Annotated in this window: 53 protein-coding genes (2 of these 53 cut by a window edge); 21 read left to right on the forward strand and 32 right to left on the reverse strand. The window is 60.5% G+C overall.

The window, feature by feature from the left end; translation table 11 throughout:
* From FQ182_RS05865 to FQ182_RS05875, 3 genes are all read left to right on the forward strand, one after another.
* A protein-coding gene (locus tag FQ182_RS05865) for a DUF2126 domain-containing protein (protein WP_149411144.1) crosses the window boundary here: on the forward strand, positions 1-3,097 show its 3' portion. The gene continues 185 nt to the left of window position 1, outside the view; 3,097 of the gene's 3,282 nt are visible here — the last part of the coding sequence; the start codon falls outside the window, past its left edge; its stop codon occupies positions 3,095-3,097.
* A gap of 147 nt (positions 3,098-3,244) precedes the next feature.
* Positions 3,245-5,731, forward strand: coding sequence for a circularly permuted type 2 ATP-grasp protein (locus FQ182_RS05870; RefSeq protein WP_149411366.1), 2,487 nt, complete (start codon positions 3,245-3,247; stop codon positions 5,729-5,731).
* Positions 5,731-6,621, forward strand: a complete 891-nt coding sequence (locus FQ182_RS05875; RefSeq protein WP_149411143.1) for a transglutaminase family protein — start codon at positions 5,731-5,733, stop codon at positions 6,619-6,621. Before FQ182_RS05870 ends, FQ182_RS05875 begins: the two co-directional genes overlap by 1 nt.
* A gap of 42 nt (positions 6,622-6,663) precedes the next feature.
* Here FQ182_RS05875 and FQ182_RS05880 read toward each other — a convergent pair whose 3' ends face one another.
* Positions 6,664-6,852, reverse strand: coding sequence for a hypothetical protein (locus FQ182_RS05880; RefSeq protein ID WP_133101442.1), 189 nt, complete (start codon positions 6,850-6,852; stop codon positions 6,664-6,666).
* 69 nt (positions 6,853-6,921) lie between these two features.
* Positions 6,922-7,509 carry a TIGR00730 family Rossman fold protein gene (locus FQ182_RS05885; RefSeq protein ID WP_149411142.1) on the reverse strand — a complete coding sequence of 196 codons (588 nt, stop codon included), beginning with the start codon at positions 7,507-7,509 and terminating at the stop codon, positions 6,922-6,924.
* Positions 7,510-7,848: 339 nt separating this feature from the next.
* On the opposite strand from FQ182_RS05885, the gene azu reads away from it, so the two are divergent.
* A complete protein-coding gene (gene azu / locus FQ182_RS05890; RefSeq protein WP_149411141.1) occupies positions 7,849-8,295 on the forward strand; it encodes an azurin in 447 nt (148 codons plus the stop codon).
* Between the two features lie 96 nt (positions 8,296-8,391).
* On the opposite strand, the gene nadE is transcribed toward azu, so the two are convergent.
* The 3 genes from nadE to FQ182_RS05905 all read right to left on the reverse strand — a co-directional run bounded on the left by nadE (position 8,392) and on the right by FQ182_RS05905 (position 11,437).
* Positions 8,392-9,219 (reverse strand): ammonia-dependent NAD(+) synthetase, encoded by an 828-nt coding sequence (gene nadE / locus FQ182_RS05895; RefSeq protein WP_149411140.1) that lies wholly within the window; start codon positions 9,217-9,219, stop codon positions 8,392-8,394.
* 3 nt (positions 9,220-9,222) lie between these two features.
* Complete coding sequence (gene pncB, locus FQ182_RS05900; RefSeq protein ID WP_133101446.1) at positions 9,223-10,437, reverse strand: nicotinate phosphoribosyltransferase; 1,215 nt, start codon at positions 10,435-10,437, stop codon at positions 9,223-9,225.
* Positions 10,438-10,540: 103 nt separating this feature from the next.
* Complete coding sequence (locus FQ182_RS05905) at positions 10,541-11,437, reverse strand: LysR family transcriptional regulator (RefSeq protein ID WP_149411139.1); 897 nt, start codon at positions 11,435-11,437, stop codon at positions 10,541-10,543.
* A gap of 166 nt (positions 11,438-11,603) precedes the next feature.
* Between FQ182_RS05905 and FQ182_RS05910 the strand changes: the two genes are divergently transcribed.
* The 9 genes from FQ182_RS05910 (at position 11,604) to FQ182_RS05955 (ending at position 22,553) form a co-directional block, all read left to right on the forward strand.
* The gene (locus FQ182_RS05910) at positions 11,604-13,094 is read left to right on the forward strand and encodes an aldehyde dehydrogenase family protein (protein WP_149411138.1); all 1,491 of its coding nucleotides are present in this window, start codon (positions 11,604-11,606) and stop codon (positions 13,092-13,094) included.
* 74 nt (positions 13,095-13,168) lie between these two features.
* A complete protein-coding gene (locus tag FQ182_RS05915; protein ID WP_149411137.1) occupies positions 13,169-14,452 on the forward strand; it encodes an FAD-binding oxidoreductase in 1,284 nt (427 codons plus the stop codon).
* Between the two features lie 376 nt (positions 14,453-14,828).
* A complete protein-coding gene (locus FQ182_RS05920) occupies positions 14,829-15,965 on the forward strand; it encodes a branched-chain amino acid ABC transporter substrate-binding protein (RefSeq protein WP_149411136.1) in 1,137 nt (378 codons plus the stop codon).
* A 209-nt stretch (positions 15,966-16,174) separates the two neighbouring features.
* The gene (locus FQ182_RS05925) at positions 16,175-17,089 is read left to right on the forward strand and encodes a branched-chain amino acid ABC transporter permease LivH (RefSeq protein ID WP_133101451.1); all 915 of its coding nucleotides are present in this window, start codon (positions 16,175-16,177) and stop codon (positions 17,087-17,089) included.
* A gap of 2 nt (positions 17,090-17,091) precedes the next feature.
* A complete protein-coding gene (gene livM, locus FQ182_RS05930) occupies positions 17,092-18,369 on the forward strand; it encodes a high-affinity branched-chain amino acid ABC transporter permease LivM (RefSeq protein ID WP_149411135.1) in 1,278 nt (425 codons plus the stop codon).
* A complete protein-coding gene (locus tag FQ182_RS05935; protein WP_149411134.1) occupies positions 18,366-19,241 on the forward strand; it encodes an ABC transporter ATP-binding protein in 876 nt (291 codons plus the stop codon). The genes livM and FQ182_RS05935 overlap by 4 nt, the downstream gene beginning before the upstream one ends.
* A gap of 11 nt (positions 19,242-19,252) precedes the next feature.
* On the forward strand, positions 19,253-19,969 hold the full coding sequence (locus tag FQ182_RS05940) for an ABC transporter ATP-binding protein (RefSeq protein WP_149411365.1): 717 nt from the start codon (positions 19,253-19,255) through the stop codon (positions 19,967-19,969).
* A gap of 743 nt (positions 19,970-20,712) precedes the next feature.
* Positions 20,713-21,480, forward strand: a complete 768-nt coding sequence (locus FQ182_RS05950) for an SDR family oxidoreductase (RefSeq protein ID WP_149411133.1) — start codon at positions 20,713-20,715, stop codon at positions 21,478-21,480.
* 167 nt (positions 21,481-21,647) lie between these two features.
* The gene (locus tag FQ182_RS05955) at positions 21,648-22,553 is read left to right on the forward strand and encodes a cation diffusion facilitator family transporter (RefSeq protein ID WP_149411132.1); all 906 of its coding nucleotides are present in this window, start codon (positions 21,648-21,650) and stop codon (positions 22,551-22,553) included.
* A 28-nt stretch (positions 22,554-22,581) separates the two neighbouring features.
* On the opposite strand, the gene FQ182_RS05960 is transcribed toward FQ182_RS05955, so the two are convergent.
* The 7 genes from FQ182_RS05960 to FQ182_RS05990 form a co-directional block, all read right to left on the reverse strand.
* Positions 22,582-23,703, reverse strand: a complete 1,122-nt coding sequence (locus tag FQ182_RS05960; RefSeq protein ID WP_149411131.1) for an AGE family epimerase/isomerase — start codon at positions 23,701-23,703, stop codon at positions 22,582-22,584.
* Between the two features lie 126 nt (positions 23,704-23,829).
* The gene (locus tag FQ182_RS05965; protein WP_149411130.1) at positions 23,830-24,402 is read right to left on the reverse strand and encodes a HupE/UreJ family protein; all 573 of its coding nucleotides are present in this window, start codon (positions 24,400-24,402) and stop codon (positions 23,830-23,832) included.
* Positions 24,403-24,425: 23 nt separating this feature from the next.
* Complete coding sequence (gene ureG / locus FQ182_RS05970; protein WP_149411129.1) at positions 24,426-25,040, reverse strand: urease accessory protein UreG; 615 nt, start codon at positions 25,038-25,040, stop codon at positions 24,426-24,428.
* Positions 25,041-25,049: 9 nt separating this feature from the next.
* The gene (locus FQ182_RS05975; protein WP_149411128.1) at positions 25,050-25,724 is read right to left on the reverse strand and encodes an urease accessory protein UreF; all 675 of its coding nucleotides are present in this window, start codon (positions 25,722-25,724) and stop codon (positions 25,050-25,052) included.
* Positions 25,721-26,221 carry an urease accessory protein UreE gene (gene ureE, locus FQ182_RS05980; RefSeq protein ID WP_149411127.1) on the reverse strand — a complete coding sequence of 167 codons (501 nt, stop codon included), beginning with the start codon at positions 26,219-26,221 and terminating at the stop codon, positions 25,721-25,723. Before ureE ends, FQ182_RS05975 begins: the two co-directional genes overlap by 4 nt.
* Positions 26,222-26,518: 297 nt before the next feature.
* On the reverse strand, positions 26,519-27,151 hold the full coding sequence (locus FQ182_RS05985; RefSeq protein ID WP_149411126.1) for a TetR family transcriptional regulator: 633 nt from the start codon (positions 27,149-27,151) through the stop codon (positions 26,519-26,521).
* Between the two features lie 151 nt (positions 27,152-27,302).
* The gene (locus FQ182_RS05990) at positions 27,303-27,650 is read right to left on the reverse strand and encodes a hypothetical protein (RefSeq protein ID WP_149411125.1); all 348 of its coding nucleotides are present in this window, start codon (positions 27,648-27,650) and stop codon (positions 27,303-27,305) included.
* Positions 27,651-28,018: 368 nt separating this feature from the next.
* Between FQ182_RS05990 and FQ182_RS05995 the strand changes: the two genes are divergently transcribed.
* A complete protein-coding gene (locus tag FQ182_RS05995; RefSeq protein WP_149411124.1) occupies positions 28,019-30,088 on the forward strand; it encodes an AsmA family protein in 2,070 nt (689 codons plus the stop codon).
* Between the two features lie 51 nt (positions 30,089-30,139).
* Here the strand turns inward: FQ182_RS05995 and FQ182_RS06000 are convergent, their stop codons facing one another.
* Positions 30,140-30,670, reverse strand: coding sequence for a bacterioferritin (locus tag FQ182_RS06000; protein ID WP_149411123.1), 531 nt, complete (start codon positions 30,668-30,670; stop codon positions 30,140-30,142).
* Positions 30,671-30,769: 99 nt separating this feature from the next.
* The gene (locus FQ182_RS06005) at positions 30,770-31,681 is read right to left on the reverse strand and encodes a LysR substrate-binding domain-containing protein (RefSeq protein WP_178114392.1); all 912 of its coding nucleotides are present in this window, start codon (positions 31,679-31,681) and stop codon (positions 30,770-30,772) included.
* A 124-nt stretch (positions 31,682-31,805) separates the two neighbouring features.
* On the opposite strand from FQ182_RS06005, the gene FQ182_RS06010 reads away from it, so the two are divergent.
* A complete protein-coding gene (locus tag FQ182_RS06010; RefSeq protein WP_149411121.1) occupies positions 31,806-32,447 on the forward strand; it encodes an FMN-dependent NADH-azoreductase in 642 nt (213 codons plus the stop codon).
* Positions 32,448-32,591: 144 nt separating this feature from the next.
* Complete coding sequence (locus FQ182_RS06015) at positions 32,592-33,482, forward strand: triacylglycerol lipase (protein WP_149411120.1); 891 nt, start codon at positions 32,592-32,594, stop codon at positions 33,480-33,482.
* On the opposite strand, the gene FQ182_RS06020 is transcribed toward FQ182_RS06015, so the two are convergent.
* Positions 33,479-34,369 (reverse strand): DMT family transporter, encoded by an 891-nt coding sequence (locus FQ182_RS06020; RefSeq protein WP_149411119.1) that lies wholly within the window; start codon positions 34,367-34,369, stop codon positions 33,479-33,481. The two genes, FQ182_RS06015 and FQ182_RS06020, sit on opposite strands and share 4 nt — an antisense overlap.
* A 97-nt stretch (positions 34,370-34,466) precedes the next feature.
* Here FQ182_RS06020 and FQ182_RS06025 point away from each other — a divergent pair, with 97 nt between their 5' ends.
* The 3 genes from FQ182_RS06025 (at position 34,467) to FQ182_RS06040 (ending at position 36,819) form a co-directional block, all read left to right on the forward strand.
* On the forward strand, positions 34,467-35,255 hold the full coding sequence (locus tag FQ182_RS06025; RefSeq protein WP_149411118.1) for a helix-turn-helix transcriptional regulator: 789 nt from the start codon (positions 34,467-34,469) through the stop codon (positions 35,253-35,255).
* 71 nt (positions 35,256-35,326) lie between these two features.
* Positions 35,327-35,629: a PsiF family protein gene (locus FQ182_RS06030; RefSeq protein ID WP_149411117.1), complete on the forward strand. Its 303-nt coding sequence runs from the start codon at positions 35,327-35,329 to the stop codon at positions 35,627-35,629.
* Positions 35,630-35,805: 176 nt separating this feature from the next.
* Positions 35,806-36,819 (forward strand): AI-2E family transporter, encoded by a 1,014-nt coding sequence (locus tag FQ182_RS06040; RefSeq protein ID WP_133101471.1) that lies wholly within the window; start codon positions 35,806-35,808, stop codon positions 36,817-36,819.
* Positions 36,820-36,951: 132 nt separating this feature from the next.
* Here the strand turns inward: FQ182_RS06040 and FQ182_RS06045 are convergent, their stop codons facing one another.
* Positions 36,952-38,220 (reverse strand): Hsp70 family protein, encoded by a 1,269-nt coding sequence (locus tag FQ182_RS06045; RefSeq protein ID WP_149411115.1) that lies wholly within the window; start codon positions 38,218-38,220, stop codon positions 36,952-36,954.
* 299 nt (positions 38,221-38,519) lie between these two features.
* On the opposite strand from FQ182_RS06045, the gene FQ182_RS06050 reads away from it, so the two are divergent.
* A complete protein-coding gene (locus FQ182_RS06050) occupies positions 38,520-39,464 on the forward strand; it encodes a DnaJ C-terminal domain-containing protein (RefSeq protein ID WP_149411114.1) in 945 nt (314 codons plus the stop codon).
* 2 nt (positions 39,465-39,466) lie between these two features.
* Complete coding sequence (locus tag FQ182_RS06055; RefSeq protein ID WP_149411113.1) at positions 39,467-39,775, forward strand: chaperone modulator CbpM; 309 nt, start codon at positions 39,467-39,469, stop codon at positions 39,773-39,775.
* Between the two features lie 26 nt (positions 39,776-39,801).
* Here FQ182_RS06055 and ureC read toward each other — a convergent pair whose 3' ends face one another.
* The 16 genes from ureC to FQ182_RS06135 form a co-directional block, all read right to left on the reverse strand.
* Complete coding sequence (gene ureC / locus FQ182_RS06060) at positions 39,802-41,502, reverse strand: urease subunit alpha (RefSeq protein ID WP_149411112.1); 1,701 nt, start codon at positions 41,500-41,502, stop codon at positions 39,802-39,804.
* 90 nt (positions 41,503-41,592) lie between these two features.
* Positions 41,593-41,901 carry an urease subunit beta gene (locus FQ182_RS06065; protein WP_149411111.1) on the reverse strand — a complete coding sequence of 103 codons (309 nt, stop codon included), beginning with the start codon at positions 41,899-41,901 and terminating at the stop codon, positions 41,593-41,595.
* Positions 41,898-42,431 carry an N-acetyltransferase gene (locus tag FQ182_RS06070; RefSeq protein ID WP_149411110.1) on the reverse strand — a complete coding sequence of 178 codons (534 nt, stop codon included), beginning with the start codon at positions 42,429-42,431 and terminating at the stop codon, positions 41,898-41,900. Before FQ182_RS06070 ends, FQ182_RS06065 begins: the two co-directional genes overlap by 4 nt.
* A 6-nt stretch (positions 42,432-42,437) precedes the next feature.
* Positions 42,438-42,968 (reverse strand): GNAT family N-acetyltransferase, encoded by a 531-nt coding sequence (locus FQ182_RS06075; protein WP_149411109.1) that lies wholly within the window; start codon positions 42,966-42,968, stop codon positions 42,438-42,440.
* A 9-nt stretch (positions 42,969-42,977) separates the two neighbouring features.
* Entirely contained in the window at positions 42,978-43,280 is a 303-nt protein-coding gene (locus FQ182_RS06080; RefSeq protein ID WP_133101479.1) for an urease subunit gamma, read from the reverse strand.
* Between the two features lie 43 nt (positions 43,281-43,323).
* A complete protein-coding gene (locus FQ182_RS06085) occupies positions 43,324-44,163 on the reverse strand; it encodes an urease accessory protein UreD (RefSeq protein ID WP_149411108.1) in 840 nt (279 codons plus the stop codon).
* Positions 44,164-44,193: 30 nt separating this feature from the next.
* Positions 44,194-44,892: an urea ABC transporter ATP-binding subunit UrtE gene (urtE, locus tag FQ182_RS06090; protein ID WP_149411107.1), complete on the reverse strand. Its 699-nt coding sequence runs from the start codon at positions 44,890-44,892 to the stop codon at positions 44,194-44,196.
* A gap of 173 nt (positions 44,893-45,065) precedes the next feature.
* A complete protein-coding gene (gene urtD, locus FQ182_RS06095) occupies positions 45,066-45,926 on the reverse strand; it encodes an urea ABC transporter ATP-binding protein UrtD (RefSeq protein WP_149411106.1) in 861 nt (286 codons plus the stop codon).
* On the reverse strand, positions 45,926-47,002 hold the full coding sequence (gene urtC, locus FQ182_RS06100; protein WP_149411105.1) for an urea ABC transporter permease subunit UrtC: 1,077 nt from the start codon (positions 47,000-47,002) through the stop codon (positions 45,926-45,928). The genes urtD and urtC overlap by 1 nt, the downstream gene beginning before the upstream one ends.
* Positions 47,002-48,504, reverse strand: a complete 1,503-nt coding sequence (urtB, locus tag FQ182_RS06105) for an urea ABC transporter permease subunit UrtB (RefSeq protein WP_149411104.1) — start codon at positions 48,502-48,504, stop codon at positions 47,002-47,004. Before urtB ends, urtC begins: the two co-directional genes overlap by 1 nt.
* Before the next feature lie 93 nt (positions 48,505-48,597).
* Positions 48,598-49,863 (reverse strand): urea ABC transporter substrate-binding protein, encoded by a 1,266-nt coding sequence (urtA, locus tag FQ182_RS06110; protein ID WP_149411103.1) that lies wholly within the window; start codon positions 49,861-49,863, stop codon positions 48,598-48,600.
* Positions 49,864-50,067: 204 nt separating this feature from the next.
* Positions 50,068-51,078 (reverse strand): iron ABC transporter permease, encoded by a 1,011-nt coding sequence (locus FQ182_RS06115; protein WP_149411102.1) that lies wholly within the window; start codon positions 51,076-51,078, stop codon positions 50,068-50,070.
* Positions 51,075-52,022, reverse strand: a complete 948-nt coding sequence (locus tag FQ182_RS06120; protein ID WP_149411101.1) for an ABC transporter substrate-binding protein — start codon at positions 52,020-52,022, stop codon at positions 51,075-51,077. The genes FQ182_RS06115 and FQ182_RS06120 overlap by 4 nt, the downstream gene beginning before the upstream one ends.
* Positions 52,019-52,807, reverse strand: a complete 789-nt coding sequence (locus FQ182_RS06125) for an ABC transporter ATP-binding protein (RefSeq protein ID WP_149411100.1) — start codon at positions 52,805-52,807, stop codon at positions 52,019-52,021. The genes FQ182_RS06120 and FQ182_RS06125 overlap by 4 nt, the downstream gene beginning before the upstream one ends.
* 171 nt (positions 52,808-52,978) lie before the next feature.
* The gene (locus tag FQ182_RS06130; protein WP_149411099.1) at positions 52,979-54,340 is read right to left on the reverse strand and encodes a PepSY domain-containing protein; all 1,362 of its coding nucleotides are present in this window, start codon (positions 54,338-54,340) and stop codon (positions 52,979-52,981) included.
* A 90-nt stretch (positions 54,341-54,430) separates the two neighbouring features.
* A protein-coding gene (locus tag FQ182_RS06135) for a TonB-dependent copper receptor (RefSeq protein ID WP_149411098.1) crosses the window boundary here: on the reverse strand, positions 54,431-56,377 show its 3' portion. The gene runs 129 nt beyond the window's last position; 1,947 of the gene's 2,076 nt are visible here — the last part of the coding sequence; the start codon falls outside the window, past its right edge; its stop codon occupies positions 54,431-54,433.

Raw genomic sequence — 56,377 nt, forward strand, 5'->3', positions numbered from 1 at the left:
CCTGGCGCGCCTGGTATTCCCGGAAAAGACTGACGAGTTGCGTATTGAAGTCGACCTGGTTGCCGAGATGGCGGTGTTTAATCCGTTCGACTTTTTCCTTGAGCCCTACGCCGAAAAAATCCCGTTCAGCTATGCCGCCGATGAGCAACGCGAACTGGCGCCGTACCTGGAAACTTTGCCGATGACGCCGAAGCTCGCCGCGTACCTGGCAGGCATCGACCGTACGCCACTGCCTGCCGTGGATTTTCTGGTGGGCCTCAACCAGCGCCTGGCCGCCGACATCGGCTACCTGATCCGTATGGAACCGGGGGTGCAAGCCCCGGAATTCACCTTGGAAAACGCTTGCGGCTCGTGCCGCGATTCGGCCTGGCTGTTGGTGCAACTGCTGCGTAATCTTGGTTTGGCAGCACGGTTTGTTTCCGGTTACCTGATTCAATTGACCGCCGACGTCAAAGCCCTCGACGGCCCATCCGGCACGGAAGTGGACTTCACCGACCTGCACGCCTGGTGTGAAGTGTATTTGCCGGGTGCCGGCTGGATCGGTCTCGATGCCACTTCCGGCCTATTCGCCGGTGAAGGCCATATCCCATTGGCCTGTAGTCCCGATCCGTCTTCAGCGGCGCCCATCAGTGGCCTGGTGGAACCTTGCGAGTGCGAATTCACCCATGAGATGTCGGTGGAGCGTATTTGGGAAGCCCCACGGGTGACCAAGCCCTACACCGAAGAACAATGGCTGGCGATCCAGGCCTTGGGCCGGCAGATCGATGGTGACCTGCTCAAGGACGACGTGCGCCTGACCATGGGTGGCGAGCCGACCTTCGTCTCCATCGACGACCCCGACGGCGCCGAATGGAACACCGCAGCCCTGGGCTCGGACAAGCGCCGGCTCTCTGCCGAACTGTTCCAGCGCATGCGCAAGCATTACGCGCCCAAGGGCCTGGTGCACTTCGGCCAAGGCAAGTGGTACCCCGGCGAGCAATTGCCGCGCTGGTCGCTCAATTGCTACTGGCGTCGGGATGGCGTGCCGATCTGGCACAACAGCGCGCTGATTGCCGATGAACAACAAGACTACGGCGCTGATGGCGTGATGGCCGGGCGTTTTCTCGCCAGCGTTGCCGAGCGCTTGAAGTTGCCTGCGCACTTTGTGTTCCCGGCCTACGAGGACAATTTCTATTACCTGTGGCGCGAAGGCGCCTTGCCTCAGAACGTCACCGCGCAAGACCCACGCCTGGGCGACGACCTTGAGCGTGACCGCCTGCGCAAGGTCTTCAGCCAGGGTCTGGATAAAGTCATTGGCCAGGTGCTGCCGCTGGCGCGCACGGCGGCTAATGACTGCTGGCAGAGCGGGCGCTGGTACCTGCGGGATAACCATTGCCGCCTGGTGCCGGGTGATTCGCCCTTGGGCTATCGTCTGCCATTGGCCTCGCAGCCTTGGGTGACGGCGGCGGAGTATCCGTTCGTGCATCCCACCGACCCCAATCAGGATTTGCCTGATCTTCCGACGACGGCGCAGCTGCAAAGCCACGGCGAACCGGCCCTGAGCGACGATCGTATTGCGAAGATCGACGAATCCGCCGATTGGCTCACCCGCACCGCCCTCTGCGCGCAAGCGCGAGATGGCAGGCTGTACCTGTTTATGCCGCCTCTGGAGCGGGTCGAGGACTACCTGGAGCTGGTGGCCGCTATCGAAGCCATCGCCCAAGAGCTGCATTGCCCGGTGCTGCTCGAAGGCTACGAGCCACCGAGCGACGTCCGCCTGAGCAACTTCCGGGTCACGCCGGACCCAGGCGTGATCGAAGTTAACGTGCAACCGTCCGCCACGTGGGACGAGTTGGTGGAACGCACCGAATTCCTCTATGAAGAAGCGCGGCAAACCCGCCTGACCACCGAGAAATTCATGATCGACGGCCGTCACACCGGTACCGGTGGCGGTAACCACTTTGTCCTCGGCGGTGCTACGCCCACGGATTCGCCGTTCCTGCGTCGTCCCGATCTGCTGCGCAGCTTGATCAGCTACTGGCATAACCACCCGTCGTTGTCCTACTTGTTTTCCGGCTTGTTCATCGGCCCGACGTCCCAGGCGCCACGGGTCGATGAAGCTCGCAACGACGCGCTGTACGAGTTGGAAATCGCCTTCGCGCAAATGCCGGTGCCCGGTGAGGAGTGCCCGCCCTGGCTGGTGGACCGACTGCTGCGCAACCTGCTGATAGACGTCACCGGAAATACCCATCGCGCCGAATTCTGTATCGATAAGCTTTACTCGCCGGACGGCGCTACCGGCCGCCTTGGCCTGTTGGAATTGCGGGCCTTCGAGATGCCTCCCCATGCGCGCATGAGCCTGACCCAGCAACTGTTGTTGCGGGCGCTGGTAGCGCGGTTCTGGCGTGAGCCCTATGCACCGCCGAAGCTGGTGCGCTGGGGTACGCAATTGCACGACCGCTTCTTGCTGCCGCACTTTATCGAGCAGGACTTTGCCGATGTCATCGTCGAACTGAACGCTGCCGGTTATCCGCTGCGTGCAGAGTGGTTTGCTGCGCACCTGGAGTTTCGCTTCCCCAAGGTTGGCGATTACTCCGTCAGCGGCATTGAACTGGAACTGCGCCAGGCCCTGGAGCCCTGGCATGTGCTGGGAGAAGAGGGCGCGGTGCGTTATGTCGATTCGTCCCTGGAGCGTTTGCAGGTCAAGGTGAGCGGCTTGGCGCCGCAACGGTATCTGCTGACCTGCAACGGCATTCCAGTACCGCTGCAACCTACCGGGCGGGTCGGTGAGTTTGTAGCTGGCGTGCGTTACCGTGCCTGGCAGCCGGCCAACTGTTTGCAGCCGACCATCCCGGTTCATGCGCCGCTGGTATTCGATCTTTTCGATACGTGGATGCAACGCTCATTGGGCGGTTGTCAGTACCATGTCGCCCATCCGGGCGGGCGCAATTACGACAGCCTGCCAGTCAATGCCAATGAAGCCGAGAGCCGGCGCATGGCGCGGTTTTTCCACCTGGGTCACAGCCCTGGAACGTTGCCCGTGCCGGCGGTGGTGATTAACGACGAATTGCCGATGACCCTGGATTTGCGCCGTTTTGCGAAAAAAATAGAGGATTGAATCTACATAATCCCGAAAACAACAAATCTATAATGTGGGCTTGTCTGCGATAGCATCACCTCGGTACACCTGATGCCCCGAGGTGCCTGCATCGCGGGCAAGCCCGGCTCCCACACTCTGACTTCCCTTGCCTCTGCCGAGCGTTCCATGCCCGACTTGCTCGACCGTTACCCGCTAACCGCGGGCACTTATCACGAACTGCTGGACGACAGCGGCGCGGTCCGCGGCCATTGGCAGCGCCTGCTTGGCCATCTGCAACGCAGCACCCCGGCGCAACTGGCTCAGCGCCAAGCCTTGCTGACCCGGCAGATCCAGGAAAACGGCGTGACCTACAACGTCTACGCCGACCCCAAGGGCGCCGATCGGCCGTGGGAACTGGACCTGTTGCCCCACGTGCTGGCAGCGGATGAGTGGAAGCACCTGTCGGCCGGCATCGCCCAGCGTGCGCGGTTGCTCAATGCGGTATTGGCGGACCTCTACGGCCCGCAACGGCTGATCGCCGAGGGTTTGTTACCAGCAGAACTGATGTTCGGCCATAACAACTTCCTGTGGCCGTGCCAGGGCATACAGCCGCCCGAGGGTGCGTTTCTACACCTGTATGCCGTGGACCTGGCGCGCACCCCCGATGGCCACTGGTGGGTCACCGCCGACCGTACCCAGGCACCGTCCGGCGCTGGTTATGCCCTGGAAAACCGCACCATCGTGTCCCGTGCGTTTCCGGATATGTACCGCGACTTGCAGGTGCAGCACCTCACCGGTTTCTTCCGCACCCTACAGGAAACCCTGGCCCGCCAGGCGCCGAGTGATGACCAGCCACCGCTGATCGTGCTGCTGACCCCGGGCCGTTTCAACGAAAGCTATTTCGAACACCTGTACCTCGCCCGCCAGCTCGGCTACCCGCTGGTAGAAGGCGGCGACCTGACGGTGCGCGACGCCACGGTCTACCTGAAAACCCTCAGCGGCCTGCGCCGGGTCCATGCCGTCATGCGCCGCCTGGACGATGATTTCTGTGACCCGCTGGAGCTGCGCACCGACTCGGCCCTCGGCGTGCCGGGGCTGCTGGACGCCGTGCGCCAAGGCAATGTGCTGGTGGCCAATGCCCTGGGCAGCGGTGTGCTGGAGTCTCCCGGGTTGCTGGGTTTTCTGCCGAAGATCAATCAGTTTCTGTTTGGCGAAGAGCTGATCCTGCCGTCCATCGCCACCTGGTGGTGCGGCGAAGCGCCGGTACTGGCCGAAGCCCTGGAGAAACTGCCGGAGCTGGTGATCAAGCCGGCGTTCCCGTCGCAAAGCTTCGCCCCGGTATTTGGTCGCGACCTGAACGACGAACAACGCCAGGCCCTGGCCGAACGCATGCGGGCGCGGCCTTATGCCTACGTTGCCCAAGAGCTGGCGCAACTGTCCCAGGCGCCGATCTGGCATACCGTCGACGAACATCTACAACATCGCGCCATCGGCATGCGCGTCTACGCCGTCGCCAGCGCCGACGGTTACCGGGTGCTGCCCGGTGGCCTGACCCGCGTGGCCGCCGAAGCCGATGCTGAAGTGGTGTCGATGCAGCGCGGCGGGGCGAGCAAGGACACCTGGGTGCTCGGCGAACGTGCCCCTGGTGGCGAGCAGTGGCGTGCGCCGCGTTCTATTGGCGCCCATGACTTGATTCGACGTGATCCGTACCTGCCGTCGCGGGTGGTGGAAAACCTGTTCTGGTTCGGCCGTTATTGTGAACGCTGTGATGACAGCGCCCGCTGGCTGCGGATCGTCCTCGCACGTTATGTCGACGCAGGCGACCCGCAAGCGCTGCAAGCGGCGGTGGAACTGGGCGAGACGCTGCGACTATTGCCGCAAAAGGGCGAGTTGCCTGAGCGGCTGCTGGCGGCTTTGCTTGGCGATGACTGGCCGTCGAGCCTGCGGGCTAATTTGCAGCGCTTGCAGTGGGCGGCGTCCCAGGTGCGCGGCAAACTGTCCCGTGAAAACTGGCAGGCCTTGGTGGAGTTGCAGCGCGAAGCCGTGGAGCTGGAGGCGCAAGAGCCAGATTTCGGCGAACTGCTGGACTTCCTCAACCGCTTGGTGATGTCCCTGGCGGCGCTGTCCGGTTTTGCCTTGGACGACATGACCCGTGACGAAGGCTGGCGCTTCTTGATGATGGGCCGGCGCATCGAGCGTCTACAGTTTCTCAGCAGCAGCCTGACGGCATTTCTGCGGGGCGTGGCGGTGTTCGATCAGGCGGGGCTTGAATGGTTGCTGGAACTGGGCAATAGCAGTATCACTTACCGTTCCCGCTACCTGGCGGTGCCGCAATTGATCCCGGTGCTGGACCTGTTGCTGCTGGATGAGCAAAACCCCCATGCGGTGCTGTTCCAGCTCAAACTGGTGAGCCGCACCCTGCGTCGTCTGAATGATGATTTCGGTATGCCGCGGGAGACCGGGCTGGCGCCGTTGGTGGAGCGACTGTCGCGCTTTGACCTGGGCTGCCTGGAAAATCCGCTGTTTGGCGAATCCAGCGTGCGCGCCGCCCTCGATGGCCTGGCGGACCTGTTGCAGGCCGTCGCCGATGAAAGCGGGCAAGTCTCCGATCGCCTGGCCTTGCGCCATTTTGCCCATGTTGATGATGTCAGCCAGCAAACGGTGTCCGTGTAATGAGTGCCCGTTACCAGATTTTCCACGATACCCATTACCACTACGACAGTCCGGTGTCCCTGGCCCAGCAGTTGGCGCACTTGTGGCCGCGCCCCTGCGCCTGGCAGCAGTGTACGGTGCAGCAATTGCTCATCCGCCCTGAGCCGACCTCGCGCCGGGATGAGCTGGACGTATTTGGCAACCCGATCACCCGCCTGGCGTTCGAGCGGCCCCATGATGAGTTGCTGGTCAACGCCGGGCTCACGGTGGAAGTCTTCGCGCGGCCAGTGCTGGATTTCAGCCAGTCGCCAGCCTGGGACCAAACCCGCAGCAGCTTGACCTACAGCAGCCAGCCGTTGTCCCCCGAGGTGATCGAGGCGTGCCGCTATCGTTTCGAATCGCCCTATGTGCATCTGAAGAAAAGCTTCGTCGAGTTTTCCGAAAGCTGTTTTCCACTGGGCCGTCCGTTGTTGCTGGGCACCCAGGTGCTGATGGAAAAGATTTTCAGCGAATTCACCTTCGATGCCGAAGCCACCCAAGTCGCCACGCCGCTGGTGGAAGTGCTGGAGCGTCGGCGCGGCGTGTGCCAGGACTTTGCCCACTTGATGCTGGCGTGCCTGCGCTCCCGAGGCCTGGCGGCGCGCTATATCAGCGGCTACCTGCTGACCCAGCCACCGCCCGGCCACCCACGGCTGATTGGCGCCGATGCGTCCCATGCCTGGGTCTCGGTATTTTGCCCGGTGCTGGGCTGGGTAGATTTTGATCCAACGAATAATGTGCAGCCGGCACTGGAGCACATCACCCTGGCTTGGGGCCGGGATTTTTCCGATGTTTCGCCGTTGCGAGGGGTGATTCTGGGAGGGGGGAGTCATGACCCGGAGGTGCGGGTGACGGTGATGCCACTGAAATAAGGCCTGTGGCCGCTGCCTTGGCAGCGGCCACAGTGAGAGGCCTTAGGCGTCAGGCGCCTGATCTTTCGGTGTTTCGGTCTCGTCAGTGGCCACTTCACCTTCTGCATCCGGGTTCAGTACGCCAGCTTCTTCGTCGGCTGCAACTTTCTTGCGTTGCAGCTTTTCCTCTTTCTTCTGCTCTTTGGCCAAGTCTCTCTGACGTTTGGCGAAGGAGTAATTAGGTTTTGCCATGGGCGATCCTCTGGGGGTCGAAGGTGAGGTTGAGCGGCGCGTATTCTGCCTTTAATCGCGTCCCAAGGGTTAATCGGGTTTTTGGTCCACCCATTTGGGCAGGACCAGCGGTTGCCAGGCATCCAGTACGTCAAGCAGCTCAGCCGGCGATTCGCTGGTTTGCAGCATGGCACGATGGGGCGCGCGGACGAAGCCTTCGCCGACGATATGATCGAGAAAACCGGTCAACTTGCTGTAGAAACCATTCACTTCCAGTAAACCCAGCGGCTTGCCGTGGTAACCGAGCTGGCCCCAGGTCCAGACTTCGAACAGCTCTTCCAGGGTGCCGAGGCCGCCGGGCAGGGCGATAAAGGCATCGCTCAGCTCGGCCATGCGCGCCTTGCGAGCGTGCATGCCGTCGACTACTTCCAGGCGAGTCAGGCCCTTGTGGCCGATTTCCAGGACTTGCAGGCTTTCAGGAATGATTCCGACCACTTCGCCACCGGCTTGCAGGGCAGCATCGGCCACAATCCCCATCAGGCCGACGGCGCCGCCGCCGTATACCAGGGTCAGCTTTCGCTTGGCCAACTCGCGCCCGAGGGCAATGGCCGCTTCACGGTAGGCTGGATTAGTACCGCTGCTGGCACCGCAAAATACACATACAGACTTCAAGGACATACCTGACTCCATGCTCAGTAATGGCTAAAGAGTAAAGGTTGGCCGGCGTGTCTTAAAGGATTAAACCTCGCGCTCGCTCTTTTCATAGGTGCCGCTGGCGCCACAGGCATAAGCGGCAAGCAGGCCGCGAAACAGGCTATTGAGGTGCATGGCTGGTACTCCAAAGGTGATGACGAATCGAGCATAGGCCGGTGATAGCCCTTTGGCTGGTTGATTGTGTCGATCAGGCCAATAGCCTAAAGTTGTATACAATCTATTGATTCAGATCATGGGAACTTCTGCCTGTATCAGGCAATCTTGTCGCTGTATGCATTTTTTAACCCTGCCTTGGAGATCCACATGTTTGCCAAACTCGTTGCTGTTTCCCTGCTGACTCTGGCTAGCGGCCAGTTGCTTGCTGCAGAGTGCAAGGTCACCGTTGACTCCACTGACCAGATGACCTTTAACACCAAGGCCATTGAAATCGATAAAAGCTGCAAGACGTTTACCGTTGAGCTGACTCACTCCGGTAGCTTGCCTAAGAACGTCATGGGCCATAACTGGGTGCTGACTACTGCGGCAGACATGCAGCCGGTGGCGACTGAAGGCATGGCCGCTGGCATCGGCAAGAACTACCTGAAAGAAGGCGACACCCGCATCATCGCCCACACCAAAATCATCGGTGCTGGCGAGAAAGATTCGGTGACCTTTGATGTGTCGAAGTTGACCGCTGGCACCGACTACGCGTTCTTCTGCTCGTTCCCAGGCCACATCTCGATGATGAAAGGCACTGTTACCCTGAAGTAATCAGGACAGCAGGCATAAAAAAAGCGCCTTCTCAGGCGCTTTTTTTGTGGTTGGATACGTGTGACGAGCCGCTCGCCACACAATCGCGCTCAGCGCTTATGGCGCAAGCGGCATCACCCGCTTGTGTTCGGTCTTGCGATAGGTCTCGCAGATGATCCGGAACGCCTCTTCGCGCACCGGTTCACCGTGCAAAAACGCATCGATCTCGGCATAGGTCACGCCATGGGAAGCTTCGTCCGGCTTGCCGGGGGAAAGGTCTTCCAGGTCGGCGGTCGGGATTTTCTCCACCAGCGATTCCGGCGCATTGAAGTGCCGGGCAATTTCCCGTACCTGGTTCTTCACTAGCCCGCTCAATGGCGCCAAGTCGCAAGCGCCGTCACCGAACTTGGTGAAAAAGCCCATCACCGCTTCCGCCGCATGGTCGGTGCCGATCACCAGGCCCCCGGCCGCGCCAGCGATGGTGTACTGCGCCACCATGCGCATGCGGGCCTTGGTGTTGCCCAGCACGAAATCCCGGGAGACCGCATGTTTGCCTTCGAAGGCTGCCACTTCATTGGCCAGGGATTTGACCGCTGGGCCGATGTTCACCGTGTGGCGCTCGTCCGGGGCAATAAAGTCCACCGAAGCCTGGGCGTCGTGTTCGTCGAATTGGGTTTCATAAGGCAGGCGCACGGCGATAAAACGGTAGGCCTCATCGCCATTGCGCGCGCGCAACTCGTCCATGGCCCGTTGGGCCAGCAGGCCTGCGGTCAGAGAGTCGACGCCGCCGCTGATGCCCAGCACCAATGTCTTGAGCCCCGAGTTAAGCAGGCATTGCTGGATAAAGGTGATCCGTCGTGCGACCTCCGCCTCCAGGGCGGCCTGGTCTTTGAACGGCGCTTGGACCTTGAGCTGTTCAGCAATCTCGCGCTGTACGGCTTGCATGATTCACTCCTTGCTGGATAGGGCAGGTACTTTGAAAACGTGGCGCAAATAGGCGACGAAGTTCGGGTCGGTACAGTGGGTCTTGCCCGCTTCATCGGAGATCTTCGCCACGGGCTGGCCATTACATGCGGTCATTTTAAGCACGATGCTCATCGGGTCCACACCTGGTATGTCGCAGGTCAGGTTGGTGCCGATGCCGAAGCTGACATTGATACGCCCCCGCAACGCCCGAAAAATCTCCAGGGCCTTGGGCAGCGTGAGGCTGTCGGAGAACACCAGGGTCTTGCTCATCGGCTCGATGCCCAGCTTGTGGTAGTGGGCGATGGCTTTTTCCGCCCAGATTATCGGGTCGCCGGAGTCATGGCGCAAACCGTCGAACAGCTTGGCGAAGTACAAATCGAAATCACCGAGGAAGGCATCGGTGGTGATGCAGTCGGTCAGGGCGATGCCCAGCAGGCCGCGGTACTCGCGCACCCAGCAATCGAGGGCGGCAATCTGGCTGTCGATCAGCCGTGGGCCCAATTGCTGGTGTGCCATGATCCATTCGTGGGCCATGGTGCCCAGGGGTTTCATGTCCAGTTCGCGGGCCAAATGCACGTTGCTGGTGCCGACAAAACGTCCGGGAAAATCGTGCTTGAGCACGTTGACCACTTCTTCCTGGACCCGGTAGGAAAAGCGCCGACGAGTGCCGAAATCGGCGACCTGCAACTCGGACAATTCGTCACTGCTGGCATTGGCGGTCAGCCAGTCGAACTTGCGGTACAACTGCTCGCGCGCTTGTTCGAGGATCACGGTCTGATAGCGATAGCGGTTACGCACCTCGCTGACGATGGCCAGCATCGGCACTTCAAACAGAATCACATGCAGCCACGGCCCGCGCAGGCGGATAAACAACTCGCCGTTTTCGATACCGGTCTGCACGTAGCGCAGGTTGAAGCGAAACAGGCCAAGGAAGCGCAGGAAATCCGGCTTCATAAAGCTGATGCGTTCCAGGAATCCCAGCTGGTCGGGGCTCAGGCTCAGCTCGGCCAGACGCTCGATCTGATAACGAATCTCCGCCAGATACGGGCGCAGGTCTTCACTGTTGCGGCAGCGAAACTCCCATTCAACTTCCACGTTGGGGTAGTTGTGCAGCACCGCCTGCATCATGGTCAGCTTGTAGAAGTCGGTGTCGAGCAGGTTCTGCACGATACGATCGGCAAATACACTCTCGCTCATAACGGGAATCTCCAGACGGGTCGGCGATGGGCGCCGACCGTTACGCACAATTAAGGAATGACGCTAGTGGCGCATAGACGCAGGTCGGTTTGCTAGCGTTTTTTCAGGTTGCGTCAACCTGTTCCATCATCCACTTCACAAAATCGCGCACTTTGGGCACTTGCGCCGAATGCTCGGGGTAGGCCAGGTAATAAGCATCCTGGCTCGGCATCGCGTGTTGCCAGGGGATGATCAACTTGCCGTCGGCCAACTCCTCTTCCACCAGGAACCGTGGCAACAGTGCCACGCCACAGCCCACTTGTGCGGCGCGGATGCACATATAGAAGGTATCGAAACGCGGGCCGTGGTAGCTGTGTTCGGTCTGGTAGCCCTGGCTGGCGAACCAATCGTGCCAGCCCTGGGGGCGCGAGGCGTTTTGCAGCAGGACCAGTTCGCTCAGTTGCGTGGGATCGGTAAACGGTTGAGCAGGCAGGCTGCCCGGTGCACACACCGGAACAAGTTCTTCGCTGAATAACTTCAGGCTTTCGGTACCGGGCCGTGAACCCTGGCCGAAGTAAAAGGCGAGGTCGGCGCGGCCTTGTAGTAAGTCGTCGGGCTCCTGTTCGTTGCACAGGTCCAGGTGGATCTGCGGGTGACGCAAGCGCCAGCCCTTAAGCCTCGGCACCAGCCAGCGTGCGCCGAAGGTGTAGGGCGTAGACACCCGCAATACTTCGGTCTCGCCGCCGTAGGAACGAAGGTAATGGGTCGACATCTCCACCTGGGTGAGGATTTTTCGTACTTCCACCAGGTACAGATCCCCCGCAGGGGTCATCTGCAAACGCCTGCGCACCCGGAGAAACAGCAGGTGCTGCAGCAGTTCTTCCAGCTGCGCGACTTGCTTGCTGACGGCGCTTTGGGTCAGGTTCAGCTCTTCGGCGGCGCGGGTGAAGCTCAGGTGGCGGGTGACGGCCTCGAAGCACTGCAGGGCAGTGATCGAGGGCAAATGTCTTTTATTCAGCACGGTTGGCCTCTTTTTTCTTGTCGTGACACGTTCAGCATGAATAAACGGAATGATATCTCGCCTAATGGTCGTTTGTTGGCAAGTCTTGGGCCAGCTACAAATAAGGTCTGGATCGCCGTGTCAGTTGGCGGCGCATATTTTTGTTTGTGGATTGAAGGAGTGACCCATGGTTGCCGCATTGCTTGATCGTCTCGGGGTAAACCCGGCGCTGTACCAGTCGGGTAAACAACCCGTGCATTCGCCTATCGATGGCAGCCGAATTGCCAGTGTGCACTGGGAAGGCGCCGCCGAGGTGGAGCAGCAGGTCATTCGCGCCGAGCATGCATTCGAAGCCTGGCGTAAGGTGCCGGCGCCGCGCCGTGGCGAGCTGGTGCGTCAGTTCGGCGAAGTGCTGCGCGAATATAAGGCTGACCTGGGCGAGTTGGTGTCCTGGGAAGCTGGCAAAATCACCCAGGAAGGCTTGGGTGAAGTGCAGGAAATGATCGACATCTGCGACTTCGCCGTCGGCCTATCCCGTCAGCTGTATGGCTTGACCATCGCCTCCGAGCGCCCAGGCCACCACATGCGTGAAACCTGGCACCCGCTGGGCGTGGTGGGGGTGATCAGTGCCTTCAACTTCCCGGTAGCAGTGTGGGCGTGGAATACCACGTTGGCGCTGGTGTGCGGCAATGCGGTGATCTGGAAACCTTCGGAAAAGACGCCGCTGACTGCGCTGGCGTGCCAGGCGCTGTTCGAGCGCGTCCTGAAAAACTTCACTGACGCCCCGCAATACCTGAGCCAGGTGATCATCGGCGGTCGCGATGCCGGTGCCGCGCTGGTGGACGACCCCCGTGTAGCCCTGATCAGCGCCACTGGCAGCACCCGCATGGGCCGCGAAGTGGCGCCGAAAGTCGCCGCACGTTTTGCCCGCAGCATCCTGGAACTGGGCGGCAACAACGCGATGATCCTTGGCCCAAGCGCCGATCTGGACATGGCCGTGCGCGCCATTCTGTTCAGCGCCGTCGGCACCGCCGGCCAGCGCTGTACCAGCCTGCGCCGGTTGATTGCCCATGAATCGGTGAAAGAAGAGATTGTCACCCGCCTCAAGGCTGCCTATTCCAAGGTGCGCATCGGTCATCCGCTGGAAGGCAATCTCGTCGGCCCGCTGATCGACAAACACAGCTTTGAAAACATGCAGGACGCCCTGGAGCAGGCCTTGAGCGAAGGCGGCCGGGTGTTTGGCGGCAAGCGCCAGTTGGAAGACACATTCCCCAGCGCTTACTACGTGTCGCCGGCGATTGTGGAAATGCCGGAGCAGAGCGATGTGGTCTGCACTGAAACCTTCGCGCCGATTCTGTATGTGGTCGGCTACACCGATTTTGCCGAAGCACTGCGCCTGAACAACGCCGTGCCTCAAGGCCTGTCCTCGTGCATCTTCACTACCGATGTGCGCGAAGCCGAGCAGTTCATGTCTGCGCTGGGCAGCGACTGCGGGATTGCCAACGTCAATATCGGCCCGAGTGGCGCGGAAATTGGCGGTGCGTTTGGCGGCGAGAAGGAAACCGGTGGAGGTCGTGAGTCGGGTTCCGATGCATGGCGTGGGTATATGCGTCGGCAGACCAATACCGTGAACTATTCGCTCGAGCTGCCGTTGGCCCAAGGCATCACTTTCGACTGATCGCGTACACCTGTTGATCGTTCCCGCACAGAGCGTGGGAACGAACGGTGGTGAAATCCTCCCGGAGTCTGGCAATGCCATTACGCGAAGCGTGTTTGTGGGAACAACTGACCCCTGGCCGGCCGGATCGCGCTGCGCTCAAGGGTGAAGTAAAGGTGGATGTCTGCGTGATCGGCGCCGGTATCACCGGTTTGTCGGCGGCCATTCATTTATTGGAACAAGGCAAAAGCGTCTGCGTGCTGGAAGCCCATCGCACCGGTCATGGTGGCTCTGGGCGCAACGTCGGGTTGGTCAACGCCGGGATGTGGATTGCCCCGGACGAGATCGAGGCCGGTTTTGGCGAGGCGGTGGGCAGTCAGCTCAACCGCATGCTCGGTGCGGCACCGTCCCTGGTGTTCAGCCTGATCGACAAATACAACATTGATTGTCAGTTACGCCGCGAGGGCACCTTGCACATGGCGCATAACGCCCGTGGCGAGGCGGATTTGCGCAGCCGTGAAGAGCAGTGGAAGCGTCGTGGTGCGCCAGTGGAACTGTTGACGGGTGCCGCGTGCGAGCAGGCCACCGGCACCAAAAAGATCGCTGCCGCCTTGCTGGATCGGCGGGCCGGCACGTTGAATCCGATGGCTTACACCAGTGGTTTGGCCAACGCCGCCGTCGGCCTCGGTGGCCAACTGTTTGACCATTCGCCGGTCACCCAATTGGAGCGCCAGGGCCAGCGCTGGTCTGTACAAACTGCTCAGGGCGCGGTGCAGGCCGAGCAAGTGGTGATCGCCTCCAATGCCTACACCGAAGGCGAGTGGACCGAACTGCGGCGCAATTTCTTTCCCGGTTATTACTATCAGGTGGCGTCAGCACCGCTGACCGCGGACGCCGCACAGCAAATCCTGCCGGGCGGGCAGGGCTCCTGGGACACTCGCCAGGTACTCAGCAGCATCCGCCGCGACGCCGATGGCCGGTTGCTGCTGGGCAGCTTGGGCAATGGCAACCAGAAACCAGCCTGGTTCCTCAAGGCCTGGGCCGATCGGGTGCAGCAACATTATTTTCCCTACCTTAAATCGGTGGACTGGGAATGCACCTGGACTGGCTGCATCGCCTTTACCCCGGACCATCTGATGCGTCTTTTTGAACCAGCGCCCGGTTTAGTGGCAGTCACCGGCTACAACGGACGCGGCGTGACCACCGGTAGCGTGGTGGGCAAAGCTTTCGCCGACTACCTGTGTCACCGCAATCCCCAGGCCCTGCCGATTCCATTTGCTCCGATGCAGCCGCTGGCCGGGGTGGGCCTGCGCAGTTGTTTATACGAGGCCGGGTTCTCGCTGTATCACGCGGGGCAATGTCTGCGTATTGTCATCTGATCAGCGAAATACCAGTAAGAAGGCGGCATTTTATTAGCAAGCTACTAATCTGTATTGGTGCGACGCGTAGCAGTGGCGCACTGTAAATGTGCAGTTCCGTTACGCACATTGTTACAGATGCTCGGACTGTCGCTTGGTGGCAGCCTGATATCAAACCGTGGAGAGGGTTGTACTTTTTCGATGCGTTGGTTGCACCTCTGCGAGCTAAAGGGTTGCACGTTCAATCAAAAGGCGTCGAAACGCCTGTAATAACAATGACACCGTGTCTTTTTGAATAATAAAAACGCAATGGCACGCGCCTTGCTCTGGGCTTTCAAGTGAAAGTTTGAAGTGACGTTGCAGTGCCAATTCAACAAAAACCTCGGAGCACCACCTCATGTCCCAGACGTTTTACAAGAAAGGCTTTCTGGCCCTCGCAGTGGCAACTGCGTTGGGTGTTTCTGCGTTTGCTCAAGCTGATGTGAAGATTGGCGTAGCAGGGCCGATGACCGGTGCCAACGCGGCATTCGGTGAGCAGTACATGAAAGGTGCCCAGGCGGCGGCGGATGCGGTCAACAAGGCCGGCGGTATCAATGGCGAGAAAATCGTCCTGGTCGCCGGTGACGATGCCTGCGAACCCAAGCAGGCTGTTGCCGTGGCCAACCGTCTGGCCGATCAGGAAAAAGTGATTGGTGTGGTCGGGCACTTCTGTTCGTCGTCCACCATCCCGGCCTCCGAGGTCTATGACGAAGCGGGGATTATTGCGATCACTCCAGGCTCCACCAACCCTCAAGTGACCGAGCGAGGCCTCTCCGCCATGTTCCGGATGTGCGGGCGTGACGACCAGCAAGGCATCGTGGCAGGCGATTACATCGTCGATGTGCTCAAGGGCAAGAAGGTCGCCGTTCTGCACGACAAGGACACCTACGGTCAGGGTCTTGCTGATGCTACCAAGGCACAGCTGACCAAGCGCGGCGTGACCCCGGTCCTGTACGAAGGCCTGACTCGTGGCGAGAAAGACTTCAGCGCCGTAGTGACCAAAATCCGCGCCGCTGGCGCTGACGTCGTTTACTTCGGTGGCTTGCACCCGGAAGCCGGACCACTGGTTCGTCAACTGCGTGAGGCCGGGCTCAAAGATGTCAAGTTCATGTCCGATGATGGCGTAGTGACCGATGAACTGGTGACCACCGCTGGTGGCGCGCAATACGTCGACGGCGTCTACATGACCTTCGGCGCCGACCCGCGCCTACTGCCAGACAGCAAGGTGGTGGTGGATGAGTTCCGCAAGGCCGGCACCGAGCCTGAGGGCTACACCTTGTACGCCTATGCCTCGATCCAGACCCTGGCTGCCGGTTTCAACGGTGCCAAGTCCAACAAGGGCGAAGATGCGGCCAAGTGGCTTAAGGCAAACCCTGTGAAGACCGTGATGGGCGAGAAGGCTTGGGACGCCAAGGGCGACCTGAAAGTCTCTGACTACGTGGTTTACCAGTGGGACAAGGATGGCAAGTATCACCAACTGGAAAAGCAGAAGTAATCCGAACCGACTGCATAACCTCTCTGTAGGAGCGAGCTTGCTCGCGAAGAACGTTAACGATGACGCGGGCATCCTGGATGCACGCGGCGCTCTCGGTTTTTTCGCGAGCAAGCTCGCTTCTACAGGGGGTTAGTGCCGAGCCTCTGTTTTCCTCCTAGAAGAGCCGCACACCCACAGGTGTGCAGGTTCTCACTGCGTGAGATTGCGTTATGGATGGTATTTTCCTGCAGCAACTGGTCAATGGCCTGACCCTCGGGTCGGTCTATGGCCTGATCGCCATCGGCTACACAATGGTCTATGGCATCATTGGCATGATCAACTTCGCCCACGGCGAGGTTTATATGATTTCCGCTTACCTCGCGGCGATCAGTCTGGCTCTGCTGGCCTATTTCGGTATCGAATCCTTTCCGCTGCTCATTCTCGGCACCCTGGTGTTCACCGTCGTCGTCACCGGCGTCTACGGTTGGGTCATCGAGCGTGTCGCCTACAAACCGCTGCGTAACTCCACCCGACTGGCTCCGCTGATCAGCGCCATCGGTATTTCACTGATCCTGCAAAACTATGCGCAGATCGCCCAGGGCGCCAAGCAACAAGGCATTCCCACCCTGTTGGCCGGAGCCTGGAGAGTCGACATCGGCACCGGGTTCGTCCAGCTGACTTACACCAAAATCTTCATTCTGGTGGCGGCGTTCGCCGGGATGGCCTTGCTGACTTACATCATCAAGTACACCAAGCTCGGCCGCATGTGCCGCGCTACCCAGCAAGACCGCAAGATGGCTTCGATCCTCGGCATCAACACTGACCGGGTGATCTCTTACGTATTCGTCATTGGTGCAGCCATGGCGGCGCTGGCCGGCGTGCTGATTACCCTGAACTACGGCACGTTCGACTTCTATGCCGGCTTTATCATCGGCATCAAGGCATTTACCGCAGCGGTACTCGGCGGCATCGGTTCCCTGCCTGGGGCCATGCTCGGCGGGATCATCCTCGGCATCTCCGAGTCGCTGTTCGCAGGGTTGATCAACTCTGATTACAAAGACGTGTTCAGCTTCTCGCTGTTGGTGGTGATTCTGATTTTCCGTCCTCAGGGCCTGCTCGGTCGCCCTCTCGTGGCGAAGGTATAAACATGTCTGCTGCCAAATCTATCGATATCAAGAAAAGTGTGGTCGATGCGGTCCTCGCCGGGCTGATTTCGTTGATCGTGTTCGGTCCGATCGTCGGCGTGGTGCTCGACGGCTACAGCTTTAACCTGCAACCGGCTCGCGTGGGCATTCTGGTGGCTATCGTGATGGCCGGGCGCTTTGCCATGAGCCTGTTCCTGCAAACCCCCAAGGGGCTACGGATTCTCCAGGGTTTTGAGAACACCGGTTCCGGCGTGCATGTACAGGCGCCGGACTACAAGTCGCGGTTGCGCTGGATCATTCCGGCGCTGATCGTGATTGCCATCGTGTTCCCGTTCTTTGCCAACAAGTACTTGCTGACAGTGGTGATCCTCGGGCTGATCTACGTGCTGCTGGGCCTGGGCCTGAACATTGTGGTTGGCCTGGCCGGCTTGCTCGACCTGGGTTACGTGGCGTTCTACGCCATCGGTGCCTATGGCCTGGCTTTGGGCTATCAATACCTGGGCCTGGGCTTCTGGACGGTGCTGCCACTGGCGGCGATTGCGGCTGCGCTGGCCGGATGCTTACTCGGGTTCCCGGTGTTGCGAATGCACGGGGATTACCTGGCCATCGTGACGCTGGGCTTCGGTGAAATCATCCGTCTTGTGCTCAACAATTGGTTGTCGTTCACGGGTGGGCCGAACGGTATGCCAGTGCCATCGCCAACGTTTTTCGGCCTGGAGTTCGGGCGCAAAGCCAAGGACGGAGGGGTGCCGTTCCATGAGTTTTTCGGCCTGGACTACAACCCCAATATTAAATTCCTGTTTATCTACATCGTGCTGTTTATCGTGGTGTTGCTGGTGCTGTACATCAAGCACCGCCTGACCCGCATGCCGGTGGGCCGCGCTTGGGAAGCCTTGCGCGAAGATGAAATCGCTTGCCGCTCCATGGGCCTGAACCACGTACTGGTGAAGCTCTCGGCGTTCACCATTGGTGCCTCGACGGCTGGTTTGGCCGGTGTGTTTTTCGCCAGCTATCAAGGCTTCGTCAATCCGTCGTCGTTTACCTTCTTCGAGTCGGCGTTGATCCTCGCCATCGTGGTGTTGGGCGGCATGGGCTCGACGGTCGGCGTAGTGATCGCCGCGTTCGTGCTGACGGTGGCGCCGGAACTGCTGCGCAGCTTCTCCGAATACCGCGTGCTGCTGTTCGGCGTGTTGATGGTGGTGATGATGATCTGGCGCCCGCGCGGCCTGATCAGGATCAGCCGTACAGGTGTGACGCCACGCAAGGGGGTAGCGCCATGAGTAAGGAAGTCGTCCTCTGCGTGGAAAATCTGATGATGCACTTCGGTGGCATCAAGGCCTTGAGCGACGTGAGCCTCAAGGTCAAGCGCAACTCGATCTTCGCCCTGATCGGCCCCAACGGTGCCGGCAAGACCACGGTGTTCAACTGCCTGACCGGTTTCTACAAGGCCACCGGGGGCAAGATCGAACTCAATGTGCGGGGCAAGCAGACCAACGTCATCCAGTTGCTTGGTGAGTCGTTCAAGCCCACCGACTTTGTTTCGCCCAAGAGCTTTGCCAGCCGGGTGTTCTACAAGATGTTCGGCGGTACTCACCTGGTGAACCGCGCGGGCCTGGCTCGCACCTTCCAGAACATTCGCCTGTTCAAGGAAATGTCGGTGCTGGAAAACTTGCTGGTGGCCCAGCACATGTGGGTCAACCGCAACATGTTGGCGGGTATCCTCAACACCAAGGGTTATCAGAAGGCTGAAAGCGACGCCCTGGATCACGCCTTTTACTGGCTGGAAGTGGTGGACCTGGTGGACTGCGCCAACCGTCTGGCTGGTGAACTGTCCTACGGCCAGCAACGCCGCCTGGAAATCGCCCGTGCCATGTGCACCCGGCCACAGATTATCTGCCTCGATGAACCGGCCGCTGGTCTCAACCCCCAGGAAACCGAAGCGCTGAGCGCGATGATCCGGCTGCTGCGGGACGAGCATGACTTGACCGTCGTGCTGATCGAACACGACATGGGCATGGTGATGAGTATTTCCGACCACATCGTGGTGCTTGACCACGGCAACGTGATCGCCGAAGGCGGCCCTGAGGCGATTCGCAACGATCCGAAAGTGATCGCCGCCTACCTGGGTGCTGATGAAGAGGAAGTGGTATGAGCGAGGCTGCTATGAGTGGAGCAATCCTCGAACTGAAGGACCTGGACGTGTTCTACGGGCCGATCCAGGCGCTGAAAAAAGTCTCGCTGCACATCAATGAAGGGGAAACCGTCAGCCTGATCGGCTCCAACGGTGCGGGCAAGTCCACGCTGCTGATGTCGATCTTCGGCCAGCCACGGGCCGAGTCCGGGCAGATTCTCTATCGCGGCGTGGACATTACCCACAAGTCGACTCACTACATCGCGTCCAACGGCATCGCCCAGTCGCCGGAAGGGCGGCGGGTGTTCCCTGACATGACCGTCGAGGAAAACCTGCTGATGGGCACCATTCCCATTGGTGACAAGTTTGCCAGCGAAGATATGCAGCGCATGTTCGAGCTGTTTCCACGGCTCAAGGAGCGGCGCAATCAGCGGGCCATGACCATGTCCGGTGGCGAACAGCAAATGCTCGCCATCGCCCGTGCGCTGATGAGTCGGCCCAAGCTGTTGCTGCTGGATGAGCCGAGCCTGGGGCTGGCGCCGATTGTGGTGAAACAGATTTTCGCCACGCTGCGGGAGCTGGCGAGTACCGGTATGACCATCTTTCTGGTGGAGCAGAACGCCAACCATGCGTTGCGACTGTCTGACCGGGCGTATGTGATGGTTAACGGCGAGATCCGCCTCAGCGGTACCGGCAAGGAGTTGCTGGTCAATGAGGAAGTGCGTAACGCCTATCTGGGCGGGCACTAACAGTAAGTCATGTGCTAACCCCTGTAGGAACTAGGCGGCCCCTCGTTCCTACAGCTTTTTGCGGCGTCCACAGGCTCTTCGCCAAATTGTGGAAAACAAATCTGAGCACCTCTCAAGGCGCGACATATAGCCGCCGCAAATCCCTGTTTTGTCACAGTTTTGACTTGTCCCCATTCGCTGTGGAACCGGCTGTGGGTAACGTGGGAGTAGCTGGCTAGAGGCCTTTGAATTCAAGGCTTACAGCGTCATGGTTGTTTTTTGATCAGGCGTTTTTTCGTGGCCTTCCACAGGTTTTGTCAACCTGTTCAAAGACACAGGTATATGACCAAAATATGTCGGTTCAGCCTGTGGATAAGTCTGTGAATAAACTCTGGAAAGACGTCTGTAGAGGCCGCAATGACTGGCCTGGAGCCATCGTCTTCATTCCTGCTTTCGCGATAGGCCTACATACGCCTCGGTCAAGGTCAAGCAAAAAACTTTTTGAATCCCTCTGAAAGCCTTGAGTACAGCGGCTTGGCAGGTTTTGCACTTGCCCCCAAAGACTGTGGACGGGGCTGTGGATAACATGCGCGTATATGGCTGAGAGCCGCGGTGTATATGGCTTGAAGGTGGCTGGTTGAAAATTGAACAGTTGTGTGGCGCCTTGTCACCGTATTGGTTGCCGCCAGGACGGTGTGCGGGCATTCTGCTTGCTGGTTTTTTTATCCCTCTGGCTGCTCGAAGCCCCCCGCAAGGAGAACACCATGACCAATACGTTGTTTATTACCGGCGCAACTTCCGGTTTTGGTGAAGCCTGTGCCCGGCGTTTTGCCCAAGATGGCTGGAAGCTGGTGCTCACCGGTCGTCGCGAAGATCGCCTCAATGCCCTGTGCACCGAGCTTTCGCAACAGACTGAAGTCCACGGCCTGGTGGTGGACGTGCGTGACCGCAAGGGTATGGAAGAGGCGATTGCCAGCCTGCCACCGTCCTTCAGCAAACTGCGCGGGCTGATCAACAATGCCGGCCTGGCCGTGGGCACGGACCCTGCGCCCAAGTGCAATCTGGACGATTGGGAGACCATGGTCGACACCAACGTCAAAGGCCTGCTGTACACCACCAACCTGTTGCTGCCGCGCCTCATCGCCCATGGCCGTGGTGCCGGGATCATCAACCTGGGTTCCATCGCCGGCAACTATCCGTATCCGGGCAGCCATGTGTATGGCGCGACCAAGGCCTTCGTCAAACAGTTCTCCCTGAACCTGCGCTGCGATCTGCAAGGCACCGGCGTGCGGGTGACCAACATCGAGCCGGGCCTGTGTGAAAGCGAGTTTTCCCTGGTGCGCTTTGCCGGTGACCAGGCGCGTTACGACGCCACCTACGCCGGCGCCGAGCCGATCCAGCCACAGGACATTGCCGACACGATCTTCTGGGTGATGAATACGCCGGCGCACGTCAACATCAACCGCCTGGAGCTGATGCCGGTGAGCCAGACCTGGGCCGGGTTTTCCATTGAGCGCGGGGCCAAGGGCTAAAACGGTAGCCGAGGTGGCGTTTGTGGCGAGGGGGCAAGCCCTCTCGCCACAGGGTATTCGCTGGTCTGAAAGGATGCGGCGAATCGGCCAAAACAGGACATAAGGTACACTCCCATCCTGGAAACCCCGCCGCGCTCTGCGGTTTCAAGGTTTTGACAGGAGGATATGTGAGTAACCGAGGTGAGCAGTCGCTGCTCAAACAATCGACCGTACTGATGTTCGCCGTGGCGATCGGCGGTATTGTCACGGGCGTTGTATCTGGCTCCCAATCCATTTTATTCGATGGATTTTTCTCGCTGATCGCAACCTTTATCAAGGTGCTGATGCTGATCACTGCCAAGCTGATCGCCAAGAAAAGCAACGCCCGCTTTCAGTTCGGCTACTGGCACCTGGAGCCCATGGTGCTGCTGATCGAGGGCAGTTTTCTGCTGTTGATTGCCATCTACGCGTTTCTTAACGGCGTGTTCGGCATTATCAATGGCGGGCGTGAGATTGAGTTGGGTCTGGTGATCATTTATGCGGCGGTGTTTACCGTCGTCGAGTTCACCTATTTCTTCTATGTGCGTTACCGCAACCGTACGCTCAAGTCGACGCTGATCCAGTTCGACAACATCAGTTGGCTGGTGGATGCCATGTTATCTGTGGGCCTGCTGGTGAGCTTTCTTGCTGCGCTGCTGCTCAAGTCCCAGGGCTATGGCGAGTGGGCGGTGTATGTCGACCCGTTGATCCTGATCCTGCTCGCCCTGAGCATGCTGGCGCCGGCCTTCAAGATCCTGCGCCCGGCCTTGCGTGATGTGCTGGGGATTGTGCCGGACCAACTGGACGGCAAGGTGCGCCAGGTGATGGACGCGGCCAAGGAGCGGCATGGTTTCGATGATTACGTGTCCTACGTGCAGAAGCACGGTCGGGCGCGGTTTATCGAGATTCACGTGGTGTTGCCAGCGGATTACCCGGTAGCCAATGTCGCGACCCTTGATGGGCTGCGTGAAGAGATATCCACAGGGCTGGGCAAGGCTGATGCTGCGCGTTGGCTGACCATCAGCTTTACCGGGGACAGGAAGTGGGTAGCTTGATCGTTAGCCCGAGGTGAGGCCCGAAAGATCAGCCGAGATACTCGACCAACCCCCGATAACAAGTCGCTAAATGATAAGGCGTAGTCGACGGCATATCCCGTCGGCTCACTTTACCCTTGGCGTCCAGGCACTCATTCCAACCCTTCAAATGCAGGAACCGCTGCTGCAACGCCTGCAACTGGCGCAGCAATAACGCTTCACTGTCGGGCCGCAAGGTCAGCGCACGTAGGTATTCGGCCTGGGCCCAGATCCGTTGGGTGGCATCGCGAGCCGTACCGTCCAGGGCCAACATGCCCGTCACCGCGCCGGTCGATTTATCCACACCCATTTGCTCGGCATAGGCAAACGCTCGGGTCAGTGACGTGTGCAACGGCGTTCCGCGCAGCAAGTCCGAAGATTCCAGCAAGAAGAACCACTCGAACTGGTGCCCAGGCTCAAACCAGTTATCCACAGCGCCCAACGGTTTCTCCAGCATCACGCCATGCTGGCGGTCGATGAAGTGCTTTTGCATCGCTGTCGTCAGGGCCAGAAGGGCACTTTGCACGTGCGTATCTTCACGTACCGCAAGGGTGGCGAGGAAGCCTTCGGCCAAGTGCATCAGCGGGTTTTGCAGGGGGCCGGACTTGAGGGATGACCAGTCGCGCTCCAGTATCGCGTCATACAAACCATCGCTCGTGGCGAATCGCTCGGCAACCACTTCCAGGGCGGCATTGAGCACCGACTCCACCAACGGCTCGCGAACCTTGGCCCAGTAATGGGCGCAGGCGAAGATGATGAAGGCGTGGGTGTAGAGGTCTTTGCGTTGATCAAGCGGCTTGCCGTGGGCGTCGATGCTGTAGATCCAGCCACCGTGTTCGGCGTCGCGGAAGTGCCGCTGCAAGGAGCGAAACAGCGCCGCCGCCCGCTCTTCGGCAAACGCCGCGTCGGGTTCGCCGATCAGGCTGGCAAACAGATACAGCTGCCGGGCGCAGGCCATGGCGCGGTAGCGTTGCGGGGGCAAGGGGCGATGATCGGCGTCCAGGGCCTCAAAGGGCAGGGCCAGGTCAGCACTCCAGCCAGGACCGAGCCAGAGCGGCACGATCAGGTCGTTGAAATGCGTGAGCACGGCGTTTAATTGAGGCTTGAGGGCAGAGCTTGGAGCGTCGGGCATCGGCTGGCGTCGTCACGGCAGGGGCGGTTGCGCGCATGGTAGCAGAGAGGCAACTGCAAGCTTCAAGCTTCAAGCGGCAAGAAAGCGTCAATCGGCTTTTAACTTGCAGCTTGAAGCTTGCGGTTTTTAGCCAGCGAGTAGCCACACTCCTGTCGCCGCCGAAGCCGCCCCGGCAACTCGCACCAGTGGCGCCGCGGCTGTTGGCAGCAAACGCACCACGGCATAACCGGCCGCATGCAGCGCGGCCGTCGCAGCCACAAAGCCTGCGGCATATGTCCAAGGGCTGGACATGTCAGGTAGCTCCAGGCCATGCGCCACGCCATGGAAGAGCGCAAACAACGCCGTCGCCGCAACCGCTACCACCACCGGCGGGCGAATCGCCAGCGCAACGGCAAGACCCAGCGCCAACACCGAAGCGGCAATCGCGCTTTCCAGGGCCGGCAACGCCAGGCCTTCAAAACCCAGCATCCCACCAATCAGCATGGTGCCTACAAAGGTGCACGGCAGTGCCCAGCGGGCGGCGCCTTTTTGTTGTGCAGCCCACAGGCCGACGGCAACCATCGCCAGCAGGTGGTCGATGCCGCCTAGGGGGTGGCTGATGCCAGCCACCAGGCCATTGTCGCCATGGCCCGGATGAGCAAAGGCCAGGGCCGGGGTAAGTAGCAGGGCTAGGGCGCCGAACAGTTTCTTGAGGCTCATGGACAGGTTCCTTGTTGGGATGGTCAGACTGCAGTCAGCAGGCCCTGGCGTTCGATGAAGGCGACGATTGCTTCCAGGCCAACGCCGGTTTTCTGGTTGCTGAAGACAAAGGGTTTTTCGCCGCGCATGCGTTTGGTATCGCTGTCCATCAGTTCCAATGAGGCGCCGACCAGGGGCGCCAGGTCGATCTTGTTGATCACCAGCAAATCGGATTTGCAGATCCCTGGGCCTCCCTTGCGCGGCAGCTTGTCGCCGGCCGACACATCGATCACGTAGATGGTCAGGTCCGACAGCTCGGGGCTGAAGGTGGCGGACAGGTTGTCGCCACCGGACTCCACCAGGATCAGGTCCAGGCCGGGAAAGCGCCGGTTCAGTTGATCCACCGCTTCCAGGTTGATGGAGGCGTCTTCGCGAATGGCCGTGTGCGGGCAGCCGCCGGTTTCTACGCCGATGATTCGTTCCGGGGCCAAGGCTTGATTGCGCACCAGGAAGTCGGCGTCTTCGCGGGTATAGATATCGTTGGTGACCACCGCCAGGTTGTAGCGATCACGTAGCGCCAGGCACAGGGCCAGGGTCAGGGCGGTCTTGCCGGAGCCGACCGGGCCGCCGATACCGACACGCAGGGGTTGTGTGTTCATGTGTTTCTCCTAGGAACGAAACAGGCGGCTGTACTGGCGCTCATGGGCCATACACGCCAGAGACAGGCCGAACGCGGCGCTGCCGTAATGGTGGGGGTCGATCTGGCTGGCGTATTGCTGGGCTTGTTGCAGCAGCGGCAGCAGTTCGCTGGTCAGGCGCTGGGCGGCTTGTTGGCCCAGGGGCAAGGTTTTCATCAGCACGGCCAATTGGTTTTCCAGCCAGCTCCATAGCCAGGCCGCGAGTGCGTCGTCCGGGTTGATGCCCCAGGCGCGTGCGGCCAAGGCCCAACCCAGAGCCAGGTGCGGTTCGCCCAGCTGGCCGAGAAACTCTCGGGCCACGGCATCCAGCTCCGGCAAGCCGTTAAGCAACTGTTGCAAGGAATAGCCCATCTGCCGGCTCTCTTGAAACAGCTCACGGGTTTCGCGGCTGGCGCGATGTTCTTCACACCGTTGCAGCAGTCGCGGCCAGTCCTGCTCGGCGGCGGCCTGGCAATGGGCGAGCAGCAGTGGCGCTTCGAAGCGGGCGAGGTTGAGCAGCAGTTGGTCGCTGATCCAGCGCCGGGCACTGGCAGGGTCGCACACGCGGGCTTGCTCCACGGCCATTTCCAGGCCCTGGGAATAGCTGTAGCCGCCAATCGGCAATTGCGGACTGGCCAGACGCAGCAGCGCCCAGGCTGGGTTCATGGGCGCACGCCGAACTGATGCAGTTTGGGCGGATAGTTGAAGTCTTCGTCGCCGTGGCGCGAATGATGATGGCCACCGCCATAGGCGCCGTGCTCCGGTTGAAACGGTGCCTCGATGGTTTCAGTGGTGGCCCCTAATTGGTCGAGCATGGCCTTGAGCACGTAGTCATCGAGCAGGCGCAGCCAGTCGTCGCCCACTTGCAGGGCGACGTGGCGGTTGCCCAGGTGGTAGGCAGCGCGCGTCAGTTCGAAGGCATTGCTGCAGGTGACGTGCAGCAGCTGTTCAGGCCGCGCGCAGACACGTACGACACGTCCGTCTTCAGCCTGCAGGAATTCGCCATCGTGAAGCGGCGGTTGACCGCGCTCCAGAAACAGGCCGACGTCTTCACCGTCGGCACTGAAACAGCGTAGGCGGCTTTTGCTGCGCGCCTCGAAATTTAGCAGCAGTTGGGCGGCCCAGAGGGTTTGGGGGGCGATTCGGCGGTGGATCACCAGCATCAGAAAGCTTCCAGCTATGAGCAATAAGCAAGCTAGAGCAAGGGGCTTGCCAATCACGCCAGGAGCGGGAATTCCCTGTAGGCAGGCACCTTGTGCCTTCTGATGAAGCAGGGGGCTGCCCCAAGATGTTTCATTTTGGTGCGCGGGTGGATGTATAGCACCGGATTCGAGCGTTCGGCGTTGAATTACACGGCGCTGCGCATGAAACCTCTTTCATCATTCATCTGCCCCGCACTACCGTGGAGATGCACCGTTCAACGGCGGCCACGGCCAAGCGTTTTCACGCCGTGCGCTGAGTTATTCGGTGCTGCCCAGTCCTTGCCAGTGCTTGAGACCGATAAAGATAAAGCGCAACTGCTGGGTGATTTTGGCCTGTGGCGTCAGGTGCGCCGGCAGGGCTTCGGCGGGCGGGTCGATGATGTCGGGCAGGGTGGCGAACACGCTTTTGACGATCAGGTCGGCCATGACGTGCAAGCCCTCGGCATTCAGGTGTTGCAGCTTGGGCATCAAGGTCAGGTCGGCCGCAAGGTCCGAGGTGATGTCTTCACGCAAGGCACCGATAGCTTGGCGTACTGCCAGGCAACCACCGTATTGTTCTCGGGCCAGGAACAGGAATTGCGAGCGGTTGGCGGCTACGACGTCGAGAAAAATTCGCACCGAGGCATCGATGATGCCGCCCATGACGAACTCGTTATGACGCACCAGGCGAATCGTTGCGCGAAAGGTTTGGCCGACTTCGTTGACCAATACCAAGCCCAATTGATCCATATCGGCAAAGTGGCGGTAGAAACCGGTGGGCACGATGCCAGCGGTCTTGGCCACTTCTCGCAGGCTCAGGCTGCCGAACCCACGGCCACACTCCATCAAATGGCGGGCTGCGTCCATCAGGGCGAGGCGGGTCTGTTGCTTCTGTTCGGCGCGGGGCAGCATTGGCAGGCAGGCTTTGTGGACAAGGACAGCGTCGCACTCTAGCAAAACAACTTTACTGGCGTCGAACTTGAGGCGGGGCAAAGGTGTTGCGGATCACACAAAGTCAAAGCCCGATCCAGAGATCGGGCTTTTTTCCAGGGCCAGCACGGGCTTAACTCGCTGCTTGATGCAGTTCTTGCAGACGGTCAGCACCGCCTTCGGCAACAGCGTTGCGTTCCAACAGACGATCAGCGCCGCCTTCAACCAGGCCTTTCTCTTCCAGGCGATCACGGCCACCTTCGGCAACACCTTCGGTGTAAGCACGTTTGTTGGCTTGTTCGGCGCCGCCTTCAACCAGACCTTTCTGTTCGAGGCGATCACGACCACCTTCGGCCAGGGTCTGGCTGATGTGTGCGGCGTCAGTCTTGATTTGTGGGGTGACCTGTTCAGCGGCTGGCAGGGCAAATGCGCTGGTAGCCAGGACGGACAGTGCGAAGCTAAGCAGTAATTGGCGTTTCATGAGAGGTTGCTCCTTGGGAGGGCGATAAATTGGGTACAGGGCTAATGCTACTCTCGATAAGTTGATATAAAAGTTCATAAAGACAATGGTAATAATCAACAGAATTGATTGTTCTCGGCAAAGGCTCTAGATCCGGCCTCTCAAGCACGGGCTTTTGCACCGTGCTGGGTATTTTCGACACGATCGTGGGTAACAACGGTGCGCCGTTGATGATTGAGATTGTCCGATTGGTCAGGAAAGGCGGTTTTTTCAGCTTAATTGGCGCTTGGGTTAAACCCCCAGGCCGTTTGTCAGTCGTAGCCATATAGGCTGTAGTCCTAAGGTGCGCCGCAACGCGCACGCTCAGCCGTATTCAGGAGCCCTGTGCAATGACGCGCACTCGTAAAATTCTCGCCTGGAGCTGCGCCAGCTTCGCTCTGTTAATCGCCGTCGTGGTATTGATCCTGGTGTTCTTCGATTGGAACCGGATCAAGCCCCCCCTCAATGCCAAGATCTGCGAAGAGCTGCATCGTCCCTTTGCCATCAATGGCAACCTGGCCGTGGTCTGGCAGCGCGAGCCCGACGAAGGTGGCTGGCGCGCCTGGATTCCCTGGCCCCACGTAGTGGCCGAGGACCTGACGCTGGGCAACCCCGAGTGGTCGAAAAAGCCGCAGATGGTCACGTTGAAACGTGTGGAGTTTCGCATCGCGCCGTTGCCATTGCTGGCCCAGCGCGTGGTCATTCCGCGTATCGACCTCACCGAACCGAGCGCCGAGTTGCAGCGCCTGGCCGACGGCCGTGCCAACTGGGCCTTCCAGTTTGACCCCAAGGATCCGAATGCAGAGCCGTCCAACTGGGTGGTAGACATCGGCGCCATTGGTTTCGACAAGGGCCACGTTACCCTCGACGACCAAACCCTCAAGACCCAGCTCGATGTGTTGATCGACCTGCTGGGCAAACCGATTCCCTTCAGTGAAATCGTCGGTGATAGCGACACCAAAAAAGCCCAGGAGAAGGGCTCGGTGCCACAGGATTACGCCTTCGGCCTCAAGGTCAAAGGCCAATACCACGGTCAGAAACTAGCCGGCACTGGCAAGATCGGTGGTCTGCTGGCTTTGCAGGACGCGACCAAGCCGTTCCCGCTGCAAGCCCAGGTGAAGATCGCCGACACCAGTATCGCCCTGGCCGGCACCCTGACCGACCCGCGGAACCTCGGCGCCCTGGATCTACGCCTGAAACTGTCCGGCAGCAGCCTGGGCAACCTGTACCCGCTGACGGGCGTCACCCTGCCGGATTCGCCGGCCTATTCCACCGACGGTCACCTGATCGCCAAGCTGCATGAGGCGGGCGGTGCGTCGTTCCGCTACGAGAACTTCAACGGCAAGATCGGCAGCAGTGATATCCACGGCAACCTGGCGTACGTCGCCAGCCAGCCGCGGCCCAAGCTCAGCGGTGCGCTGGTGTCCAATCAACTGCTGCTGGCTGACCTTGCGCCCTTGATCGGCGCCGACTCCAACGCCAAGCAAAAAGCCCGTGGAGGGATGAGCAAGCAGCCGGCGACCAAGGTGCTGCCGGTGGAAGAGTTTCGCACCGAGCGCTGGCGCGACATGGACGCCGATGTTGAACTCACCGGCAAACGCATCGTCCACAGCACCGACTTGCCGTTCACCGATCTCTACACGCACCTGGTGCTCAATGATGGCGAATTGAGCCTGGAACCCCTGCGTTTTGGCGTGGCCGGCGGCAAGCTCGACGCGCAGATTCGCCTCAATGGCCGCGTCACGCCTATGGACGGCCGGGCAAAACTGACGGCGCGCAACTTCAAGCTCAAGCAGCTGTTTCCCACTTTCGAACCGATGAAAACCAGCTTCGGTGAACTCAATGGCGATGCCGATATCGCCGGGCGTGGTAACTCCGTGGCGGCGCTGCTGGGCAGTGCCAATGGCGATCTGAAGATGTTGATCAACGACGGCGCCATCAGCCGCAGCCTGATGGAAATCGCCGGGCTCAACGTGGGTAACTACGTGGTCGGCCGCCTGTTTGGCGACAAGGAAGTGAAGATCAACTGCGCGGCGGCGGACTTCGGCATCAAGACCGGCCTGGCCACCACTCGGCTGTTTGTGTTCGATACCGAGAACGCCATCATCTACGTTGATGGCACGGTGAATATGGCCAGTGAACAACTGGACCTGACCATTACACCCGAGTCCAAAGGCTTTCGGCTGTTTTCCCTGCGCTCACCGCTGTACGTCGACGGGCCATTTATCAAGCCCAATGCCGGGGTGAAAGCGGTGCCGTTGATGTTGCGGGGGGCGGGGATGGTCGCGCTGGGTGTGATCGCCGGTCCTGCTGCCGGCTTGCTGGCGCTGGTGGCGCCAAGTGGCGATGAGCCCAACCAGTGTGCACCGTTGCTGCAACAGATGAAGGAAGGCAAGGCCCCGAAGACGGTGAAAGGCTGACGCGGGCGTGATCATTCCCACGCTCCGCGTGGGAATGGTCGTGGGAAAGGTTTACAGGTCCTGCAGAATATCCGCCATGTCATCGGCGTGTTCTTCTTCCTGGGCCAGAATGTCTTCGAAGATCCGCCGGGTGGTCGGATCTTTATCGCCGATGTACTGGATGATCTCGCGGTAGCTGTCCACCGCGATCCGCTCGGCCACCAGGTCTTCGTAGACCATTTCCTTCAAGGTATTGCCCGCAACGTATTGCGCGTGGGAATTCTTCGACAGCAGGTCCGGGTTGAATTCCGGCTCGCCGCCCAACTGCACGATGCGCTCAGCCAGCTTGTCGGCGTGCTCCGCTTCCTGCTTGGCATGCTCCAGGAACTCCTCGGCGGCGACATGGGCTTTAATGCCGTTGGCCATAAAGTAATGACGCTTGTAGCGCAGCACGCAGACCAGTTCCGTGGCCAGCGACTCGTTAAGCAGGCGCAGGACTTCCTGGCGGTCGGCGTCGTAGCCTTCGGTTACGGCGCCGTTCTCGACGTTCTTGCGGGCGCGCGCTCGCAGTGTGGCTACGTCAGACAAATGTGAGTCAGTCATCTCATTCTCCTCAGGGCGATATCCGGTTTGCGCCACGCTCTGACGGCGTGATCGCTCCAAGTTGTGAGTGCCGCGTCACACAAAAAGTTTTATTGGATGTCACTGTGCGTGTCCGGACAGCCGCGCCTCCTCCTGTAACCACTGGAAAAACGCCCTGACCGGTGGATGCCGCTCGCGTCCAGGTACGCACAGCGCGCTGTACCCCGCGCCGTCGACGCTGACCTGGGGCCTATAAGGCACCAGCAAACCGCTGGCCACGCTTTGTGAAACCAGGATGTTACTGGCCAACACCAGGCCCTGGCCGGCAATCGCCGCTTGAAGGGCGTAGTGCTCTTCGTCGTATTCGCGTATCGACTTGGCTTGCTGCAGCCAATGCTCGCCGGCCTTGTCACACCAGGCTTGCCAGCCCAAGGCGTAGAGCTTGGCGTTGTGCCAGCGCACGCTGATCAGCGTCGGGGGCTGAGTGCTTGCCAATGCCACTTGTTCGGGCGAGCCATAGACCGCGAAACACTCATCGAACAGGCACAGGCCGTACAGGTTGAGGTAATTGTCGAGGCTGTAGCGAATCACCAGGTCGATACTGGCGTCTTGTTGCAAATCCACCACGTCGCAGTGTGTGTCCAGGCGCAGGTTGATCCCGGGATGAGCGGCATAAAAACGCCCCAGCCGTGGCACCAACCACAGGGCGGCGAAGGCCGGCGTCGTGGAAAGCGTGAGGTTGCCGACGCTGCGTTGCGGGCGCAGGGTGTCGACGCTTTGCGCTACCTCCAGCAGCGCGCCGTGCAGGCTGTGGAACAACCGCTCGCCACATTCGGTCAGCCTTACCTGGCGCGGCAGGCGTTCGAACAGCGCCACCCCCAGCCAGGTTTCCAGGGAGCGGATCTGATGGGACACCGCTGTCGGCGTCACCGACAGTTCCAGGGCTGCCGCCTTGAAGCTGAGCAGGCGCGATGCGGATTCAAAGGCGCGCAGGGCGGTGAGGGGCAGCGAGGCAAACATGGCGGGCTCCATGGATGAATTTATTTCATTCTGCGTAACTATTGCTCATTTGTTGGGTGGACTCGACAGCACTAGTTTGCTGGTAAGAAAGTCGACCATTCAGGTCGCCTGAGTCTAGCCCGTGAAGGCCTTATAGATGAATAGAATGCTTGCGATCCATGCCAGCCCCCGTGGCGAGCGCTCCCACTCCCGGCGCCTGGCGGAAGTGTTTCTCGACACCTGGCAAACCGCCAACCCTGATACGCGGCTGACCCGACGGGAAGTCGGCCGGGCCTTTATCCCCCATGTCAGCGAAGCGTTCGTCGCGGCGAACTTCTACCCCGAACCCCATGCGCGCCCCCTGGCCATGCAGGCAGACCTGCAATTGAGCGATGAACTGGTGGGCGAGTTGATCGGTCACGACCTGTTGGTGATTTCCACACCGATGTACAACTTCGGCCTGCCCAGCGGGCTCAAGGCCTGGATCGACCACATTGTGCGCATGGGCCTGACCTTCAACGTCACTCAGGACAGCCAGGGCTGCGCCCAATACCAGCGTTTGCTGCTGGGCAAGAAGGCGCTGATCATCACCAGTCGCGGCGGCAGCGGGTTTGGTCCGGGGGGCGAGAACGAAGCGATGAATCACGCTGATCCACACCTGCGCACAGCCCTGGGCTTTGTTGGCATCGACGACATCACTGTGATTGCCGCCGAAGGTGAAGAGTCCGTCCCAGAAGCGTTCCGCCGCTCCAGTGATGACGCCGAGCGCCAGTTGCGCGTGTTGGCGCGGGCGTTCTGAGGAGGCCTGGACTTTTCTGCGGATCACCGCCGCAGTGGTGGGGCTCAAGTAGTGTCATGAGTTGGTCGTTAATTCGTCATATTGGTTTGCCGGTGGTTCGTCTAGGATGGCGCTCATCGGCTCACTTTCAAGGACGTTCGTCCCATGCCTCAGTCATTGGCAACACGTTATCCCCTGGTACTGGTGCCGGGCATGCTTGGGTTTGTGCGCCTGGTGGTGTACCCGTACTGGTACGGTATTGTCCCGGCGTTGCGCGCGGGCGGCGCGCAGGTCGTTGCGGTGCAGGTGGCGCCGCTCAACTCCAGCGAGGTGCGTGGCGAGCAGTTGCTGGCGCAGATCGAGACGATTCGCCGGGAGACCGGTGCCGATAAGGTCAACTTGATCGGCCATAGCCAGGGCTCGCTGACGGCGCGTTATGCGGCGGCAAAGCGTCCTGAGTGGGTGGCGTCGGTGACGTCGGTGGCCGGCCCCAATCATGGCTCGGAACTGGCGGATCACATCCATAGCCATTACCCGGCCAACAGCGCCAAGGGCCGAATCATGAGTGTGGTGCTACGTCTGATCGGTGCCGTGATGAGCCTGCTGGAAACCGGTTACCGCGGTCCGCGTTTTGCGGCGGATATCCACGCCTCTCATCAGTCGCTGACCAGTGAAGGCGTGGCCCTGTTCAATCGCCAGTATCCCCAGGGGCTGCCGGATACCTGGGGCGGGCAGGGCGCTGGGGAGGTCAACGGGGTGCGTTACTACTCCTGGTCCGGCACCTTGCAGCCGGGCAAAACCGATCGCGGGCGCAACCTGCTGGACGGCACGAACCGCAGTTGCCGGTTGTTTTCCCGCACATTCGTCCGGGAGAAAGGCCAGTGTGACGGCATGGTCGGGCGCTACAGTTCGCACTTGGGAACGGTGATCGGCGATAACTACCCGCTGGACCACTTCGATATCGTCAACCAGTCACTGGGGCTGGTGGGCAAGGGCGCGGAACCGATCCGGTTGTTTACTGAGCATGCCCAGCGGTTGAAGGCTGCCGGGATTTAGCCAGCAACCCTGACCTTGCCCCCAATCGGCGTGGTCCAGCGCTCCGACAAAATCACCCCACCCAAGGTCAGCACTCCGCCCACCAAGTGATACAGCGCCAACTGCTCCTTCAACACCACCGCCGCAATCAGCGCGGTAATCAATGGCAGCAGATTGAAAAACAATGTGGTGCGGCTTGGGCCCAGGGTCTTGACCGAATGCATCCAGGCCAAGGGTGCGATCATCGAGGCCAGCAGGCAGGCGTACAGCACCAGCGGGATATTCGACCAGCCTAGTCCGGTTTTTTCGGATACGAGGAATAGCGGAAACAGCACCACCACCGCCACCAGCACCTGCAAATACAGCAGCACCAGCGGTGGCAGGCGCAACTGCCATTTTTTCAGCAGCGTGCTGTAGATCGCGTAGGCCAGTGTGGCCACCAGCATCATGCCGTCACCCAGGTTCAGCCCATGTCGCAGCAGCGCGCCAAGGCTGCCGGACGAGACCACCACCAGCACCCCGGCGAACGACAGCACTGCACCGGTCAATGCACCCAATGTCAGGCTCTGGCCGAGGCTGATGATGGCGGCGGCCAGGGTCATCAGCGGCATCAGCGACAGGATGATGCCCATGTTGGTGGCCGTGGTCAGGGTTGCCGCGTAATACGCCAGGCTCTGATACACCGCCATGCCCAGCACACCGAGGATGAAAATCTTGCCCAGGTTGGGGCGAATCAACGGCCAGTTGGCAATGACCGGCTTGAGCATGAACGGGGTGAACAGAATTCCCGCCAGCAGCCAGCGGTAAAAGCCGATCTCGGCGGGGAAGATCGAACCCACCGCGAGCTTGTTGATCACGGTATTGCCAGCCCAGATAAAAATGGCCAGTAACGGATAAGCGTATTGCATCGAAAGGAACCAGAAACGTTAGCGAGCGATGATTATCCTTTGTCTGGATCGAAGCCTATACTTCGATCCGGCCATCCGACCTTTGAATCCAGACAATATGTGCAAGAAGTACATCAACCTTCCCGATTTCGCTGCGCTGCCGGCCCCGGTGTACTTCCGCTACTCCGAGTTCGAGGCCGACACCCACGCCAGTGCCCACCAGCACGCCTGGGGCTCCCTGGATTACTCGGCCCGTGGCGTGATGCGCTTTGAAGTGGCCGGCAGCCGCTTCATGTCGCCGCCGCAATACGCAGTGTGGATTCCGCCGAACACCCAGCATAGTTCCTACAACGCCCAGGCGATTGTCTACCGCTCGGTGTATCTGGCGCCGGAACTCTGCGAACAACTGCCCAACGTGCCGAGCACCCTGACCATCAGTGACATCCTCAAGGCGATCCTCAGTGATTTCGCCGAGCGCGACGTGAACATCCCTCAGAACGATGCCGACGTGCGCCTGGCCCAGGTTTTGGTGGACCAACTCAAGCAGGCGCCGGTGCATGATTGTTTCCTGCCTTACGCCAGCAACCCCGGCCTGCTCAGCGTGCTGGAAGGGATGCAGGCTGCGCCTGGCGACAACCGGCCGTTGGCGCAGTGGGCGGTCCAGGTGCATGTCAGTGAGCGCACCCTGGCCCGGCAATTTGTTCGCGAACTGGGCATGGGTTTCGGCGAGTGGCGCCAGCGCCTGCGCTTCCTGGTGGCCATCGAAGCGCTGGACAGCACCCGTAGCGTCCAGGAAGTGGCTTTTGACTTGGGCTACAGCACCGCGTCGGCCTTTATCGCCATGTTTCAGCGCCAGGCCGGCTGCACGCCGGAGCACTATCGACGGACGAATATACGTAGCAGGTGAAGGTGTAACAGGCTTTGTCTACACTGCAGGGGAGGCCGTGCTCCTCGGCACGGTAACAGGGAGAAAACTCCATGAAGATGTTGCGTATTCCGTTGTTGATGATGGGCCTGCTGATCTGTTCCCAGGGTTTTGCTGCAACTGCCCAGCAAAACAAAATGACCACCTGCAACGCCGAAGCCACCACCAAGACGCTCAAGGGTGATGAGCGCAAAGCCTACATGAGCACCTGCCTCAAGGCCGCTCCGGCTGCCAACGATGCCAAGACATTGACTCCCCAGCAGCAGAAGATGAAAGATTGCAATGCCACTGCCAAGATCAAAGCCCTGGCAGGTGATGCGCGCAAGACCTTTATGAGCACCTGCCTGAAGAAATAATAGCCTCGTGCCATAGAAGGCTGCGACACTCGCACACAGCCCTCTGTAGGCGCGAGCTTGCTCGCGATGAACGTAAGATCAGTGCGTTTATTCAGAATGAGCGCGTTATCGTTAACGCCCATCGCGAGCAAGCTCGCTCCTACAGCATCCTTTAACGCCGTTCGTTTTGAGGCTGTATGCCAACGTTTTCTCAGCGTCATGTGTTGTTACTGGCCAGCTACATCATCATTTTCGGCGGGTTATTGCTGGTACTGCCGTTGAAGCTGCTGCCCAGCCTCTTGGCTGGCCTGCTGGTCTTTGAACTGGTCAATATGCTCACCCCGCAGTTGCAGCGGTTGATCGAAGGTCGGCGCGCGCGCTGGCTGGCGGTGGCATTGCTGGGCACCTTGATCGTCAGCGTGCTGGCGCTGGTTTTTGCCGGCGCCATCAGTTTCCTGCTGCACGAAGCGGAAAATCCCGGGGCGTCCCTGGATAAATTCATGGGCGTGGTAGACCAGGCGCGTGGGCAACTGCCGCCGTTCCTCGATGCCTACCTGCCCGCCAGCGCCGCTGAATTTCGCATCGCCATCGGCGAATGGGTCAGTAAGCACCTGAGCGATTTGCAACTGGTGGGCAAGGACGCGGCGCACATGTTTGTGACGCTGCTGATCGGCATGGTCCTGGGGGCGATCATGGCCTTGCAGCGCGTGCCGGATCTGACCAAGCGCAAACCCCTGGCGGCGGCCTTGTTCGATCGCCTGCATCTGCTGGTCCAGGCCTTTCGCAACATCGTCTTCGCCCAGATCAAGATCGCCGCGCTCAACACGGTATTCACCGCCGTGTTCCTGGCCGTGGTCCTGCCGCTGTGCGGGATTCACCTGCCGCTGACCAAAACCTTGATCGTGCTGACCTTCCTGCTGGGCTTGCTGCCAGTGATTGGCAACCTGATGTCCAACACCCTGATCACCATCGTCGCGCTGTCGCTGTCGATTTGGGTCGCCGTGGCGGCGCTGGGTTACCTGATTGTGATCCACAAGGTGGAATACTTTCTTAACGCACGCATCGTCGGCGGGCAGATCAGTGCCAAGTCCTGGGAGTTGCTGTTGGCGATGTTGGTGTTCGAAGCAGCCTTCGGCCTGCCGGGGGTGGTGGCGGGGCCGATTTACTATGCGTACTTGAAGAGTGAGTTGAAGCTTGGGGGGATGGTTTAGGAGCAGCGGCAAGCTGTAGGAGCGAGCTTGCTCGCGAAAAACTCGAGAGCGCCGCGGTTAACCAGCAAGCCCGCGTTAGCGTTCACCACCTTCGCGAGCAAGCTCGCTCCTACAGCGTAAAGCTGCTCCTAGTCAGTACCCGTAGCGCTTGCTCGCCTCAATCGCGAGACCACTGCCAATACTGCCAAAGATATTACCTTCCACATGCCGCGCGTTCGGCAGCATCGCCGACACACTGTGGCGCAGCGCCGGAATGCCGCTGGAACCGCCGGTAAAGAACACCGTGTCCACTTGGGCCACATCCACCGAGGCATCGTCCAGCAATTGGGTGACGCTGTTGCGGATGCGTTCGAGCAGGTTATCGATGGCCGACTCGAACAACGCTCGGCTCAACTCAACGCTCAGGCCCGGCTCGACCCGGTCGAGCAGCACATGGCGGCTCTCGTCGCGGGTCAGTTGGATCTTGGTTTCTTCCACTTCCATCGCCAGCCAGTGCCCTGCACGTTGCTCGATCAGCTTGAACAGGCGGTCGATGCCGCCGGTATCCTCGATGTCGTAGCGCATGCTGCCCAAGGCCAACTGGGTCTTTTGCGAGTACACCGAGTTGATGGTGTGCCAGGTCGCCAGGTTCATGTGATGGCTGGTGGGCATATAGGCGCCGCTTTTCATGCGGCTGCCGTAGCCGAACAGCGGCATCATGCCCTGCAGGCTCAGTTGCTTGTCGAAGTCGGTCCCGCCGATGTGCACGCCGCCGGTGGCGAGAATATCGTCGTGGCGGTTGTCCAGGTCGCGCCGCTCAGGCGACAGGCGCACCAGGGAGAAGTCAGAAGTACCGCCGCCGATATCGACAATCAGGACAAGCTCTTCTTTTTCGATGGTCGACTCATAGTCAAACGCAGCGGCAATCGGCTCGTACTGGAAGGAGACTTCCTTGAAACCGATCTTGCGGGCGACGTCCACCAGGGTGTCTTCGGCTTCCTTGTCGGCCATCGGGTCGTCGTCAACAAAAAACACCGGGCGGCCCAGCACCACTTCTTCGAACTCACGCCCGGCGGTGGTTTCGGCGCGCTGCTTCAACTGGCCGATAAACAGCGCCAACAGGTCCTTGAACGGCATGGCCGTACCCAAAATGCTGGTGTCGTGTTTGATCAGCTTGGAACCCAGCAGGCTCTTGAGCGAGCGCATCAGGCGGCCTTCGTAACCTTCTAGGTACTCGTGCAGCGCAAGGCGGCCGTAGACAGGGCGGCGCTCTTCGAAGTTGAAGAACACCACCGAAGGCAGGGTGATTTTGTCGTCCTCCAGCGCGATAAGCGTTTCCATGCCGGGGCGGATCCAGCCGACAGTGGAGTTGGACGTGCCAAAGTCGATGCCACAGGCACGGGCTGGGGATAGGTTTTTCATGTCTTTCGGGTTCCGGTTGAAAAACGGCCGCGCAGTGTATGCCACCCACGTTCAGATGCGTAGGCCGACTATCCGCTAAATACAACGGACTTGTTACCTTGAAAGGTCAGCGTTTGCCCCCAAATCCCCTCCATACGGTTGGTGGCTGACGCATTTATCAAGATTGTTCGTCACGCCGCCGATAAACTTCTGACGCACCCCTCGGTCACAAGATTGAGATCGGTCAATCCAAACGCCGCAAACAGGCGCATGCTGTGCCGCTGGCAGTGCGATATCGATAACGGATGGTGATGCCCCCGATGGACTTCAAAGACTATTACAAGATTCTCGGCGTAGAGCCGACAGCGGACGACAAGGCGATTAAGGCGGCCTATCGCAAGCTGGCACGTAAATATCATCCCGACGTCAGTAAGGAAAAGGATGCCGAAGCCAAGTTCAAGGACGCGTCCGAAGCCTATGAAGCGCTGAAAAGCGCCGACAAACGCGCCGAATACGACGATTTGCGCAAATACGGTCAGCATGGCCAGCCGTTCCAGGGCCCTCCAGGCTGGCAGAGCCGTGGCGGCTATGGCGGCAATCAGGACGCCGGCGATTTTTCGGATTTCTTCAGCTCGATCTTTGGCTCGCGTGGCAATGGCTTTGGTGGTGCCCAGGGCCATAGTGCCGGGCGTCGAGGACAAGATGTGGAAATGGAATTGCCGATCTTCCTGGAAGAGACCCTGTCCAACGAGTCCAAGCCGATCAACTTCCAGGTGCCGCAGTACAACGCGGCAGGCCAGCACGTCAGCAACACCACCAAAAGCCTGAACGTGAAGATCCCGGCCGGTGTGGCCGACGGCGAACGCATCCGCCTCAAGGGCCAGGGCGCGCCGGGCATTGGCGGCGGTGCCAATGGCGATCTGTACTTGATCATCAAGTTTGCGCCTCATCCGAAATTCGATGTGGAAGGTGAAAACCTGATCATCACCCTGCCGCTGGCTCCGTGGGAGTTGGTACTGGGCACGGAAGTCGCGGTACCGACCCTCACCGGCAAGATCAACCTGAAAGTGCCGGCCGGCAGCCAGAACGGCCAGCGCATGCGCGCCAAGGGCCACGGCTTGCTGAACAAGGCCGGGCAGCGCGGTTATCTGTTTGTGCAACTCAAGGCGGTCATGCCCAAAAGCGCCGACGACGAGGTCAAGGCGTTGTGGCAGGAGCTGGCGAACAAGGCCGCTTTCGATCCGAGAGAATCATGGAGTAGCTAACGATGAGCAGTCCCCACGTGGTTCAAGTGAACATGACCGAGTTTTGTGAGGCCACCGATTTGTCGGTGGCCTACGTGATCGAGATCGTCGAACACGGCATCCTTGAACCGGAGGGGGCGAGTCCCGAGTCCTGGCGTTTTACCGATTACGAGTTGGCTGTGGCCAAGCGGGCATCGGCGCTGCGCAAGGACCTGGAGCTGGAATGGGAAGGCGTCGCCCTGGCGCTGGACCTGCTCGAAGAGGTCCAGCTACTGCGGTCCGAGAACCAGATGCTCAAGCAGCGGTTGGGGCGGTTGGTGCAAAACCCCTGACGCGGCTCACGCCTGCCGATGACCGGTCAGAACAGAAAATACCGCTGGGCCATTGGCAACACATCCGCCGGTTCACACCACAGCAGTACCCCGTCGGCCTTGACCTGATAAGTCTGCGGGTCGACCTCGATGTTCGGCAGGTAGTCGTTGTGGATCAGGTCGGTTTTCTGCACGCCCCGGCAGCCTTTGACCACCGCGATCTGCTTCTTCAATCCCAGTGCTTGTGGCAAGCCGTCCGCCAGTGCCGCCTGGCTGATAAAGGTCAGGCTGGTAGCGTGCAGCGAGCTGCCAAAGCTGGCGAACATCGGCCGGTAGTGAACCGGTTGCGGCGTGGGGATCGAGGCGTTGGCGTCGCCCATGAGGCTTGTGGCAATCGCTCCGCCCTTGAGAATCAGGGTTGGCTTGACGCCAAAGAACGCCGGGCGCCACAGCACAAGATCGGCCCACTTGCCCACTTCGATGGAGCCCACTTCATGGCTGATACCGTGGGTGATCGCCGGGTTGATGGTGTACTTGGCGATGTAGCGCTTGGCGCGGAAGTTGTCGTTGCCCTCTCCGTCACCCGGCAGCGGGCCGCGCTGCTTTTTCATCTTGTCGGCGGTCTGCCAGGTGCGGGTGATGACTTCGCCGACGCGGCCCATGGCCTGGCTGTCGGAGCTGATCATCGAGAACGCGCCGAGGTCGTGGAGGATGTCTTCGGCGGCGATGGTTTCGCGGCGGATGCGGCTTTCGGCGAAGGCCACGTCTTCGGCAATGCTCGGGTCCAGGTGATGGCAGACCATCAACATGTCCAGGTGTTCGTCGATGGTGTTGCGGGTGAACGGCCGAGTCGGGTTGGTAGAGCTGGGCAGCACGTTGGGCAAGCCACAGGCCTTGATAATGTCCGGCGCATGTCCGCCCCCGGCGCCTTCGGTGTGGTAGGTGTGGATGGTGCGGCCCTTGAAGGCGGCGAGGGTGGTTTCGACGAAGCCGGATTCGTTGAGGGTGTCGCTGTGGATCGCCACTTGCACGTCGTACTGGTCAGCGACCGTCAGGCAGTTGTCGATACTTGCCGGCGTCGTGCCCCAGTCTTCGTGCAGCTTCAAGCCAATGGCGCCGGCCTTGACCTGTTCGATCAATGGCTGCGGCAGGCTGGCGTTGCCCTTGCCGGTAAAACCGATGTTCATCGGGAACGAATCTGATGCCTGGAGCATCCGCGCCAGGTGCCACGGGCCCGAGGTGCAGGTGGTGGCATTGGTGCCGGTGGCTGGGCCGGTGCCGCCGCCGATCATCGTGGTGACGCCGCTGGTCAGCGCTTCCTCGATTTGCTGTGGGCAGATGAAGTGCACGTGGGTGTCGATACCGCCGGCGGTAAGGATCATGCCTTCGCCAGCAATCACCTCGGTGCTGGCGCCGACGCAGATGGTCACGCCGGGCTGGATATCCGGGTTGCCGGCCTTGCCGATGGCGGCGATGCGGCCGTTTTTAAGGCCAACGTCGGCCTTGACGATGCCCCAGTGGTCGATGATCAGCGCGTTGGTGATTAGGGTATCGACCACTTCCGCGGCCAGCAGTTGGCTTTGGCCCATGCCATCGCGGATCACTTTGCCGCCGCCGAATTTCACTTCCTCGCCGTAGGTGGTGAAGTCTTTTTCCACTTCGACCCACAGCTCGGTGTCGGCCAGGCGGACCTTGTCACCGACGGTGGGGCCGAACATGTCGGCATAAGCTTGGCGGGAGATTTTCATTGGAAATCCTTGCGCATAGATGAGGTTCTACACTGATTTATTCTGGCAAACCGGTTTGTGTGGCAGGCCCGCTAGGCAAAACAAATCTGTTCAATCCAGGTCGCCCATGATCCGCCCGGCAAAGCCATACACCCGGCGCAAGCCACTCAAGTCCACCAGCTCCACCTCGCGGCTCTGCCCCGGCTCAAACCGCACCGCCGTGCCCGCTGCTATGTTCAGGCGCATGCCACGGCTGGCCGCACGATCAAATGTCAGTGCGTCGTTGGTTTCGAAAAAGTGGTAATGCGAGCCAACCTGGATCGGCCGGTCGCCGCTGTTGGCCACACTCAGGCTGAGGGTGCGGCGGCCGACATTGAGTTCAATGTCGCCAGGCCGGATTCGGTATTCGCCAGGAATCATTCAGGTTGTCCCAGGGTCTTGAAGTAGATGGCGGTCGAGCTGTAGCGTCCGTCCGGGCTTTGGCAGTAGTTGGGCAGTTCCCCGATCTTGATATAGGCCTGAGACTGGTAGAACGCTTCAGCCGGTGAGCCGACTTCGGTGTCCAGGTACAGCAGGCCGCGCTTGTACTGGCGAGCGCTTCGCTCCAGCGCATTTATCAATTGTTGGCCCAGGCCACGGCGTTGTGCCTCGTTGAGTACCAGCAACTTTTGCACCTCGGCGCGGTTCAGTCCGTTGGCTTTCTGGCACAGCGCCAGTTGCACGCTGGCCAGTACCTGTTCATCGCGAACCACCGCCCACAGCAATAGGCTGCCGTCTTCGATGCCGGCCTGCACGCTATTGAAATAGCTGCGGGCCTGGGCTTCGTCGAGGTCGGCCATGAAGCCGACCGATGCGCCGTGCTGCACGGCGTCCAGCAACAGCTCAATCAAGCCCTGGCGGTAATGGGCAAAGCTTTCAGCATTGACGAGGCGCAGGTGGGCGGCGTTCATCGGTTGTTACTCCTTGTCTACGGCTGGCGGCTCCGCGCCGGGGTTAAGCGTCAGTTGCATAAAGGTCAGGTCCAGCCAGCGGCCGAACTTGGTGCCCACTTGCGGCATCTGCCCGGTGATGGTGAAGCCCTGGCGCTCATGCAGGCAGATCGACGCCTGGTTGCCGCTTTCGATGGCGGCGACCATTACGTGTTTGTCGCAGGTTTTCGCCCGCTCGATCAGGGCTTCCATCAGGCGTGGACCGAGGCCCTTGCCGCGCTGGTCGTTGCGCACGTACACCGAGTGCTCGACGGTGTGGCGAAATCCCTCGAAGGGCCGCCAATCGCCAAATGAAGCGTAGCCGAGCACCTGATTGTCTTCGACCGCCACCAGGATCGGGTAGAACTGCGCCTGGCGCGCACTGAACCAGGCCTGGCGATTGCTCAGGTCCACCAGTTGCTCGTTCCAGATCGCCATGGTGTTGAGCACGGCATCGTTGTAGATATCGCGGATTGCCGGGAGGTCGCCGTGTACTGCATCACGAATCAGCATAGACATGGCTGGGCCTCAGGCGATGGGCTGGTGGACGGTCACCAGTTTGGTGCCGTCGGGGAAGGTGGCTTCTACCTGGATATCCGGGATCATTTCCGGGATGCCTTCCATCACTTGCTCACGGCTGAGCAGGGTGGTGCCGAAATACATCAAGTCGGCCACGGTCCGGCCATCGCGGGCGCCTTCCAGCAGTGCTGCCGAGATATACGCCATGGCTTCCGGGTAGTTGAGCTTCACACCGCGCGCCAATCGCCGCTCGGCCACCAGGCCTGCGGTGAAGATCAGCAGTTTGTCTTTTTCCCGAGGGGTCAGGTCCATCGTTCGAAGTCCGCTTTTGGGCAATTTAAAGAATGCGTGTTGTTCATGTGTTCCAGATCCTCGGTTCCAACGCCTCACGCCCAAGCAACGCCGGGCGTAGCAAGCGCCACAATTCAATCAGCCAGCCCCGCGCCAGCAAGGCTTCGCTGGCCAGGCAGCGTGCCACCAGCAAGCCGGGCAATTGCGTCAGGTCGCCGCGCACCGCATGGGGCAGCGAGCGACACTGTTCCAATAAGTCACTGTCGATTTCACCGGTCACCAACAACGTGGCAAACACCGATTTCCCATCCAGGCCAATCGGCGAGTCGAGCAAACCGTCGCCGCCCACAATGCGCTGGCGTTCGTGCCAGAGCAACTGGCCGTCGCGGCGGATATCCAGGTGGGACTGGAAGTGCCCAAGGTCGAAGCGCTCGCCGCTGGCCGGTCGTCCCAGTGCCACCACGTCCCAGTAGAACAGCCGGGCGTCGCCTTGCAGGGCAATGCGCGTGGTGAGTTCGGCCTGGGCGGCGCTGAACACGATAGTTTCCTGGGGTAGCCATTCCAGGGTAGCGCCGGCTTCGACCGATAATTCCAGCTGTTGATAGGCCGGGCCGCCGGCGCGGTACCACTTGGCGGCCCCGGGGCTGGTCAGTTGCGCCCAGGCGCCTTCGCCGACATGGGCGTTGATGTCCAGCCTATCACCCCCGGCAATTCCGCCCGGCGGGTGGACGATAATGTGCTGGCACACCTCGAGGCCTTCGGCGTACAGGTGCTTTTGTACCCGCAGAGGGCCCTTGTGGCGGCGCAGGACCGGGCGCGTGGTGTCGCCAAAGCGCGCGTAGGCCAGTGTAAGCTCGGCATGCCAGTTGGGGGTGAACAGGGCGGGGGATACAGGCAGGTTCATGGTCAGTGCTTATTGTCAGGACGCTACAGATTAGATGGTAACCAGGCCGCGTACACCGTCGGCTTCCATATTTTCTCCACGGCCCTGCAGGACGATTTCACCCCGTGACATCACCAGGTACTGATCAGCCAGTTCGGCGGCAAAATCGTAGAACTGCTCCACCAGCAGGATCGCCATGTCGCCACGGGCAGCGAGCTTTTTGATCACCACGCCGATTTCCTTGATCACCGACGGCTGGATGCCTTCGGTGGGCTCATCCAGAATCAACAGGCGCGGACGACTGGCCAGCGCTCGGCCAATCGCCAGTTGCTGTTGCTGGCCGCCAGACAAGTCGCCGCCCCGGCGTTGTTTCATTTGCAGCAGCACCGGGAACAATTCGTAGATAAAAGCCGGGACTTCCTTGGCTTCGGTGCCAGGGAAGCGGGACAGGCCCATCAACAGGTTTTCTTCCACGGTCAGTCGCCCGAAAATCTCCCGGCCCTGGGGTACGTAGGCGATCCCCGCGTGCACCCGCTGGTGCGGCTTGAAGCCGGTGATGGTCTGGCCTTCCCAGTTCACTGCGCCCTCTTTTGCCGGCAGCAGGCCCATCAGGCATTTGAGCAACGTGGTCTTGCCCACGCCGTTGCGGCCCAGTAGGCAGGTGACTTCGCCGACGTTCACGTCAAACGAAAGGCCCCGCAGGATATGGCTACCGCCGTAGTATTGGTGCAACTTGTCGACGTGCAGCATGTTCAAAATCTCCTCAATTTCAGAGCCTATTGTGGCGAGCGGGCTTGCCCGCGTTGGGCTGCGTAGCAGCCTCAATAGAGTCACCGCATACCGTCAGTTAGAACGCGGCGTTTGGTTTTTGGGCCGCTTCGCAGCCCAACGCGGGCAAGCCCGCTCGCCACAAACAGCGCCTGTTAGCGACCGAGATACACCTCGATCACCCGCTCATTTTCCTGCACCTGTGCAAGCGACCCTTCGGCCAACACGCTGCCCTGGTGCAACACCGTCACATGGTCGGCAATCGAGCCGACAAAGCCCATGTCGTGTTCCACCACCATCAACGAATGCTTGCCCGCCAGGCGCTTGAACAGTTCGGCGGTGAATTCGGTTTCGGCGTCGGTCATGCCCGCCACCGGTTCGTCCAGCAGCAACAGTTGCGGGTCTTGCATCAGCAACATGCCGATTTCCAGGAACTGCTTCTGACCGTGGGACAGCAAGCCGGCCGGGCGATGGGCCGAGGCGGTGAGGCGAATGGTGTCCAGCACTTCGTCGATGCGATCCCTCTGTTCACCACTCAGGCGCGCCCGCAGGCTGGCCCATACCGACTTGTCGGTCTTCTGCGCCAGCTCCAGGTTTTCGAACACGCTCAGGGCTTCGAACACCGTAGGCTTTTGGAACTTGCGACCGATCCCGGCCTGAGCGATCTGCACTTCGCTCAGCGATGTCAGGTCCAGGGTTTCACCGAACCAGGCCTTGCCGTGGCTGGGTCGGGTCTTGCCGGTGATCACGTCCATTAGCGTGGTCTTGCCCGCGCCATTGGGGCCGATAATGCAGCGCAGTTCACCGACGCCGATATACAGGTTCAGGTCGTTGAGGGCCTTGAAACCGTCGAAGCTGACGCTGATATCTTCCAGGGTCAGGATGGTGCCGTGGCGGGTATTGAGGCCCTTGCCCGCCGCCTGGCCGAGGCCAATGGCGTCGCGGCTGGTGCCTTGGTCCTTGTTGGGTTCCAGGATCGGTTCGAGCATGAACTCAGCCGTTGCAGTGACTCTCATTATTCGCCCCTCTTCTTCAGCAGACCGATTACACCCTTGGGCAAGTACAGGGTAACGATGATGAACAGGGCTCCAAGGAAGAACAGCCAGTACTCGGGGAAGGCCACGGTAAACCAGCTCTTCATGCCGTTGACCACCCCTGCGCCCAGCAGCGGACCGATCAACGTGCCGCGACCGCCCAGGGCCACCCACACGGCAGCTTCAATAGAATTGGTCGGTGACATTTCGCTGGGGTTGATGATCCCTACTTGAGGCACATACAACGCACCCGCCAGGCCACACAGCACCGCACTCAAGACCCAGACAAACAACTTGAACCCGCGCGGGTCGTAGCCACAGAACATCAGACGGTTCTCGGCATCGCGCAGCGCCGTCAGCACCCGGCCGAACTTGCTTTGCGCCAGGCGCCAGCCGATGTACAGGCTCGCTACCAGCAACAGCACGGTGGCGAAAAACAGCACTGCTCGCGTTCCCGGTTCGGTGATGCCAAAGCCGAGAATGCTGCGAAAATTGGTAAAGCCGTTATTGCCGCCAAAGCCCGTTTCGTTGCGAAAGAACAGCAGCATCCCGGCGAAGGTCAACGCCTGGGTCATGATCGAGAAATACACGCCCTTGATCCGCGAGCGGAAGGCGAAGAACCCGAACACCAGCGCCAACAACCCCGGCGCCAACACCACCAGGCACATCGCCCAGAGGAAGTGATTGGTACCGACCCAATACCACGGCAACTCAGTCCATGACAGGAAGGTCATGAATGCCGGTAGTTCATCACCAGAGGCCTGGCGCATCAGGTACATGCCCATGGCGTAACCACCGAGGGCAAAGAACAAGCCGTGGCCCAGGGACAACATCCCGGCGTAACCCCAGACCAGATCCAGGGCCAGCGCGACGATGGCGTAGCAGAGGATCTTGCCCACCAGCGTCAGGGTATAAGCCGAGACGTGCAGCGGGTTTTCCGGCGACAGCAGGGAGCACAGCGGCAGGGCCAGCAGCAGGGTCAGGATCACCACACCGACGGCAATCGTCACCTTGGGACCGGCCTTTTGCGTGGCCGTCAGTATTAATGGCTGGTTCATCAGTCGATCACCCGTCCTTTCAGTGCGAAGAGTCCTTGCGGGCGTTTCTGGATAAACAGAATGATCAGCGCGAGGATCAGGATCTTGCCGAGCACGGCGCCGATCTGCGGCTCAAGAATCTTGTTGGTGATCCCCAAACCGAAAGCGGCCATGACGCTGCCGGCCAACTGGCCGACGCCGCCGAGCACCACCACCAGGAACGAGTCGATGATGTAGCTCTGGCCCAGGTCCGGGCCGACGTTGCCAATTTGACTCAAGGCCACGCCACCCAAGCCTGCGATGCCGGAACCGAGGCCAAAGGCGAGCATGTCGACGCGCCCGGTGGGTACGCCGCAGCAGGCGGCCATGTTGCGGTTCTGGGTCACTGCTCGCACATTGAGGCCCAGGCGGGTCTTGTTCAGCAGCAGCCAGGTCAGCACCACCACAAATAGGGCGAAGGCGATGATGACGATGCGGTTGTACGGCAGCACCAGATTGGGCAGCACTTGAATTCCGCCCGACAACCAGGCTGGGTTGGCCACTTCGACGTTTTGCGCACCGAACACCAGGCGCACCAGTTGGATCAGCATCAGGCTGATGCCCCAGGTGGCGAGCAGTGTTTCCAAGGGCCGGCCGTAGAGGTGACGAATCACTGTGCGCTCCAGGGCCATGCCTATGGCGGCGGTGACAAAAAACGCCACCGGCAGCGCGATCAGCGGATAGAACTCGATGGCCTGGGGCACGTAGCGCTGCATCAGCAACTGCACCACATAGGTGGAGTAAGCGCCGAGCATCAGCATCTCGCCGTGGGCCATGTTGATCACCCCGAGCAAGCCGAAGGTGATCGCCAAACCGAGGGCCGCCAGCAGCAGGATCGAACCCAGGGACATGCCACTGAAGGCCTGGCCGAGGATTTCGCCCACCAGCAGTTTGCGCTTGACCTGGGCCAGACTGGTTTCGGCGGCGGTGTGCACGGCGGCGTCGGTTTCCACGCCTGGGGCCAGCAGGCTTTCCAGGCGGGTGCGGGCCAGCGGATCGCCGGTGTTGCCGAGTAGGCGCACGGCGGCCAGGCGTACGGCCGGGTCGGTGTCCACCAGTTGCAGGTTGGCCAGGGCCAGGCTCAGGGCGGCGTGGACGTCGTCGTTGGTCTCAGCGGCGAGTTGCTGGTCGAGCAATTTCAGCTGCGCAGGTTGGGCGCTTTTTTGTAGGGTTTGCGCTGCGGCCTGGCGAATCCTGGGATCGGCGGCGAGCAGTTGCTGGCTGGCTTGCACGTTGTCGATCAGGCCGCGCAGGCGGTTGTTCAGGCGTACGTTTTTGGTTTCGCCGTTGACCGTGAGTTGGCCTTGTTGCAGCGCGTTGACCAACTCGATGCGGGCCAGATCGGGCTGGGCGGCCCAGTCTTGCAGCAGCGTGGCTTGTTGGGTCGGGTTGGCTGCCAGGAAATCGTCGGCATCGCCTGCGTGTGCGGCCAATGGCAGCACAAACAGGACGGCCAGGATGAAGCGGTAAAGGGCAGTAGGCATATCAGTGGGCCTTGCGCGGACAATGTGGGAGCCGGGCTGTTGTGGTGAGGGAGCAAGCTCCCTCACCACAGGTTATTGGCCAGTCTCCGTGGCTCAGTTGCTCTTCACGGCATAGTCAGGCTTCTTGTCATTGCCCTGAATGTACGGGCTCCAGGGTTGGGCACGGGCCGGCTCGTTGGTTTGCCACACCACAGAGAACTGCCCGTCAGCCTGGATCTCGCCGATCATCACCGGCTTGTGCAGGTGGTGGTTGGTCTTGTCCATGGTCAGGATGAAACCCGATGGCGCGGCGAAGGTCTGGCCGGCGAGGGCTTCGCGGACCTTGTCGACGTCGGTGGATTTGGCTTTTTCAGCAGCCTGGGCCCACATATGGATACCGACGTAGGTGGCTTCCATTGGGTCGTTGGTCACGGCTTTGTCCGCGCCCGGAAGGTTGTGAGCTTTGGCGTAGGCTTTCCAGTCAGCCACGAATTTCTTGTTTACCGGGTTTTCCACCGACTGGAAGTAGTTCCACGCCGCGAGGTTGCCCACCAACGGCTTGGTGTCGATGCCGCGCAGCTCTTCTTCGCCCACGGAGAAGGCCACCACTGGAACGTCGGTGGCTTTCAGGCCCTGGTTGGCCAATTCTTTATAGAACGGAACGTTGGAGTCGCCATTCACGGTGGAGATCACCGCAGTCTTGCCGCCGGCGGAGAACTTCTTGATGTTGGCGACGATGGTCTGGTAATCGGCATGACCGAACGGGGTATAGACCTCTTCGATGTCCTTGTCGGCCACGCCTTTGGAATGCAGGAACGAACGCAGGATTTTATTGGTGGTGCGTGGGTACACATAGTCAGTGCCCAGCAGGAAGAAGCGCTTGGCGCTGCCACCTTCTTCGCTCATCAGGTATTCCACCGCCGGGATCGCCTGCTGGTTAGGCGCGGCACCGGTGTAGAACACGTTGGGCGACATTTCTTCGCCTTCGTATTGCACTGGGTAGAACAGCAGGCCGTTGAGCTCTTCGAACACCGGCAGTACCGATTTGCGCGACACCGAAGTCCAGCAACCAAACACCACCGCGACCTTGTCCTGGGTCAGCAACTGCCGGCCTTTCTCGGCGAACAGCGGCCAGTTCGATGCCGGGTCCACCACCACCGCTTCCAGCATCTTGCCGTTCACGCCACCCTTGGCGTTGATCTCGTCGATGGTCATCAACGCCATGTCCTTGAGGGACGTTTCGGAGATGGCCATGGTCCCGGACAGCGAGTGCAGGATACCGATCTTGATGGTCTCGGCGGCCTGGACAGTCCAGGTCATGCCCATGGCGGCGATGGATGCCGACAGAGTGAAAGCCTTGATCAAGCTGCGACGCTTCATTGTGCAATCTCCATGACTCAACGTTGTTATGTGGGGGCAGATACGGGCATTGAGTGGGTAGTTGCAAGGGGTGTGCCTAGTCGGCACAAGGCAGGAAATAGTCGGTTTTGCACCGTGGTGGCCGGCAGCGGCGCACCATGAGCAGGCAGGGGAGGAGTGTTGGTGCGCAAGCGTGCGCTACAACGGGGCGGTAGCTGCCGGGTGTCAGCGCTTGCGCATCAACCCTATGAAAAACAGCCCGCCGATGGCCGCGGTGGCCACGCCAATGGGCAAGTCCTCCGGGGCAATCATTGTGCGTGCCGAGACATCGACCCACACCAGGAAGATGCTGCCCAGAAGTACGCACACCGGCAGCAAGCGCCGATGCTCGGCGCCTACAAGACGCCGGGCAATGTGCGGCACCATTAGCCCGACAAAACCGATGGAACCGCTGATGGACACCAGCACGCCGGTCATCAGCGAGGCGATCAGGAACACCTTGAGCCGCACATTGCGTGCGTTCAAGCCCAGGGTCACGGCAGTCTGTTCGCCGGCCATCAGGGCATTCAGCGGGCGAGCCATCCCCAGCAGCAACACCAGCCCCAACAGCACGGTGGCGCAGGGAACCGTCAGCAACTCCCAGCGCGCCAGCCCCAGACCGCCGAGCATCCAGAACATCACCGCCGACGCCGCGCGGTGATCGCCCATGAACAGCAGCAGGTTGGCCACCGCCATCATCACGAACGACACCGCAACGCCGCACAGCAGCAAGCGATCACTTTCCAGGCGACCGTTGCGGCTGGCCACTGCCAGCACCACGATCATGCTTAGCAGCGCACCGATAAAGGCGGCGATGGGCAGGGTCAGCAGGCCGACGATTTCACCGACATGCAGCACCACGATCACCGCGCCGAGGGTGGCGCCGGAGGTCACGCCCAGCAGGTGCGGGTCGGCCAGGGGGTTGCGCGTTACCGCCTGCAACACCGCGCCGATCAACGCCAGGCCGGCGCCCACCAGCGCACCGAGCAACATGCGCGGCACCCGGATCAGCCAGACGATATGTTCCTGGCCGACGCTCCAGTTCATCTCACCGATACCGAAGGCCTTGTGCAGCAAAATCCGCCACACCACGTCCACCGGCACCCGCGCTGAGCCGAACCCCAGCGAGACCACGCAGGAGACCAGCAACAACGCACCAAGGGCACTGAGCAACAAGGCGTAGCGACGGTTGATCATTCGCCGTGGAATCCCTTGGCCAGGGTTTCAACCGCCAGCACGTTGTCGATCCCCGGCGTGGCTTGCACGTAAGGGATGACGATGAAGCGCTGGTTCTTGATGGCGTCCACCGATTGCAGCGCCGGGTTGTTCAGCAGGAATTGCTCTTTCTGCTCGGCGGTGATTTCGCTGTAGTCGACGATCACGATGACCTGCGGGTTGCGCTCCACCACGGTTTCCCAGTTGATGCGGGTCCAGCTGGCTTCGACGTCATCGAGGATATTGCGCCCACCGGCCGCATCGATCAGTGCTTGCGGCATGCCCAGGCGCCCGGAGGTCATGGCGCGGTCTTCACCGCTGTCGTAAAGGAAGACGCGAGGTTTGTCAGCGGGCAGGCTTTTTTGCACCTCGGCGACTTGCTCCTGCATCTGTGCGATTAGCGTGTTGGCGCGGTCTTGCACGTCGAAAATCTTGCCCAGGTTGCGCAGGTCGTTGTAGGTGTCTTCAAGAGTGGCCGCCGGGCGCTTCATGACAAATGCGCAGGATTCGGTCAGCTCATAGACGTTGATGCCCAGGGGTTGCAGGGTTTGCGGGGTGAGGTCACCGCCCACGCGCATACCGTAGTCCCAGCCAGCGAAGAAGAAATCGACGTTGGCGTTGAGCAGGGTTTCCACTGACGGGTACTTGCTCGCCAGCTCCGGCAGGCCGTCGAGGATCTGTGCCATTTGTGGGGTTACCGACTTCCAGCCAGTGACGCCGCTGTAGCCGGCCATATGCGGCTTGAGGCCCAAGGCGAGCATCATCTGGGTCATGTTGATGTCGTGGCTGACCGCTTGTTTGGGCGCTTGCTTGAAGGTCACTTCGCGGTTGCAGCTCTGGATTTTCAGCGGGTAATGGGTCGCTTCGGCGAAGGCCTGGGAAGCGCTGAACAACAAAGCGATGGACAGCAGGGAGCGCAGGATCATGGTTGGGTTATCCAGGTGATTCGGGGGTAGCCGGACAGGGGATGAGTGTCGATCAGCGCCTCGACGCCGAATACCTCGCGCAACAGCTCGACGGTCAGCACTTCGTGAGGCGTGCCGCTGGCGACGATGCGCCCGTGGTTGATCACATACAGGCGATCACAAAATGCGGCGGCCAGGTTCAGGTCGTGAATGCTGGCCAGGGTACCGATCTTCAGGCGTTTGACCAGCTTTAAAAGCTCAAGCTGGTAGCGCGGGTCGAGGTGGTTGGTCGGTTCGTCGAGGATCAGCAGTTGCGGTTGTTGGGCCAGGGCACGGGCGAGAATAACCCGTTGCTTTTCACCGCCGGAGAGGGTGGCGAAAGCGTGGTCTTCAAAGCCCAGCAGGCCGACGGATTCGAGGGCCTGTTGAATCAGCTTTTGGTCTTCTATGGTGTCGCTGTCGAACAATCCCTTGTGGGGCGTGCGGCCCATGGCAACCACCTCGTCCACCCGTAAACCGAAGGCATCGGGAAACTCCTGAAGCACCACGGCGATGCGCTGGGCGCACCAGCGAGAGGTTTGTTTCCAGACGTTCTGGTGGTCGAGCAGTACCTCGCCGCTTTCTGGTTTGCTGAACCGATAGGCGCAGCGCAACAAGCTGGTCTTGCCGCTGCCATTGGGGCCGATCAACCCGACAAACTCCCCGGCACCCACCTGCAAACTGGCGTCACGCAATTGGAACTGGTGATGACAGTGGCCGTGACCCAATGGGGTCCAGGCGAGTTGGGTGAGGTTGAGTGAGGTCATTGGTTTCCTATCGGTTGTACACATTCAAGACAGATTTTTTTGGCGAGCGGAGATCACGCAGCAAGTGTTATAAGTTAACACTTGTTGCGTAGGGGGCGAAAGCCTGCGTAAGACTACACAGTGCTTCTATGTAGGGCGTCTCGACTGCTTCATGGCGAAGGTGAAGCAGATTCACTCTGGCGCAAAAAAGCGCGCCAGCACCAGGCGATCCAATACCCAGACCACGATCAGAGACGCCCCCACCAGGGGAAAGATAATCGCCAGGCCCAGCATGATCACCATGGCGGTTTTCCACTTCGGCAGGTCATGGCGCAACGGCGGAACCCCGAGGCCGCCCTGTGGCCGGCGCTTCCACCAGATCACTACGCCGCTGACCGCACTCAGCAGAATCATCAGGCAGACCAGCAGCACCAGAATCTGATTGACCACGCCGAACATCTTGCCTTCGTGGAGCATCACTGCGGTTTCAGTGGCCCGAGCTACGGTGTTGTAGTGTTCCCAGCGCACATCGGCCAGGACCTTGCCGGTGTATTGGTCGACATGCAGGGTGGCGTCGTTGCGCGGGTCGTTGGAGAACACCGCGATGGTGAATACGCCCTCGGCGGTGGTGGGGAAGGTGATGCTGTAGCCCGGTTCAACCTTGCGGGCGGTGGCCAGGTCCACGAGCTGTTGCAGACGCAGGCTTGGCGCTGCCGGGCCGGTGCTCATGCCAGCGTGGTTCATGTGTTCGGCATGATCGCCGGACATCGGCATCGGCGTGTTTTCCATGGCCCAGGGCACGGTCTGTTGTGTGGCGGTATTGAGGATGCGCGCTTGTTGGTCGGACTGCGGCACGTTGTTCCACATCGCCGCCGGGAAGCGGTTCCACAGGTCGGCGTATTGCTTGCCCCAGAAGCCGGTCCAGGTCATGCCGCTAAGGATCATCACCAGCAAAAACGCTGCGCCCCAGAAACCGGTGACTGCATGCAAGTCGCGCCAGAACAGCCGTCCGCGACTGCCCAAACGTGGCCACAAGATCCCGGCCGGCGATTTGCCGTGCGGCCACCACAGGTACAGGCCCGAGACCACCAGCATCACGCCCCAACCGGCCGCCAGCTCTACCAGGCGGTCGCCCACGGTGCCGATCATCAGCTCGCCGTGAAGCGCGCGGGCGATGGCTTGCAGGTTGCTTTTCGCGTCCTGCTCGCCCAGCACTGTCCCGCGATAAGGGTCGACGAATACCGTCACCTCGTGACCTTCGTTGAGCACGACAAATTGCGCGCTGCTGGTGGCGTCTACCGGCGGCAGATATTTGCTGATGGTGCCCTGGGGATAGGCCGCCTTGGCTCGTTGCAGTTGTTCATCGGCGCTCAGTACATACTCGGCGCTTTGCACCTTGAGCAAGTCGCCATACATCAGTGGGTCGAGCTGGGGTTTGAACAGGTAGATGATGCCGGTTACAGCCAGCAGCACCATGAAGGGGGCGACAAACAGCCCGGCGTAGAAATGCCAGCGCCAGGCCAGGTTGTAGAAGGAAATCTTTGGAGGGTTCATCAGGGGTTGCTCCGCAAGGCTTGTTATTTATCTGGCCGATCAAATTATTTGTTGTGGCAAGCAGGCTCGCCACAACAGTAGTGTTCGCTGTCAGAAACTCATATCCACCTTGGTCCAGAGCGTGCGCCCCGGTTCGTTGATGGCTTGCGGGTCATTGGCTGGGTAGCCGAACCCGGCGTTGCCGGCCAGGTTCAGGTGCTCGGCGTAGGCTTTGCCGAACAGATTGTCGACGCCGGTGCTGACCTTGAAGTTTTTATTGATGCGATACGCCGCGTTCAGGGAGACCACGCCAAAGCCCGAACTCTTGTCGAAGTCCTTGCCGACCACGTTGCCCTTGTTCTGGTCGATGCGGTTTTGCTCCGCGACTACTCGCCACAGAGCGCCGGCGCTCCAGTTGTCCTCGCTGTAGGTCAGGCCGAAGCGGGCATCCAGCGGTGGCATTTGCGGCAGGGCCTTGCCGTCGCTGCTGTTTTTTCCCCAGGCATAGGCGAGAGTGGCGTCGGCTTTCCAGTTGGAGGTGAGTTTGTACGCCACGCCCAATTCGCCGCCCATGATTCGTGCATCGATGTTCTGTGCCTGGGAAGTAGTGCCCATCATCCCTGGGGTGTAATTGAACAAAATATAGTCGCGCACCTGGCCGACATAGCCCGAAGCCCAGGCCTCCAGATCAGCGGTTTTGTATTGCAGGCCGAAGTCCAGCTGGGTGGTTTTTTCCGGTTTGACCGCGTCGAAGGCATTCACCGAGCCCGATGGTCCTGATTTTGGGGAAAATAACTCCCAGTAATCGGGGAAACGTTCAGCGTGGCCGAGGCCTGCGTACAGCGTGGTAGGGCTGTTGGCCAGGTCGTGTTCATAACGCACGAAGCCGGAAGGCAGCGTGTCGGCGCGGGTGTTGTTGGCGGTGGGATTGGCCCGAGCCGTCATACCGGAGCCGGTGCTCTGGCGAAAATCCTTGGCCGAGGCGCGGTCCAGGCGGGCGCCGGTGATCAAGCGGTCATTGTCGGCGGCGTACCAGGTCAGCTCGCCGAACACGCCGTAGTTGTGGAAGTCGGCGTCCTTGTTGCGCGGCACGTCCTTGTAGGTATCGATACCCATGCCGCTGCGCTGGCGATGTTCGTTGGTCTGCGCGTCGATGCCGCTGATCAGTTGCACATCAGCCCATCGCCAGGTGGCCTTGATCCGCGCGCCGAGGGTGCGGCGGTCGACGTTGGAAGCCATGGGACCTGCCATCATCCCGGTGCCCGACGGGGTGCGCAGGCTGTAGTTGTCCATCACATGGTCGGCGTAGTTGTAGTAGACCTGGGCCTCGACCTTGTCCAGCACCTCGCCGATGTTGGATTTCTCGAAGCGCAGGCCCAGGCTTTCGCGCAGGAATTGCGAGCCGTCCATGCCGCGCCCGGCGTAGCGAGCTTCGCCATCGCCACGGCCGGCGGTCAACTCCAGCAGGGTGTCGGCGTCCGGGGTCCAGCCGAGGGCGACGTCACCGTTCCACTTGTCGTAGCGCGAGGCAACGGTGTCGTTGTTGCCGTCCTTGTAGTCGTCGGCGTGGGCCTGGTTACCGATCACCCGGACATAGCCCAAAGAGCCGCCGGCGGCAGCGTCGATGACTTTATCGAAACGCCCGTTGGAACCGGCCAGCACACTGGCGTTGACCCGCGTGCCCAACTCGCCGAACTGCTCCGGCTCGCGGTCGAACAGCACCGTGCCCGCCGAGGCGCCGGGGCCCCAGAGTACGGTTTGCGGGCCTTTGATTACCGTCAGCTTGTCGTAGGTTTCCGGGGAGATGTAGGAGGTCGGCGCATCCATTCGCCCAGGGCAGGCGCCGAGCATCATGCTGCCGTTGGTGAGGATATTCAGGCGCGAGCCGAACATGCCTCGCAGTACCGGGTCGCCGTTGGTGCCGCCGTTGCGCACCAGGGCGAAGCCGGGGATGGTCTTGAGATAGTCACCGCCATCACTGGCCGGCACCGGTTGGCGTGGGTCCTTGGGGTTGGTGATGATCGTCAGCGGTGAGCTGGGGGCGATGGCGGTGATTAC

It is taken from the genome of Pseudomonas sp. ANT_H4 (genome assembly GCF_008369295.1).
GTDB lineage: Bacteria > Pseudomonadota > Gammaproteobacteria > Pseudomonadales > Pseudomonadaceae > Aquipseudomonas.

Coding starts and splice junctions, on each gene's coding strand:
- FQ182_RS05975 (WP_149411128.1), bottom strand. CDS start 25,724: ATGAACCCAGCCTGGGCGCTGCTGCGTCTGGCCAGTCCGCAATTGCCG.
- urtD (WP_149411106.1), bottom strand. CDS start 45,926: ATGAGAGTCACTGCAACGGCTGAGTTCATGCTCGAACCGATCCTGGAA.
- livM (WP_149411135.1), top strand. CDS start 17,092: ATGTCTGCTGCCAAATCTATCGATATCAAGAAAAGTGTGGTCGATGCG.
- FQ182_RS05870 (WP_149411366.1), top strand. CDS start 3,245: ATGCCCGACTTGCTCGACCGTTACCCGCTAACCGCGGGCACTTATCAC.
- urtB (WP_149411104.1), bottom strand. CDS start 48,504: ATGCCTACTGCCCTTTACCGCTTCATCCTGGCCGTCCTGTTTGTGCTG.
- FQ182_RS05910 (WP_149411138.1), top strand. CDS start 11,604: ATGGTTGCCGCATTGCTTGATCGTCTCGGGGTAAACCCGGCGCTGTAC.
- FQ182_RS06000 (WP_149411123.1), bottom strand. CDS start 30,670: ATGACTGACTCACATTTGTCTGACGTAGCCACACTGCGAGCGCGCGCC.
- FQ182_RS05940 (WP_149411365.1), top strand. CDS start 19,253: ATGAGTGGAGCAATCCTCGAACTGAAGGACCTGGACGTGTTCTACGGG.
- FQ182_RS06085 (WP_149411108.1), bottom strand. CDS start 44,163: ATGAACCTGCCTGTATCCCCCGCCCTGTTCACCCCCAACTGGCATGCC.
- FQ182_RS05920 (WP_149411136.1), top strand. CDS start 14,829: ATGTCCCAGACGTTTTACAAGAAAGGCTTTCTGGCCCTCGCAGTGGCA.
- urtA (WP_149411103.1), bottom strand. CDS start 49,863: ATGAAGCGTCGCAGCTTGATCAAGGCTTTCACTCTGTCGGCATCCATC.
- FQ182_RS06070 (WP_149411110.1), bottom strand. CDS start 42,431: ATGAACGCCGCCCACCTGCGCCTCGTCAATGCTGAAAGCTTTGCCCAT.
- FQ182_RS06065 (WP_149411111.1), bottom strand. CDS start 41,901: ATGATTCCTGGCGAATACCGAATCCGGCCTGGCGACATTGAACTCAAT.
- FQ182_RS05880 (WP_133101442.1), bottom strand. CDS start 6,852: ATGGCAAAACCTAATTACTCCTTCGCCAAACGTCAGAGAGACTTGGCC.
- pncB (WP_133101446.1), bottom strand. CDS start 10,437: ATGAGCGAGAGTGTATTTGCCGATCGTATCGTGCAGAACCTGCTCGAC.
- FQ182_RS06040 (WP_133101471.1), top strand. CDS start 35,806: ATGCCAACGTTTTCTCAGCGTCATGTGTTGTTACTGGCCAGCTACATC.
- urtE (WP_149411107.1), bottom strand. CDS start 44,892: ATGCTGCACGTCGACAAGTTGCACCAATACTACGGCGGTAGCCATATC.
- FQ182_RS06015 (WP_149411120.1), top strand. CDS start 32,592: ATGCCTCAGTCATTGGCAACACGTTATCCCCTGGTACTGGTGCCGGGC.
- FQ182_RS05990 (WP_149411125.1), bottom strand. CDS start 27,650: ATGAAACGCCAATTACTGCTTAGCTTCGCACTGTCCGTCCTGGCTACC.
- FQ182_RS06045 (WP_149411115.1), bottom strand. CDS start 38,220: ATGAAAAACCTATCCCCAGCCCGTGCCTGTGGCATCGACTTTGGCACG.
- FQ182_RS05925 (WP_133101451.1), top strand. CDS start 16,175: ATGGATGGTATTTTCCTGCAGCAACTGGTCAATGGCCTGACCCTCGGG.
- FQ182_RS06115 (WP_149411102.1), bottom strand. CDS start 51,078: ATGATCAACCGTCGCTACGCCTTGTTGCTCAGTGCCCTTGGTGCGTTG.
- ureE (WP_149411127.1), bottom strand. CDS start 26,221: ATGCTGGTGATCCACCGCCGAATCGCCCCCCAAACCCTCTGGGCCGCC.
- azu (WP_149411141.1), top strand. CDS start 7,849: ATGTTTGCCAAACTCGTTGCTGTTTCCCTGCTGACTCTGGCTAGCGGC.
- FQ182_RS05995 (WP_149411124.1), top strand. CDS start 28,019: ATGACGCGCACTCGTAAAATTCTCGCCTGGAGCTGCGCCAGCTTCGCT.
- ureC (WP_149411112.1), bottom strand. CDS start 41,502: ATGAAAATCTCCCGCCAAGCTTATGCCGACATGTTCGGCCCCACCGTC.
- FQ182_RS05985 (WP_149411126.1), bottom strand. CDS start 27,151: ATGCTGCCCCGCGCCGAACAGAAGCAACAGACCCGCCTCGCCCTGATG.
- FQ182_RS06120 (WP_149411101.1), bottom strand. CDS start 52,022: ATGATCCTGCGCTCCCTGCTGTCCATCGCTTTGTTGTTCAGCGCTTCC.
- urtC (WP_149411105.1), bottom strand. CDS start 47,002: ATGAACCAGCCATTAATACTGACGGCCACGCAAAAGGCCGGTCCCAAG.
- FQ182_RS06020 (WP_149411119.1), bottom strand. CDS start 34,369: ATGCAATACGCTTATCCGTTACTGGCCATTTTTATCTGGGCTGGCAAT.
- FQ182_RS05965 (WP_149411130.1), bottom strand. CDS start 24,402: ATGAGCCTCAAGAAACTGTTCGGCGCCCTAGCCCTGCTACTTACCCCG.
- FQ182_RS05960 (WP_149411131.1), bottom strand. CDS start 23,703: ATGCCCGACGCTCCAAGCTCTGCCCTCAAGCCTCAATTAAACGCCGTG.
- FQ182_RS06030 (WP_149411117.1), top strand. CDS start 35,327: ATGAAGATGTTGCGTATTCCGTTGTTGATGATGGGCCTGCTGATCTGT.
- FQ182_RS06010 (WP_149411121.1), top strand. CDS start 31,806: ATGAATAGAATGCTTGCGATCCATGCCAGCCCCCGTGGCGAGCGCTCC.
- FQ182_RS06050 (WP_149411114.1), top strand. CDS start 38,520: ATGGACTTCAAAGACTATTACAAGATTCTCGGCGTAGAGCCGACAGCG.
- FQ182_RS05875 (WP_149411143.1), top strand. CDS start 5,731: ATGAGTGCCCGTTACCAGATTTTCCACGATACCCATTACCACTACGAC.
- FQ182_RS05950 (WP_149411133.1), top strand. CDS start 20,713: ATGACCAATACGTTGTTTATTACCGGCGCAACTTCCGGTTTTGGTGAA.
- FQ182_RS05915 (WP_149411137.1), top strand. CDS start 13,169: ATGCCATTACGCGAAGCGTGTTTGTGGGAACAACTGACCCCTGGCCGG.
- FQ182_RS06005 (WP_178114392.1), bottom strand. CDS start 31,681: ATGGAGCCCGCCATGTTTGCCTCGCTGCCCCTCACCGCCCTGCGCGCC.
- FQ182_RS06130 (WP_149411099.1), bottom strand. CDS start 54,340: ATGAACCCTCCAAAGATTTCCTTCTACAACCTGGCCTGGCGCTGGCAT.
- ureG (WP_149411129.1), bottom strand. CDS start 25,040: ATGAACACACAACCCCTGCGTGTCGGTATCGGCGGCCCGGTCGGCTCC.
- FQ182_RS05885 (WP_149411142.1), bottom strand. CDS start 7,509: ATGTCCTTGAAGTCTGTATGTGTATTTTGCGGTGCCAGCAGCGGTACT.
- FQ182_RS06075 (WP_149411109.1), bottom strand. CDS start 42,968: ATGTCTATGCTGATTCGTGATGCAGTACACGGCGACCTCCCGGCAATC.
- FQ182_RS05935 (WP_149411134.1), top strand. CDS start 18,366: ATGAGTAAGGAAGTCGTCCTCTGCGTGGAAAATCTGATGATGCACTTC.
- FQ182_RS06055 (WP_149411113.1), top strand. CDS start 39,467: ATGAGCAGTCCCCACGTGGTTCAAGTGAACATGACCGAGTTTTGTGAG.
- FQ182_RS06025 (WP_149411118.1), top strand. CDS start 34,467: ATGTGCAAGAAGTACATCAACCTTCCCGATTTCGCTGCGCTGCCGGCC.
- FQ182_RS06080 (WP_133101479.1), bottom strand. CDS start 43,280: ATGGACCTGACCCCTCGGGAAAAAGACAAACTGCTGATCTTCACCGCA.
- FQ182_RS06125 (WP_149411100.1), bottom strand. CDS start 52,807: ATGACCTCACTCAACCTCACCCAACTCGCCTGGACCCCATTGGGTCAC.
- nadE (WP_149411140.1), bottom strand. CDS start 9,219: ATGCAAGCCGTACAGCGCGAGATTGCTGAACAGCTCAAGGTCCAAGCG.